The sequence below is a fragment of the Candidatus Sulfurimonas baltica genome (assembly GCF_015265455.1).
GTDB lineage: Bacteria > Campylobacterota > Campylobacteria > Campylobacterales > Sulfurimonadaceae > Sulfurimonas > Sulfurimonas baltica.
Genome location: NZ_CP054492.1, coordinates 2,419,949 through 2,477,619, shown reverse-complemented (window position 1 = coordinate 2,477,619; position 57,671 = coordinate 2,419,949). Strand labels below are relative to the sequence as shown.

The window sequence follows — 57,671 nt, the reverse complement described above, 5'->3', positions numbered from 1 at the left end:
TAATCAAAAAAGAAATTTGGCTCCTATATATATTGGAGTTGCATTAGCAATTTTTGTTGTGTTTGCTCTTTTAAATATAAAATCAATAAATAAAGAAGTGTCAAAAAATACAACTGTTGACAATAGTGTAATTGATAGTGCAAAAAGTAATATTGCAAATGATATAAAAGATGAGAATAGTTCCGAAATAGAGAAAGTGGAAGTAATCAAAGAAGAAACTGTGGTAGAGGATTCTAAAAGCGAGGCACTCTCTTTTAAAATTTTTCCAAGAACTAAGGTTTGGCTAGGCTATATCGATTTAATCACATATAAAAAATATCAAACAACATTTTCCGATGAGTTTAGTCTCGATCCAAGTAAAGATTGGCTTTTGGCATTTGGGCATGGACATATAAATATTGAAATCAATGGAGTTGTAAAAGAGTATAAAAATCCAAAGACTGTAAGATTTTTATATAAAGATGCTGAACTAAAAGAGTTAAATTTTGAAGAGTTTAGAAATTTAAATAGAGGAAATATATGGTAAAAGTATTTTTACTACTTGCCCTTCTTTTCTCTTTTTCTGCTGCTGAGACTAAAAATATCCATAAAGATTCATTAAACTCTGAAAATCTTTTAACAGAGAAGATTAAATCTTTTATTGGTGAAGCTGCATTTAAAAAAGATAAGGCATATATAGATATTATTTTTTCTCCAAAAAAAGATTACTACATAAGTGACGGGAGAGTTGATTCTGTTAAGGTTATACAAACCCTTAAGGAAAACGGTGTTTTAAATCTCTTTTTTAAGGAACCCCGCGAAATCAATATAAGCTTTAAAACAGACGGTCCTCCTCTGTTTTTTGTTAAGATTATGAGTGACTCACTTCAAAATATAGGCTATTACAAGTATGTAACCAAAGAGTCTAATTTAAAAATATCTGAGTTTACATGGCAGATAAGTTTGACATCAGAATATGCAGCAGATCCTCTTATATTATCTCAAGAGTTAAAAAAAAGCGGTTGTGAAATAATAGATGTTATAAAAGAGTCTGAAACGGATTGGACTTATATTGTTGATATGCAAAAAGCCAAGCTAGATACAAAAATTCTTGAAGAGGGTGAAGAGCTGGAGCTAAAGAGATCTCTTTACTCATATTGGCTGGATGTGTCAAAGATTAAAAAATTAAGAATCTCCAGCTCACGTAGAAATAACTGGTATCCATATATTGCTTATTACGATAAATCACTAAAGTTATTAAGAGTCATTAAAAAAGATGCAAAAAGGGCTAGAATTACTTTGGACATGAAAGAGAATACATACTATATAAAAATTTCTGATATATATACTCTAAAAAACATAAAAGATGCTTTGATATTAACACCAATTGGCACAAGAGAAACACTTCCTAAGCAGTAAAAAAAGTTTATTATCATTTTGTAAACATTTTTAGCTAAAATACCATTAATATTTTTACAGGAAATTTTGATGTTTGATGAAATACAGTTTGACAAGATGAAAAGACTACCAAAGTATGTCTTTGCTGAGGTAAATGAACTTAAGATGGCTGAGCGTAGAGCGGGTGCTGATGTGATAGATTTTTCTATGGGTAATCCAGATGGCGATACACCGGAGCATATTAGAGAAAAACTAATAGAATCTGCCCAAAAAACTAAGACTCATGGTTATTCGACATCAAAAGGTATTCCTAAACTTCTGATAGCAATCTCTGATTGGTATAAAAGAAGATTCGATTGCGATTTGGACCCGATGACAGAGTGTGTTGCGACCATGGGTTCAAAAGAGGGCTATGCACATCTAGCATACGCAATAACAAATCCTGGGGATACGGCTGTTGTCCCTGATCCGACATACCCTATACATGAATACTCTTTTATATTAGCGGGAGGAAATGTTGTAAAATTCGGGATAGAGTTTGACGAGCACTACTGTTTGGATGAAGATAAGTTTTTTGAAGACTTAGACAGAGTTTTTAAAGAGACTTCACCACACCCAAAATATGTTTTAGTTAACTTTCCCCATAACCCAACAACTGTAACGGTCACGCATGAGTTTTATGTGAGACTGGTTGCCATGGCAAAAGAGAAAAGATTTTATATTATCTCTGATATAGCGTATGGAGATATCACATTTGGAGATTATAAGACTCCGTCAATTATGAGTGTGCCTGGAGCCAAAGATGTTGCAGTTGAGTCTTTTACTCTTTCAAAGTCTTATAATATGGCTGGTTGGAGAGTTGGTTTCTTTGTAGGAAATGCAAAGCTAATAGGAGCACTTCAAAAGATTAAATCTTGGTTGGATTATGGAATGTTTACACCTATCCAAGTTGCGGCAACGATAGCTCTTAACGGAGATCAGCAGTGTGTCCAAGATATAACAGATAAGTATGAGCATCGTCAAGATGTGCTTTTAGAAGCGTTTGATAGAGCAGGCTGGAAAATAAATAAAAATCAATCGAGTATGTTTGTTTGGGCAAAACTTCCAGCATGCGTGGAGCACTTAGGATCTTTAGAGTTCTCAAAAAGACTTCTAGTAGAAGCTGGCGTTGCAGTTGCTCCAGGAATTGGTTTTGGTGCTTACGGCGAGGGGTATGTTCGCATAGCCCTGATAGAAAATGACAACCGCATCCGTCAAGCAGCAAGAAATATCAAAGAGTTTTTAAAACAGTTTGAAGAGGAAAAAAAATAGTATGATAAAAGTAGGAATAATAGGTGTTGGAACTGTTGGAGCAAGCGTAGTCCAAATACTAAAAGACAATGCTGATGTTATTTCTGCTCGTGCGGGTGTAGATATAGTAGTTAAAAGTGGAGTAGTTAAAAATCTAAACAAAGAGAGAGGTTTAGATATTACTTTAACCGACAATGTTGATGATATACTTAACGATAGTGAGATAGATGTTGTAGTAGAACTTATGGGCGGAGTCGAAGAAGCATTTGAGGTTGTAAAAAAAGCACTTAAAAGCGGTAAAGCTGTTGTAACTGCTAACAAAGCACTCTTGGCATATCACCGTTATGAACTTCAAAGTTTGGCCAATGATATAGCGTTTGAGTATGAGGCCAGTGTAGCAGGCGGTATTCCTATTATCAACGCCCTTCGTGACGGACTATCTGCAAACCATATCGAATCAATTGTTGGGATTATGAACGGTACATGTAACTATATGATGACTAAGATGACAAACGAGGGCGTGGCATATGATGCCATCTTAAAAGAGTCTCAGGAATTAGGTTATGCAGAGGCAGACCCTACTTTTGATGTTGGCGGGTTTGATGCTGCACATAAACTTTTAATCTTGGCAAGTATCGCTTATGGAATTGATGCTAAACCTGAAGATATCTTAATTGAAGGGATACAAAACGTCACTCAAGATGATATAACCTTTGCAAAAGAGTTCGGCTATGCTATAAAACTTCTCGGTATTGCTAAAAAAGACGGCAATGAAGTTGAGCTGAGAGTTCATGCTGCACTGATTAGACAAGAGGAGATGATAGCAAAAATAGATGGTGTTATGAATGGAATCTCTGTAGTGGGGGATAAAGTTGGTGAGACACTATACTATGGTCCAGGTGCCGGTGGGGATGCTACTGCATCTGCTGTTGTCGCAAATATAATAGACATTGCAAGAAGTGGAAAATCTAGACCAATGTTAGGTTTTGACAGACCTATGGAGGGGAAACTTACTCTAAAAGCAAAACAAAATATAGAGTCAAAATACTACCTTCGTATAAATGTATCAGACAAAACTGGTGTTTTAGCAAAAATAACAAAAGTTTTTGAAGATAATAATATCTCAGTAGAGACCATGCTTCAGCGCCCAGCTTTACAAAACTCTGCAAACCTTCTTATTGCTACACATGTAGCTCTTGAGAAAGATATTCAAGCTATGATAAAAGAGATTGAAGCATTAGAGTTTGTAAACACTAAACCCGTTATGATTAGGATTTTATAGGTTTTTAAACATTTGAAAATCTTAATAACAGGTGCAAGCAGCGGGATAGGTGAAGAGTTGGCACGACTCTATGCCACTAAAAACAATGAGCTAATTTTACTAGCACGAAGAGAAGAGCGTCTGAAAAAACTCCAAGAGGAGTTAGCTCCACATGTAAAAAAAATTGAGATAGTTGCAGTAGATATTTCCGACTTCCAAACACTACAAAAAAAAATCAAACTTATCGGTACCGTTGATATGGTAATCTTAAACGCTGGAGTATCAATAGGGCACTCTTTGGAGATAACCCCATTTGAGGATTTTAAAAAACTTTTTGATGTAAATTTGCTTGCCAACCATGCGATTTTAGAGATTTTACTTCCTTGTTTTATAACACAAAAAAGTGGCAAAATTGTATTTATCTCGTCACTAGCCTCACTTATTGCCATGCCGAGTTCAAAAGCATACAGCTCATCCAAAAGAGCACTGAATGCTTATGCTGAGTCTATTAGATATAAGTATAAAAAAGATGGAATAAAAGTTATAAATATACTGCCGGGTTTTATACAAAGTGAGCTAACGGACAAAAATAAATTTAAAATGCCATTTTTACTGAGCACCAAAGATGGTGCTATGGTAATTTACAGAGCTATCCAAAAGAATAAAAGGTTTTATCCTTTTCCTCTTAGGTTTTATTTAATTATCAAACTTTTAAATTTACTTCCGCAGTTTTTAAGAGATAAAATTGTAAACTTCATCAACTAAAGTTGGGAAGTTCTTATGGAAAATGTTGAAACAATAGATAGTGTTTGTACTTATTGTGGGGTTGGCTGTGATATAGCTGCCGAGGTTAAAGATAATAAAATTCAGAAGATTTTTGCACACCCTGATGGAGTTGTTTCACAAGGAAAACTTTGCATTAAAGGTAAGTATGGCTTTGATTTTGTTGATTCACAGGATAGACTTAAAATACCAAGAGTAAGAAAAACTTTTCTTGATAAAAACCCAACAATAAAAGAGGCCATCTCTTCATCATTAGTTGATTTTGACGATATCTGGTATGAGACTGATTTGGATTCTGCAACAACTGCAGCAAGTCTAAAACTTCAAGAGATTAGAAAAAACTATGGCGACAGAAGCATTGCCTCAATCGGTGGTGCTAGAACCTCTTGCGAGAGTGTTTACCTTTTTCAAAAATTTACCCGCCACACTATAAAATCTCCACATGTAGATAATTGCGCAAGAGTTTGTCACGCTCCAAGTCTTACTGGAATGAAAAAAACTATTGGTGAAGGTGCGGCAACAAACCCGTATAATGATATATACAATGCCGAATTTATGATAGTAATTGGCTCAAACACAACAGAAGCTCACCCAATTATCTCAAACCGTATAGTTGAAGTAGCTCAAAAACATGACAACTTAGCTGTTTTTGACGTTCGTGAAATTAAACTGCATAGATTTTCAAAATATAAAGCGATAATACCACATGAAGCAAATCTACTTGTTTTAAATATGATAGCTTATGTAATTATGGATGAAGAGCTTTATGCTGAGAGTTTCATTGCTGACAGAACCAAAGGTTTCGCAGAGTTTAAAGAGAAGATTTTAAATGACCCATATGCAAATCCTAAATATTTTGAAAATATTGAAGGTTATGAATATCTAAGTAAGATGATTCCAAAAGTAGCTCGTGAATACGCACTAAAACAATCTATGATATTTTGGGGACTAGGAGTTACAGAACATCTAGATGGTTCTTACGCAGTTATGGCTATTGTACATCTTGCTCTTATGACAGGAAATGTAGGAAAAAGCGGAGCTGGACTTATGCCTCTTCGTGGTCAAAACAATGTTCAAGGTGCTTGTGATATGGGAATGCTTCCAAATTATGATCCTGATTACCAAGAGCCAAAAGAAGTTGGTCTTATGACTCCTCAGTTAGTTGATGAGATGTTAGATGGTCGCTTAAAAGCTGTTTTAAACATGGGTGAAGATTTAACTCATATACATCCAAATTTAAATAAACTAAATAGAGCTATGGATAACTTAGAGTTTGTTATGGTTCAAGAACTCTTTATGACAGATATAACATCAAGAGCAGATATAGTAATAGGTGTAAAATCTGCCTATGAAAAAACAGGTGTTTATGTAAATGCAATGCGTCGTCTGCATCTTTCTCAACCGCTTGTAAAATCAGACCTGCCTGATGATTGGGAAGTAATAAAACTTCTTGATAATAAAATGGGGGGAGATTATGGTTATAAAAACTCAAATGAGATTTGGGATGAAGTAAGAGAGGTTGCATATCGTCGTTTTAGTGGAGCTTCGTATAGCAGACTAGAGCGACACCGAAAGCGTGGACTACAGTGGCCTGTTCATACAGAAGATACACCGATACTTCATCAACTAGATTTTAGAACTGATGATGGGCTGGGAGAATTTCATTATCATCAATATAAACTTCGCGGAATGATAGAAGAGATATTGGCTAAAAAGCTAACAGGTTATCATTTAACAACAGGGAGAACAATCGCTCACTACAATAATGCCGCGCAAACAAAACAGACACCAAGTTTAATGAAGCGTTATGATGAAGATATTCTTTTAGTGAATGAAGACGATGCCCCAGACTTTTTAAGTGAAAGAGTTATTTTAAAAACAGAGTTTGGTCAAACTTCGCCACTCCTTGTAAAGTTAACAAATAAAGTACAACCAAAAACACTTTTTTCAACTTTTCATCATGCAGGTTCCAAGATAAATAATCTATTTGGAGATAAGTGCGATGAACTTATTTTGACTGCTGCTTTTAAATCTATAAAAGTAGAAGTAATAAACTGCTAAAAGATGAGCAGGTTTAAGGGAGATTTAGCTGAAGAGAGGGCTGTAAAATTTTTAATAGAGAATGGATTTTTTGTAGCCCAGAGAAACTTTTACTCTCGCTTTGGCGAGATAGATATTATTGCAGTAAAAGATGAAGTTGTCCATTTTATAGAGGTGAAAAGTGGAGTTGACTATGAGAGTGCCATTCAAAATATAACCCAAAAAAAATTATCAAAAATCATAAAAACGGCACATGTATATATGAAAAAAAACTCTCTAGATGTAAATTTTGTTTTTGATGCGATTGTCGTAACGCCTAAAAATATAGAGTTTTTGGAGAACATTACACTTTAGTCTATTTTGCTAAATCAGCTTCTTCAATTAAATCATAAAAACCGTCAATCTCTCTGCTCCCTTGAGCGGTATGTACTATTTCACCACGCTCTGTTAGAAAGTAATGCCTTGGGACACCTCTGACTTTAAATTTTTTTGGTACTTTATGCCTATCTCTTGACATATATAAAAGTATATAATCTTTTTTCAGCCTCTCTATTACACTTTTGTCTGAGAGAGTCATCTCTTTAAATCTGTCACACCATTTGCACACATCCGCACCAATAAAAAGGTAAACACCTTTGTGAGCTTTTTTCGCTTCTGACAAGGCGACATCATAATCATGTAACCACTCAAGTTCGGCACTAAAAAGAGCCGAGACTAACATTGAAATTATTATAAAAATCTTCATTATTCTCTTTTTTAAGCGTAAATATCCAAAGTCTTGTTTGTGCTAACCGTAGGTTCAACATCTTTTACTTGGGTGGCTTTAAAATTTTCTGCACTTGAAACCGTTTGGTTTATGGCACTATCAAGCCCTGAATTACTGTCTGCTGTACTTTTACTGCCAACAGAAACAGTATCAGCTCTTCCAACTTGCACTTGGCTAGAATAAGGTGACTGAAATATATAACGAGTAACTTCCATGACGTCCTCCTGTTTATCTGTTAATATAATAGCATAAAATAAAATAAGTTTGCTACTTTAATGATATAATTTTCTAAATAATTGAATTCTCTGATTAAAGAATATGTTAGATTCCAAATCAAGTTTGGAATGACGACTTCTTGTCTCGGAGTGATGACACTTTATCTTGGAGTGATGGGCACCTCCGTCACCCTGAACTTGATTCAGGGTCTAGTTAATTAGTTGAGTATTCAGTTATAGATATAAAAACTTTTTTCAGAGGAAATTTAATGAAAGCAAAAATATTTTTTGGCTCAGTTGAAGCTAGAGTAGATAATTACAGTGAAAGAAGAAGTCCATTTAGTGGAGAGGTTGTTTCTTATGCTCCTGTTTGTGATGAGAAAGATGCTTTAAAAGCATTGCAAATTGCGCAAGACGCAACAAAGTATGCTAAACAATCAACCCTCTCTCAAAGATGTAACTGGCTCTTAGATGTGGCAAAAAAGCTTAAAGAGCAAAAAGAGGATATTGCAAAAACAATAACCGATGAAGTTGGTAAGCCAATATCTTTTGCAAGAGTTGAGGTGGATAGATGTATTGAAACAGTAACTTTGTCAGCTGAGACTATGCGAACAATGCACGGTGAAACAATCAATACTGATGCAATGGCCAGTGGCAAAAAAACAACTGCATTTTTCACTCGTGAGCCTGCCGGTGTTGTTGTGGCAATCACTCCATTTAATTTTCCTCTAAATCTTGTTGCTCATAAACTAGCTCCTGCTTTGGTTGCAGGAAACTGTGTTGTTTTAAAGCCAACACCAGAAGCTCCTTTGACGGCATATAAATTTGCGAAACTATTTATTGAGAGTGAGTTTGCTATCAAAGATGCTTTAAGTGTAGTTTACGGCGATGCAGAGGTTGGGGGTGCTTTGATAACGAGTGATATTCCACGTGTTATCAGTTTTACAGGTTCTGTTCCTGTTGGAAATATTATCACTAAAAATGCTGGCATTAAAAAAGTATCTTTAGAACTTGGCGGAAATGCGGCAACCTACATAGATAAAAGTGCTGATTTAGATTTAGCGGCTAATCGTTGTGCATTAGGCGCTTTTGTAAACTCTGGACAAGTTTGTATATCTTTGCAGAGGATTTATGTAAACGGCGATATTTATGATGATTTTGCAAATAAAATGGCAGAGGAAACTAAAAAACTCGTAGTTGGCTCACCTTATGAAGATGATACTTTTATGGGTCCTCTTATAGATAATGATTCTTGCGTTCGTGCTATGGGTTGGGTAGAGAGTGCTATAGAAGAGGGTGCAAAAGCACTTCTTACTCCAAGACACGATGGGAGAATGTTTTACCCTTGTGTAATGGCTGACGTTAGAGATGATATGGCAATAGTTTGTGAAGAGGTTTTTGCCCCTATTGTTTCTCTTATAAAAGTTGATTCGTTTGATGATGCCATTCCTCGTATGAACAACTCTCCTTACGGACTTCAGTTTTCAGTATTTACAAATGACTTAAAACTTACTCAGCGTGCTATATCAGAGTTGGATGCTGGTGGAATAGTTATAAACGATATGCCAACTCTTCGTTTTGATATACAGCCTTATGGCGGTGTAAAACTTAGTGGAGTAGGGCGTGAAGGTCCTAAGTTTGCTATTGAAGAGATGACGGAAATCAAATCAGTAGTGATATGTTAGAGTGTGTAGTAAAAAGGTCATCATCTCTGCTTGTTTACTTGGCCAAAATTGTCGCTATGATGGTAAAACAAAAAAAGTAAATGAAGTCCTAGAAGCTTTCAAAGATTATGAAATCATACCTTTTTGTCCAGAAGCACCTCTTTTTGGAACTCCAAGAGAGAGAATAAATGTAATACATGTAGATGGAAAAAACAGAATTATTACAGATGAAACCAACAAAGATGTGACACAACTTTTAGAAGACGAGATAAATACATTTGTAAAACAAAATCTACATGTAGATGTAATAGTACTCAAATCAAAAAGCCCAAGTTGCGGCTTTGGAACAACCCCTATTTTAAATTGTGAGAAAGAAATTATTAAATATGGAAATGGCATAGCAGCGGAAATATTTTTAGTAACATATGCAGATATAAATATAAAAGATGAATACCTAAATATATAAATTTAAAAAAAGTTATGGTACAATCGGCGCACTATTACTTTAAAAAAGGTTTTTAAATGAAAAAATTTATATTAGGCTTATCTTTTAGCATATTATTTTTCTCTAATGTTATGGCAGAAGATTTAGATGATGTTATGAAAGCAAAAGGCAAAGCAATCTTTGAGTCAAAAGGCTGTACTCTTTGTCATAAGCTAGATAAGGAACTTATAGGACCATCAGTTCGTAAAATAGCAGAGTCTTACACAGGTAAAGAGAGCTCTTTAGTGCCTTATCTGAGTTCACAAGGAACACCTATCGTATATCCAGATCGTGCACCTGTTATGAATCCACAGTTAGCAAAAATTAAAACACTCTCAGAAGAAAAGATGAAAGCATTAGCAACATATCTTATTTCAGCTGCTGATAGACCAAGACAAAGGTAGAACATGAAAAACAATCGTTTTTATATAGGAAGTATCGCAATCTCTTTATTGCTTACATGTACAAATGTATTTGCAGCTGAAGATTTATCTGCTGATATGGTAAATGCTACAACAGAAGAAGTGGCTTTAACTGAGAAAGAAAAGTTTTATGGAACTGCACTTTTAGCAGATAAAAAAGTTGTTCACCCACCTTATGAGTGGGGAGATTGTACTGTTTGTCATGAGGGGTCTGATCCTGAAGATGGAGAAGATTTAAAGCTTGATACTCCAGAATTATGTTACCAATGTCATGAACCAAAAGATACTAAAAATTTCATTCACGGACCAGTTGGAGCAGGTGCTTGTACGGCATGTCATAATCCACATGAATCGCCAAATGCAAAACTTTTAGTAAGATCAAGTATTAATGAACTTTGTACATCATGTCACGAGGCAAAAGATAAGTTTTTACACAATACTACATATATTCACCCACCAGTAAAAGACCAATGTACAAACTGTCATGATCCTCATACTGAAGATAATCTTTATCAATTAAAAGCCGATCGCAAAAAAGATATATGTCTTATGTGTCATGTTGATAAAAAAGTTTGGATAGCAGAAGTTACAGATAAGCATGGAGCAATTGACAGACCAAGAAAATGTCTTGAGTGTCATGACCCTCACGGCTCTGAGCATCCAAAATTTATTATAAAAGATACGGCAAAAGAGTTATGTCTTACTTGTCACAATGAATCTTTAACAACTGATGAGACAGGCTACAAGCTTCAAAATATTGCAAAGCATCTTGAAGACAACCCAGATTGGCATGGTCCAATTCTTTGGGGTGATTGTGCAGCATGTCATAATCCTCATGGCTCAAACAATTTAAGAATGTTAAAAAAACCATTTCCTAGAACTTTTTATGAAAGTTTTGACGAAAAAAATTACATCTGTTTTCAGTGTCACGAGCCAGATAAAATTAAAGCTGAGTTTACTATAGAAGCAACTAATTTTAGAAATGGAGATAAAAATATACACTTTGTACATGTAAATAAAATTAAAGGTCGTTCTTGTCGCGCTTGTCATGATTTTCATGGAACAAAAGAGTACCCTCACCACTTAAGAAAGAAAACACAGTTTGGAAGAATAAACTTCCCTATTCGTTATATAGAAACTGAAAATGGTGGTTCGTGTGCGCCAGCTTGTCATGCTCGTCGCCATTACGATAGAGAGACTCCAAAAGTCAACTTGAAGTAAATCAAGTTTTGAAAACAATATACCTCTTTTTTATCCTTCTCTTTGTCGCTTTAAGCGGCAATGCAGAAGAGACATCTTCAATAGAAATTTTAAAACCATATGATTATGTGCGTTACGAGGGTAAAGATAGCACTTTTGTAATAGATGCTGATTATAAAAAAGTTGATACTATAGTTATACGTCAAGGTGATATAAATACTACATTAGATGTGACATCACAAAAAGCTACATATTGTAAAACGATTGAACTTCATCCTGCAAGAAATGAAATCATAGTAGAAGCATATAAAGATGGGAAACTTCTTAGTACTGACAAAAGAGAATCTTATTTTTATAACGATGTTTTGCCAGGCGTAGATGTTTACGATTCAGAACAATATGATAAAAGATATTTTCACTCCCAAGAGGAAGAGGATAAGTGTAAGTCATGTCATGATATGACAAACAATATCCCCCATGAAGATGAGCCTTTTGATGATGTCTCTGAAACTACATGTTATAAATGTCATAATGCTAAACTAAATACAAGTAATTCTCACGCACCAGCAGCGAACTGGCTTTGTAACGTTTGTCATACTGGTAATGGTGGAGAATATAACGTAGATGATGAGGGTTTATCAAAGTACTTGGCTCCAGATCCTATCTATACTAGATGTGCTTATTGTCACGAGAGTGTTGAAGACTGGATGGCGAGCAGATATGGTCATGGCCCTGTTAATGATGGAAGATGTAAAAGATGCCACAATCCACATGGTTCAGAAAATGAATTTTTTCTTCGTAAAAAGATTTGGAACTTATGTACTACATGTCATACAGAAAAAGCAATCCCAGGTAACCATATAGTTTCAGGTTTTGTTTTTGCAAGAAACAAAGGGGCACACCCAACTAAAGACAGAGCTGATCCAGCTCGACCAGGAAGAGAATTTGTTTGTACAAGTTGTCACAATCCACATGGCTCCACAGGAATATACCTACTTAGAATGAAAGGCTCTCATCCTTTTAATGTATGTAAAAGATGCCATAAAAAGTAAACATAAAGCAATAACGTTACTTTTTGTAACTTAATTAAAACTAAAATTATAATTGTAGTTATAGTATGTTTCATTTATTAAGTTTATATGTTATGATCTGATATATCAAATAGAAATATATAGGTGTTTAAGCTTTGTATATTTTAAAAGGAGAGATATTGAATACTAAATTAAGATTGTTATTAGCTTCATTGTTGGTTTCATCTGTAACTTTTGCTGGTGTTTCTGGTGGTAATTATGGTGGGGTTTCAATTACTGACTCTACAAGTCCACATAATTTAAGTGCTAGACTAGGTGATGATGATAATGGTGAAGTTTGTGTATATTGTCACACGCCTCACGCTGCAAATATTTCTTTTGCAGGCGCACCTTTATGGAATAAGTCTGACTCGAATGAAACTCAAGTTTATACTACGTATGGAACGACAGTTGGTGGAACAGAGGCAAATACAACAATTGCTAGCGCATCATTGGTTTGTTTAAGTTGTCACGATGGTATTTCTGCTGTAGATTCTATTGCAAATGCTCCTGGTTCTGGTATGCAACCAATAGCTGGTTCACAGAATATTGTTAATATCTTAGGAACTCCATATGGTGGTAATATTGGTGGAACTATGGGTGTTTCTGCAGCTTCTGGTGCAACTGCTGTTGATCTTTCAAATGATCACCCTATATCTATAGTATATACACCTGGTAGAGCAAGCCTTAGAGAAACTACTGATACTTTAGATGATGGTGAAAATAATGAATCATGGGTAACTCCAAGTGGAAGTCAACTAGTTTCTGCCCTATTACGTGGCGGTAACGTAGAATGTGTTTCTTGTCATGACCCGCATAATGCTACTGGTGTTGCTCAGTCAGCAACTAATATACAAGTTAATTACCTTCGTCATACAAATGAGAGAAGTGAACTTTGTTTTGGTTGTCATGCTAAATAATATCTAAAATAGATGTTACTTTAAAGTAGTAGGTGGTTATCCACCTACTACAAACCTTCTCCATATAATTTCTGCATTTTTTCTTAAAGCTTTATTTTTTTTAAATTTTTTTCTTTTGTTTATATATTAAAGATATAATATATATGTAAGGATTTTTATGAAAAAAATTATTTTAATAATATTGTTGGGTATTTCTTTATTGAATGCAAAAGTTTGTAAGTTAACACAGTTGGATGAGATAGAGTTTTCGTTTTCTGGATATAAAACAATTTATAAAGTTCCCATGAATGCCACTTTTACTAGTTTTGAGTATAAACCTGCTGCTAAAGAAGGAAATACTCTTAAAGCGCTATTGGTAGGTGCAACTTTAATTGTTGATAAAAAAAGTGTAAAGTCATCTGATGGTGCTATGGATGAAACATTGAGTTTGTTTTTCTTTGACAAGCTTAAAGGTGATGAAATAAGTGCTGAAATATTAGATGTAAAGATGCGTAATTCAAGAGAGGGTACTCTCTCTGTAAAAATAGGTATGAATGGTGTTGAAAAAATAATAAATATGAAATATTATATAATGAGAAACTCATTGTCTGCTTCAGGAAATATAAATATTCTTGATTTTGATGCAAAAGACCTATTTTCATCATTTAGTAAAGAGTGCTTCGATAAGCATTTAGGTAAAACATGGAGTGATGTCACTCTTTTTTATAAAATAAAAAAAGTTTGTAAAACAAATCAAAAATAAGGAATAGATTATGAGAATATTTTTTATATTTTCTTTTATTGTAGTATCTATATTGTTTCAAGGGTGCTTTAGTAAAGAAGTTAAAGTTGAGAAAGTAAACATAGTTTACCCATCTTTTCCAGATGAGCCAAGGATACAGTATCTTGAAACTTACAGAGGAGAGAACAACGAAAAAGTTGAATTGAATACTTTAGATATAATTTTAGGGGAATCAATAGAAAATAAAAGCAAAAACCCATTAATTGTTAAGCCTTATGGAGTAACTATAGATAACGGTAAACTGTATGCTGTAGATACAGCAACTAAGATGATTTTTGTTATTGATGAAAAAACTAAAGATGTTTCTTTTATTGGTGATGGATTGAGTGGACCTGTTGGAATTGCTTTTGATTCTAAGGGATTTGCATATATAAGTGATACTCGTAGAAAAGCTGTAATGGTATATAACGAAAAAGGAAAACTACTCACTGCTATTGGAAGTAGGTTAGAATTTGCACAACCAACGGGAATTGCTATAGATAAAAAGCTAAATCGTTTGTATGTGGCAGATACTAAGGGTCATAAAATAAAAGTTTTTGATATAGAAACGAAAAAGATGTTGTTAGAGATTGGAAAACGTGGACATGCAGATGGTGAATTTAATTTTCCTACTAATGTAGCGATTGATAGTAGAAATAATAATCTAATTGTTTCAGACACTCAAAATTTTCGTGTTCAGATTTTTGATAAAGATGGAAAATTTATTCGTACATTTGGAAAAGTTGGTACTAGGCCGGGCGAATTTACAAGACCAAAAGGTATAGGAGTTGATAGCGAAGGACATATATATGTTACTGATTCTGCTTTTAATAATGTACAGGTCTTTGATGATAAAGGAACATTATTACTTTACTTTGGTGGTGCTGGATATGTTAAACCTGGAACATTTAGACTTATATCTGGACTCTATATAGATGAGAATGACAAGATAATTATAGCAGATGGTTTCACCGGAAGAATTCAAACATTTCAGTATTTAAGTGAAAAGTGGAAGTTAAGTAATCCTGAAAAATATAAAGAATTGTCAGGACTTAATGGTAAAATAAATAAAGAAGAGATGAGAATTAAAAAAGAGCTTGAAAAAGAGCTTTACAATGAGGCGGAAAATAAATGAAAATAATATTGTTACTAACATTAAGTTTAGCTCTTTTTGCAAAGAGTCCTTTGTTACCAGAGGCGTCGGTTGCTGTTGTAGATGGCATTTCAATTTCAGAAGATGATTTGCAAAGAGAAGTAAACAAGCTTATGCCAAAAAGCTTCTTACATTCCAATGTTACTGATGAAAAAGTTAAAGATTTAAAAATTAAAGCTATGAAAACACTTATAGATAGAGCTTTGTTGTATAACTATGCTCTATCTGAAAATCTAGGTGCAACAAAAGAAGACGTAGAAAACCAACTTATGAAGATGGAAAGGACTATCAAAAACAAAGTAAAGGGAGTAAAAGATACAAGAAGATTTTTAATAGAAGGATTTAAAAAAAATGGAGTTTCTTTTGAAACACTAAAGCTAGCTATTAAAAAAGATATTACATTAGATAACCTTTACAAAGAAAAAATAAAAAAAACAATCACTAACGAAGATTTGAAAAAGTATTATGAAAAAAATATGTATAAGTTTAAAGAACCAGAAAAAAGAAGAGTTCGTCTTATATATATTAGAAATAATCCAAGTGCTAAAAATGGGAAAGAAGATGCAAGGTTAAAAGCAAAAGAGGCCATGAAAAAAATTCAAGATGGTGCAGATTTTGGAGATATAGCTGCTAAATATTCAAACGCAATGAGTAGAATCAAAGGTGGCGATATGGGTTTTATACATAAAGGATTATTGGAACCATATGTAGAAGAAAAATCCTTTAAGCTAAAAAAAGGTGAAATTAGTGAAATTATAGAGATGGACATTGGCTTTTATATTGTGAAAATTGAAGATATGAAAGAGAGCAAGCAACTTTCGTTTAATAAAATAAAAGATGGCTTGAGAAGAGATTTGAAAGTAAAATTTGAAGATAAAAAAAGAACAGATTTGCTTGAACGCTTGAAATTAAAATCAAAAATTATAAGGTAAATATATTTAGATGAAGAAACGTCTTATCTGTATTCTTTTGTGCATAATGGTTATAACACCCCTTAATGCTAAAAGCTATCCAGATAGAGGCATGAGAGGAAGCATCGGGCTTAACTATGAGGAAGAAAGTCTAGATACTTTCGATACTTTGTTGAATAGGCAAAATTTAATACAAGAATATAATTTAAATTATGATGGAAATATTTATAATCCAAAACTTTTGGATTATAAACTTTTTGGTAGTCTTCGTTACTCAGATATGACACAAGATATTAATGGGAATAGTAACAAAGCAAAAAGTGAAGCTTTAGACTATGGAATTACTACCAATGTTTTTAAAAGTACGAAATTTCCTATGACTATGTTTTATAATGCAAGAAATAGTCCAAGCACTATCATTAATGACGATATAGTAACTTATATTTTGGCAGAATCAAAAAATTATGGAATTTCAGGTTCAGTACGGTTGAATAAGCTAGGTTTTACTTATGGGGCTGATAAGAATGTAGTTAGTTCTAGCAATCTTGCTTCTAATGCAAATTTTTCCACTGAAACATCAAATAGCTATAATACAGGAGTTTCTTATCTTACGGGAAGACATATTTTTAGATTAAAGTATAAAAATAAAAAAAACACTACTACTGGCGATGTTATGCAAAGAAACGATGAAGACAATTCAGTTAAATTTACTCATAAGTTTAAAATCGACAAAGATATTGTTTTGGACTCTGATTTTATGTATAACAATTATGTTTTTGAAAATGATGGCATTACAGATACAACTACAATGGGTGGAAATATTAACTTAACTTGGAATCCACAAGCAAAATATCAGGGAACTATTTTAATGAATTTTAATCGTGTAGATTTTTATTCTAGAATGGATAGCAATAGCTCTAGCACAGAAACAATGTATATTACAGACACTCTTAATATTAATCAAAATTTTGTATATAGACCAAATAATGACTTTTCAATATCTCAAAATATAAGTTATTTTTATTTAGATAGTGATGACTTTAGCTCTGAAACAAGCAATATAAAACTAAATTCAACATACAAGCATACTAAAAAGTTGTCACCACAAAGAAGTCTTACTTATGGAGGTTCAGCAGCAGTTATTATGAATCAAAATAATAGATCCAGATCTCTAAAAGAAATAAATAAAATAGAAACAGAAACAGAAACAAATACAAATTTTAACGCCAATGCAAATATATCTTTATCTGAAAAACTGCCTTCTATAAATTCATCATTAAACGTTGGTGGAGGATATGCAGGATCAAGAGGTTCAGATTCTCAAGGTACTGATACATATATTTTAAATTCTTCTTTATCGTCTCGCTTATGGCTTTTTTATAATAATATGAAAATTAGCTACGCATCATCAAAAACTCAAACAATCTTAAATTATAGCGACGATTTGAGATTGAACTATTCAAGAAGAGTAGGCTTAAAAGGAAGACTAGATAGTAGTTTTATAGCTAGGTATACAAAAACAATAAATGATAAAATAATTATAGAACAGATAATATCTAGTGCAAGTTTAGGATTTAAATATCGCTTTTTTACGAGATTGAATTTTTCAACAAATGCAAATCTAAATCAAGACTTTAAAGCTAGTAGTTTAACATATGGATTAAATTCAAGTTTAGGGTATAACATAGGGCTTTCAAGTATATCATTAGTGCATAGTTATAGGGAAGCCGTAAACAGTACCAAAGAGACTTTTCAAGCAAAGTTTACTAGAAGATTTTAAAGGATTATAATAATGAAAACAACTTTATATATACTATTATTGTTAATAGCAAGTGTGAATCTAAATGCAAAAGATACGGAAAGACTTTATTGGCCACAAGAGCCTGATAAAGCTCGTTTAGAGTATCTTTCTTCATTTAAAACAGCAACAGACATAGGCATAAAAAAAGGTTTTTTTGCAAAACTTAGTGATTTTGTTTTGGGAGAGGAAGACATAACAATATCTTTTCCTTTTGGAATACATGTATCTGGAAATAGACTTTACATATCAGATGTTGATAAAAAACAAGTTTATATTTTTGACACAGAAGAAAATGAAGTTCTCACATTAGAAGGTTCTAGCAATCAAGCTTTCGCTTATCCGGTAGATGTGATTTCAGATAAAGAGGGAAAGATATATGTGTCAGATTCGATTCGTGCGAAAATATATGTTTTTGAAAAAGATGGGGATTTTGACTATATAATAGAAAATATTAGAATTAAAAGACCTGTTGGACTTGCCGTAAGCCCTGATAATAAACGTTTGTATATTGTAGATGCAGTTTCTAGTCAAGTGCATGTAACCAGCCTTGATGGTAAGTTTTTGTTTTCTATTGGACGTTTTGGAAATAGAGAGGCAGAATTTAACAGGCCTACTTATATTGATGTAGATAAAGATGGCAAAATTTATATTACAGATTCGATGAATCACCGTGTGCAAATTTTAGATAAAGATGGAAAATATATTAATTCTTTTGGTCATATAGGCAGACAAATAGGGAGTTTTACTAGTCCTAGAGGTATTTCTGTTGACAGCAGTGGAAATATTTATGTAAGTGATACCCTATACAACGCAATACAGGTCTTTAATCAAAAAGGTGAGTTGTTAATGGTTTTTGGTAGTTATGGAAGTAGAAGCGGTGAGTTTAATATGCCTATTGGTATATCTATCTCAAAAAATGATAAAATATACATTAGCGATACAAAAAATAAAAGAGTTCAAATGTTTAAACGTTTGAATGTATCCAAATAGAGAGGTTAAAGATGAAACTTATTAAATTATTTATATTTGGAGTAACATTTTTCACCTCTATTACTCTATTCGCCGGAATTGTTAATACGAAGCATAATCTATCTGTTACTAACAATGTAGTAGATGGCAACAATACTATTGTTAAGGCTACAGTCGAAACGCAAATTTGTGTTTTTTGTCACACTCCTCACGAGGCAGATACTGTTGCAGCTCCACTATGGAACAGAAGTATGCCAGTTAGTGCTTACACAATGTATGATAGTGATTATTTAAAGAGAACTGGATATCCTACACCAACAGAGTTGGGAAGTGCAGCAGGAGAACCAGGAACAATCTCTAGACAATGTCTTAGTTGTCATGATGGAACCGTAGCAATTGGAGCTATTTCAAATGCTCCAGGCAGCGGTAAGGGTGATGGTAGTGACATAGCTATGAGTGGTGTAGCTGGTGATGGAACTATGCAAAGTACAAGTAGTGCTTTTATAGGTACAGATTTGAGTAATCATCACCCAGTAGCAATATCGTACGGGGAGCCAATGACTATGCCAGTGCCAGGTGTAGACCATAATAGTAGTAGCTCAAGGGGAAATGAACTAGTAACAGACCCAGAAGCAAATTCATCAATAGTGCTTCGTACATACCCAGCACATGACGGTAAAAAATTTGTTGAATGTATATCATGTCATGATCCACATAAAGAAAATGAAAAATTTTTAAGAGTAGATGTTGGAACACATGCTCAAAATATTGCAGCTACATGTCAGTCATGCCATATAAAAGATAATTTTGAGGGAAGTACACATGATGTCATGAATGCAACATATAGTAACACGGCAGTAAATGATAAGTTTTCAGCTGGAGCTGCTACAAAAGTCTCAGATATGAAATGTGCAAATTGTCATACTCCTCATAATTCAGGAAGTGAATATTTAACAAGACAAGTGCAGGAACAAACATGTTTTCAAGGTGCTTCAGATACTGTTAGTACGGCTCCATGCCATGGAACAAACCATGAGACAGGGGGGAAAGATATAGAGACTGTTATGACTAGGACCTATGGTCATGGGCCTACCCTTCTTAATATCGCTGGAAATACTAACCATACAAATTTAGACTATGTTTATGGTGAGGGAACAACAAATGATAGAGGACCTACAAGTGGTATAGACTGGGCTACTTCTGAGCATGTAGAGTGTATGGATTGTCATAACCAACATCAAGTTCAAAAGATTTCTCGTAAACCAGCTACGCAAACGGCTGGTAAATGGTATCCTGACACACCAGGTGCTGACACAAATAAGATTGTATCTGCTTCGTATACAACCAGTCCATTAAAAGGTGCAAGCGGAGTAAAACCAAGCAGTTGGCCAGGTAGGTGGCTTCAGCCGGTAGAATTTACTACACTAGAAACTGCAACATACGAATATGAAATATGTTTCAAGTGTCATTCATACTGGGGAATGGGAGCGGATAATGATAATGGAGATACGCTAGTCGATAGTCCAGCCCACTCAGCATATTTAACACGAAGTGACGGATCTGTGCAGTTTACAGATGTGGCTTGGGAGTTTAATCCAAACAACCGCTCTGGACATCCTGTTAATGTAGCATTAAATGACAGAACAGGAAGTTATGCACCAAAAGCTTATACAGCTAGTCAAATGAAAGATCCATGGAAAACAAATGTTGGAGATCAGACTATGTATTGTAGCGATTGCCATGGAGCAGATAATGAACCAGAAACTGATCCAAAAGGACCTCATGGTTCTAGTTATAAATTTATGCTAAAAGGTGTAGGTAAATTCTGGCCTGCAAATAGTGATGGAACTCTATATAGACAACCAGCAACAACAGGCACTGGCGACTTGGACATATTATGTAAAAACTGTCATGAAACAGGTGCCGCTGGTGTCGGGCATACCGACCAAGATAAATCTGAGATGTCAAACTCTCCTTGTGTTAGATGTCATGTAGCTATACCTCATGGTTCACCAGTATCTAGATTGTTTGTATATGCTACTTTTCCAGCTCCTTATAACTATGGTGGAAATACTGCGGGGCCTGTACGGTTTAGAAAACCTGCATCTGGTACAGCTGGATTTGGTGATGTTAGAACAGTAGGTGGTTGTTCTGGTAAACATGATGGGCTTTCAAGTGGTGGTGATTCAGCACCATTAAACTGGTAAGATTTAAGAGCTATGATTAAATATTTTATATTTTATATATTTTTATCATTTACTCTTTTAGCCAGTGAAGTAGACAATAAGCCTTTTAGAGAGCTCGTTGTTGGCTACAACCATGGAGTTCTCTTAGCTGCTAAAAAAAAGAAATTTGACCATCTCCAAGAGTATCTTACACAAGCAATATATTATAAGACTTTGATTTGGTTGGAGTCTTACCAAGACAACTATCTTTTTATGGATGCACTTCTTTTGGGTATAAAATTTGGTGAGTTCAATCAAGACGGCATAACTGCTACACTCGACACACACGAGAAATGGAAATATAGATATATAGATATATATAGAAAAAAAGTTTCATCAGGGCCTGTCAAAACTGACTATGATTTGAGATACTTTTTTATACAGTTAGAAGATGGCACTTGGAAGATAAATCATATAAAAATATTAAAAGAGGTTAACACACCTATAGAGGACAACTAGATGCGATTTTTTTTAATTTTTTTAATTTTTACAACCCTACTTTTTTCTTCTATAAAAGATGATGTTATTAAATACAAGTTAGACAAGAGTTACACAGAGGCTTTTTCTCGTTTGAATGTTCAAAGTGGTGATGGTCGCATGAAACCTCTTGACACTCTAAATATGGATGTTTTAAATAAACTGACAAGAAAAAAAGAGTTGTTTGGGCTTAATCATAATCAAGTAGTTCTTGGAATGACTTTTGCACCAGAGTTTTGGAAAAAAGTTCCTATGCTTGAGTACAATTCAAAAGTGCAGAGTTTTAACGACTTTTATAAAGACGGTAATTATACTTTAATGCTTGAAGTTGCACAAGTAAATAAAAAAGAGGCAAGCGGTAGAACTGCTTATGAAAAAGAGCTGTTAAAACTAGATGAAAAGCTCAAAGTAGCAGAGTTTGTTTACTCACAAGGGTACTTAAAGGTTTTTCCCTTAGCAGGTGATGAAGCTAAAAGTTGGTTATCTCCAAAAACTTATGAAGAAAAATTTACAGGTTCACAAAAGTTTGATGTTAAAAAAATCTTGGTTTTAAATAAAAAAGCATTAATATCTGGTGATGTAGATTTAGCAAAAGATATGGTGAAAAAAATAGCTGAATTTCAAAAACTTCATGGTTCAAATGTTTTACTAACTAAAGAAAAAGTGGACGCTGAACTTTTTTATAACAAGATATTGATATTTGAGAGAGTTTACCCATTTTATATTATAGTTGGACTTTTATTATTAGTGCTTAGCTTCATAAAAGTACTTAGAGAAAAGAACTACATGTTGATTGAAAAAAGTGCTGATTTTCTACTATATGGACTATTTGCTTTATACAGTTTCAATCTTGGACTTAGATGGTATATAAGCACTCATGCCCCATGGACAAACTCTTACGAATCTATGGTTTTAATAGCTTGGGCAATTTTACTTGTAGGACTTATCTTTAACAAAAAATCCACCTTTGCCCTTGGAGTAACTACTTTTATGGCTGGTGTTATGCTTTTTGCTGCACATCTTAGCTGGATTGACCCAAGAATTACAACAGTTACTTCTAGTTTTCAATCTATTTGGCTTGTTATACATGTAGCAATCATTAGTGCCTCATATGCGTTTTTAACTCTAAGTTTTTTGCTTGGGTTTATAACTCTTGTGCTTTTTAAATTCTCTAAAAATAATCTACATGTAGTTAAGAAAATCAAAGAATCATATAAAACAAATGAAGCATCTATGATTTTTGGTCTCTCTCTTTTGGCTATTGGTACACTACTTGGAAGCGTATGGGCAAATGAGTTGTGGGGAAGAGTTTGGGCTTGGGATCCTAAAGAGGCTTGGTCGTTAATCTCGGTGTTAGTTTATATGTTAATACTTCATTTTAGATCTGTTGTGAAAGAGAGTGTTGTGTATATGTTTTCTGTTATGTCGGTTTTAGGTTTTTTTACTATTTTGATGACATACTTTGGTGTAAACTACTTTTTTGATGCTATACATGTATTTGCAAGTGATAGTGGCTCTAGTGTCCCTTGGTATGCTTATGTAGGTGCTTTAAGTGTGCTTATCTTAATAGTTGTTTCATATAAGGATAGAAAAAATGTATAGGTTGTTTTCCATGAAGGTTGCACTTGTTTTTGTGGCTATTTATGCTTTGTCTATTGCTACTGGAACTTTTATTGAAAATACATCTTCGCATGGCGTGGCAAGAGAGTATGTTTATGATACTTTATGGTTTTGGACTTTACAGGGTATTTTAGCTCTGTTTTTATTAGTAGCTATTTTTAGAGCAAAGATGTACCAGTTTAAAAAACTTGGATTGTTTTTATTTCACATCTCTTTTTTGATTATTTTAGTAGGCGCTTTTTTATCTAAAAACTACGGCTATAAAGAGGACTTGTATCTTACAAAAGGTATGAGCAGAAATGTAATGCTCTCTGGTGATTACTTTATGAGTCTACATGTAACTAAAGATGGAGAAACAAAAGAGTATTTTCAAGATGGTAAAGATGGTGCATTTGATGGTGTTTTTGATTTAGACGGCAGAGAGTTTAAGATAAAAAGCGGATACTATTTAGATAATGCTAAGGTTGAAGTTCTCAGGCAAAAATGGAATCAAGGGATAAAAAGAGGTGCAATGGCATTTGAAATCATAAGAGATAACATTAAAAGAGAAAAGTATTATCTTGAAGATTTGGGAGCCATACAGTTTGATGATTTTGAATTGCTTTTTAATATGGAACCAAAAGACAAAACAAAGCCTTACTTTAAAATAGAAGCAAATGAGGGTAAATCACAACATTTCAAATCAAATTTACTTATTAAGTCAAACTTTGGCGAGGAGTACAACACAAGTAGCATACATGATTTCTCACAAGGGATTTTATACTATATGACTGACGAAATTGGTATATTGGCAAGCGAAGCAACTACAATAGGCAGTATAGTAGCCGTACCTCAAGAGGAAAAATCTAAAAATACAAACACAGTAATGCTTGCAAATGTAGAGTATGATGACATGAAAATAGAAATTGTCTTGATACAAAAAGATAAATATTTTAGTGGATATAAAAAAGAGATATGGCTTGATGAAAATACAAAAGTAGATATTCGCTGGGGCAAAAAAATAACTACACTCCCTTTTGAAGTTTATTTGCATGACTTTGAGGTTAAGCGTTACCCTGGTTCTAGAAATGTAGAGAACTACTTTAGTGATATTGAGATAATAGACGGCAGTAAAAATATAAAGGCAAAGCTTAGCGTAAACGAACCGTTTACATATAAAGGATATAGATTTTTTCAGACAAAATTTGAGAATAATGACAGCACTATTTTTATGGTTAATTATAATCCTGGAATTTTTTGGATTTATTTGGGTTACGTTTTACTTACTCTTGGCTTACTGTTAAACCTCTTTAGAAAAGTAATAAAATAATTTTTTAATTAACCATAGCAACTAATATTGATTATTTATGAAATATATGGTATCATTGTTGCATATTGTTAAAACATGGGGGTTCTATTATGAGTAAAGTTTTAATTATTTTAATTTTTGTTCTTTCGTCGTTAGGTGCTTCATCGTTATATTATTATGATGCTGGAAAAAAAGTTTTTGTTGAGGAAGTAGCTGTTAGTGCCAAGTCACAAGGCAGTGTAGTTTATTATAAAAAAACAATCGATTCTAGTGTTGTAGGTATAGATGACAAAATCATTTTGCAGTTAGCCCCTCATTCTGACATGCACTCTCTCTTGTCCAAATATAATGTTGAGATTTTGAGAAAGTTGAGTGGTGATTTGTATCTGCTAAGAGTAATTGGTGGTGAAAATATTTTTGAAACAGCAGCTCTGCTTCATGAAGATTGCGACACAGTTTTTGCTCAACCAAACTTTATTAAGCAAAGGAGAGCAAGATGATACGCTCAATAATAATATCTTTTTTAATACTTTTTTCGTTAACTGGCTGTGGTGAAGGTGATGGTTCAGGCACTGTTACAGGTCAGTTTATTGATGCTCCAGTTCAAGGTTTGAGTTATACATGTTCATCTGGAGCAACAGGTGAAACAAACTCTAATGGTGAATATACATGTATCATTGGAGATAGTGTAACTTTTTTTATTGGTTCAGTTGAAATCGGTACATCATCTGCACAAACAACAGCGATTACACCTTATACTTTATTTCCTAGTGATAATGTTGCTGCAATTAATCTTGCAAGACTTCTTCAGTCTGTAGATACAGGTAGTGTAGCAGGTAGTATAGTGATAGATACTGCTTTAGAAGCAAATATTCCTGTAGATACAGATTTTTCACATGTTGATTTTAGCACAACAATACAAGATGCCCTTAGCATTGTTTTAGTTAGTGAAACTGAGGCAAGAACTGCAATGAATGAAGCTATTATCATAGCTGGCGGAATTGTACCAGCGGATGTTGATAGTAATGCAACGCAAATAGTAGAAGAGGAAACTTCATTATTTACTTTTGATGAAATTCAAGCCTTTGTTACTGCTGGTATATCTACAGTAGGTCAAGTGATTGCAGATGAGTATTACAAATATGCATGGCATATTGAAGATAAAAATAACGATTTTACTACTTCAAATGGTATAGATAGCAGTGCTTCTGCAAATATTAAATCTGCTTGGGAAATCACAAGAGGTCAAGGTGTTTTAGTTGCAGTGATTGATGATAGTTTTAACGCAACACATGAAGATCTAAAAGACAATATAGTAGCTACTTATAACGCAAAGACAGGCTCAAGTATAGTTTTTGACAGTACATTAACTTCTGCTCATGGAACAGCAGTTTCTGGGATTGTAGGTGCATCTGCAAACGACAAAGGTGTTGTCGGTGTTGCACCTGACGCAAAACTTCTTCTTATATCGATAGGCGAAGGTGAAAATAATAGTGATTTAACCCTTATAGATGCTTTTGAATATGCTAGAACACATGGCGCACATGTAGTTAGTTGTAGTTGGGGTACAGAGAGTGTTTCTGAATCTGTAAGTGCGAAGATAAAAGAGCTTTATGATGATGGCATAACTGTTGTATTTGCTTCTGGTAACTCAGGTAAAGATTTGGATACTCAAGGGATTAGTGATGAGTCTGAACTTCCATGGGTTATAGGTGTTGGTGCAAGTAGTGAAACAAACAATAAAACTCAAAACTCTAACTATGGAAAAAGCATAGATATCTTGGCTCCTTCTGGAGATAATGTAGGTATCGTAACAACAGATGAGATGGGATATACTGGTAGAAATGGTAGTGATTTAGGGATAGTTAACAAAAATTATACATTTTTAAAAGGAACATCTGCATCTGCACCAATTGTATCAGGTGTTGTAGCATTACTACTTAGTGAACAACCAGATCTGAGCCCTGCTCAAATTAGATATATACTTATAAACAGTGCCGATAAAATCGGTGGTGTTGCTTACAATGAAAATGGATGGAACAGTCAATACGCTTATGGTAAAATAAATGCATATAATGCGCTTCAAAATATAGATAGTGTACCTACTGCGGCAGAAATTGTAGTGGAAGATGCTGAAGTTACAAATGCTGACCCTGATAGAGTATCTGTTGATGTTGAGTATAGAAAAACACTTAGTGTTTCAAATACATATCCAGCAGATGGAAATATAGACATAAGTGTTGATGTGCAGCTAACTATTAGAATTCAATCAGGTGAGTCTATAAATCAAAATTCTATGTCAAGTGTTACTCTATCACCTGCAGGTGGACGAACACTTAGTTGTACTTCATCAGGAAGGGATGGTACTTGTATACCATCATCTCCACTAGATGCAGGTACAGATTATACAGTAAATTGGACAGGTATGAATAATGGAGGTGGGGATAGTATTGCATCAAGATCAGTTACATTTACAACTGCCGCCCCTTCTGATACAACTCCTCCAAACTTAACTTCTGTGTCTATTTCCTCAAACAATGGTGCAGATTCTACAAAAGCAATTCCAGGTGATAATGTAATTGTTACCTTTACAGCGAACGAACCTTTAAATGTTACTTCAACAACAGCGACTATAGCTGGACAAAGTGCAGCAATTATTAATACAGCTGGTACTACATATACAGCAACATACACTATGACTTCAGGCCAAACTGAAGGTGCAATAGCTTTTTCTATTACAGCGTTTGATGTAGCATTAAACGATGCAACTCCAGTGAGCACAATAACTACTGGAACTTCTGTAACATTTGATAAAACAGCTCCTACTATAAGTACTAGCTCGCCTCTTCATAACGCAACATCGGTAGCCGTTAGTGTAAGTCCAAATGTAACATTCTCAGAAACAATGGACAGTTCAACTTTAACCAATAATATTACACTTAGTTCAGTTGGTGGAACAGTGTGGAGTGATCCTGAAGATGGAGTGGTAACACTTTTAAAAACTTATGCTGCATATAACCCAGCAAGTCCTACCTCTGTTGCTGTAAATGATGTAAATGATGGTTTTAGCAATAGAGCACCTGATGTTTTTTGGGCAATTGATGCAACTTTTCCAGCTTCTCCTTTAGGAGCACTAATGGAACACGGTGGAACAGGTTCTGGTTCATTTATCGGTTTTAGTGGAGGAAATTTTATAGCTAGAGCTGGTACGGGTGCAACAGCAAATACATTTGCAATAGTTACAGAACCAGCATCTACATTTGCAAATAAAAGTGGTACAGTATTTGTGGCTTTTAGTACTTCTACAGATACTGCAACAGTCTGGTTCCAAGAAAATAGTACAGGTGAGGCTGTTCTAATAGGATCTAATACTTCAGGTGGGGATTGGACTACATGGTCAGGTACAAATGATGGATATATTGGGAACGATAATGGTAGTTTAGCTGGTAGTTATCCAGATGTTGTTCCATATAATGGAGGGATATCCGCTGCAAGACTATATAATAACTATGACAATTCAAAAGCAACAAATCAGTCATTAAATACAAGTACTGGAGGAGGTTCTGCAGTATCAGGTACAGTTACCGACAACGGAACCACAGCTACATTTAACCCAACTGCAGATTTAGATCCTGAAACAAGTTATGACTTAGTTGTATCTACATCGGTAACAGATACATTAGGAAATGCTATGGCATCTGAGCAGACTATTAGTTTTACAACTGCTTCAGCAGATGCAGAAGCACCAACAGTAAGTAGTAACTCACCTGCTGATTCAGCAGCAGATATTTCTATTGGTTCAAATGTAACAGTAACATTTAATGAAGCAATGGACTCAGCTACCCTTAATGGTACAAATATAACTATAAGTCCTGCAGCCGCAGGAGCTTTTAGTGATAATGGCACAACAGTTACTTTTAACCCTACATCCAACTTAGTTACAAACACTACATATACTGTTACAGTAGGTACTGGTGTAACTGATGTAGCAGGAAATAACTTGGCATCTAATCATGTGTTTTCTTTTACTACAGAAGCACCTGATATAACAAAACCAACAGTAAGCTCAAAAACACCATCAAATGGAAGTTCAGGTGTAGCAATAGGCTCTAATATTACAGTTACTTTTAGTGAACCTATGAATTCATCAACGCTAAATACATCAAATGTTACTGTAAGTGGTGGTGTTACAGGAACTGTAACTGACAATGGCACAACATTGACTTTCAACCCAAGTTCAAACTTGGCTTATAGTACATCTTATACAGTTACAGTAAGCACAGGAGTACAAGATGTATCAGGTAATGCATTGAACTCAAATCATGTATTTAGTTTTACAACCGAAGATGCAGAGACAGTACCTCCTACTATAAGTTCTATATCTCCAAGTGACACAGCCATAGATGTTTCTCTTAATGCCAATGTCGTAGTGACATTTAGTGAGGATATGGCAGCAGGTACAATAAATACATCAAATATTGTCGTAAAAGATTCAGCAAATGCTGTTGTCTCTGGTACAGTTTCACTAAGTGGAAATGTTGCAACATTTTCACCAGATTCTACTTATGAAATAGCTGAAACTTATTCTGTTACAGTGTCAACTGCTGTAACAGATTTAGTAGGAAACAACTTAGGCTCTCAATCAGTTACAACATTTACAACTGCTTTAGCAACATGTGCACAAACTAATCCACTAACAATCTGTTATACAGTGCCAGAAGCAGGTGGAATAGGTATACTTGAAGATACATCAGTAGCAATTAGATTTAGTGAAGTTATGTCAGGTGGTATGAATGTTTCAGGTATTATTTTAAAAAATTCTTCAAATATTAGCGTTGTAGGAAGTGTGTCCTATGATGGTTTTACAGCTACTTTTGAGCCAGATAGCGACTTGGATGCTGGTGAAACATATACATTGGTGGTAGATGGTGCTGTTTCTGGTGCTGTAAATGGAGCTAAGGGATCAGATTACAGTATGAGTTTTACAACTATAGCAGATGCAAGCGCTGATACTTTTAGAGATGATGCAAAGAAAGTAGTTGTATTAACTGAAAAAGGACAAATATGGCAAGACGATGCAGAGGTCCTTACAACAAGAACATGGAGTGCCGCAAAAACTTATTGTGAAGATAGCACTCTTGGAGGATATGATGATTGGTATCTTCCAGATGTAAATGAGTTGAAAAAACTAGCTGATGATATAAGTGAAAATATAGGTGTATTTAATAATACAGTTAGTGGATATTTTTGGAGTTCTGAGACATATGATGGTAATTCAAACAGAGCATTGGACGTTAGATTTAACAATGGTGCAGTTAATCATTATGGAAAAGGGAATAGTGATTATGTAAGATGTGTTAGAAGTACGGGAGGAAGTGAAGCTGGTGTTGATCAATCAGAAGCAGTAGGAACTATTACAATGAATTCAGATTCTCTAATGTGGCAAGATGATGGTAATAGTGCAACAGTAGGTTGGCAAACTGCTGTTGATTATTGTGCCGCTAAAAGTTTAGCTACATATACAGATTGGAGACTTCCAACTATTGGTGAATTATCGAGTATAGTCGATACAAGTGTAGGGGTTGAAGGAACAACTGCTTTTATTGACCCTATATTTCAGACGGTAGAGATGAATATTTATTGGAGTAGTACATCTGCTGATCGAGCAGGTTATGCAAAATATATTGATTTTTATTCTGGAAATCCAGGTACAAGAAATAAAATATCTGGGAAAGGCATCGCTAGATGTGTTAGAAATAAGTAACGGAACTCTCCGTTACTCCCACGCACCATATTTTTCATCTTTATAGTTTAGCCTTTGTTAGTAATTATACTATAGACTTAGGCAGGATAATACAAGGAAAAACATGACACTTATCAAAAAAATATACTCTATTTTAATCTCAATGAAACTAATGCTGCTTTTAATTTTTTTGTTTGCAGCAGCAAGTGGAATAGCAACGTTTATAGAAAATGACCACGGAATAAACACTTCATGGGCGTTAGTTTATAGCACATGCTGGTTTGAAGCAGTGCAGGTACTTTTAGGCATTAGTATAATTGGAAATATTTTCAAATATAAAATGTACACAAAGAAAAAAATTCCCACTTTTATATTTCATATTGCTTTTTTGTTTGTTTTACTAGGCTCTGGAATTACCCGTTACTACGGGTATGAAGGTGTTATGCATATAAGAGAGGGAGCGACCGAACATCGCATGTTGTCATCTGATGCATTTTTACAGGTAGGTGCAACTAAAAATGATAAAAAATATTATGAAGAGGAGATAGTCTATATCTCCGCACTTGGCGGCAGAGAGTTTAAAACAACTTTGGATGTTGATGGCAAAGATATCACGGTTAAATATAAAAAGTTTATAGATAAAGCCGTAAAAACAGCAGTTGAGGATGAAAATGGAGTACCGATAGTCTCTTTCGTTATCACAACACCGCAGGGTCCTGAAAAGTTTTTCTTAAAAAGCGGTGATTTTATAGATTTAGGTCCTTTAGCTATATATTTTGATAAAGAGCCAACAGGAGAGGCTAAACCAATCTTGCGCCTTATAAACAATAATGGGAATATATCTTTTGTCTCAAACGTGCAAATAAATTGGATGAAGATGGCAGACCGCTCAGAAGGTCTTTATAATGTTGGCAGAGAGTACCCTTTTGAAGCAAAAAAACTTTATAACATCAATGGTATTCAGCTTGTATCAAAAGCAGTTTTAGCCAAAGGTAAAGTAACTGTTATAGATGAAGATACATACAAGTCAACAGCAAGTATGAATATGAAATTTGACTCACTTTCTGCTCTAGTTGTAGATGTGGAATATGATGGAATTCATAAAGAGGTTGCTCTTATGGGAAGCGGAAAGCGATTTAAAGGGTATACTGAAAATATTAAAATTGCAGATACTGAAATAGCGTTAGAATGGGGTTCAAAAATTATAGAGTTGCCATTCTCGCTTAGACTTAGAGATTTTATGTTAATAAAATATCCAGGTTCAATGAGTCCCTCATCATACGAGAGTCATGTGACTTTGATAGACAAGCAAAATCTTGTAAGACAGGAGCACAGAATCTATATGAACAATGTTCTTGATTATGGCGGTTATTTATTTTTTCAATCATCTTACGACAAAGATGAAAAAGGGACAATTTTGTCGGTAAATCATGACCCTGGAAAATGGCCAACTTATTTTGGCTATACACTTTTAGCAATAGGGCTGTTTCTTAATTTTTTTAATCCAAACGGCCGTTTCGGAAAACTTGCAAGAACCAAATATGAATACAAAGCGGGCGTTACCGCTGCTTTATTAATGTTTTTTTCACTGTTTAACGCACAGACGCTTACCGCATCAACTGAGCTGATAGAACAGGTTAAAAATATTGATGCAGAGCATGCAGAGCACTATGGAACTTTGCTTGTTCAAAGTCGTGACGGCAGAATTAAACCGATTGACTCTTTTGCAATAGAGCTACTTAATAAAATATCTTCCAAAGATAGTATGTTTGGACTTTCACATAACCAGATACTGTTGGGAATGGCATCTAACCCAGATGTTTGGAAGCAGATAGATATGATTAAGGTGGCACACCCAAAAGTCAGTAAGTTGCTGGGTGTCGATGAATCAAAAAAAAGATTTGCATATAACGACGCCTTTGACAGAAATGGTCAATATAAATTAGGTGAGCTTGCAGAAGAGGCTCTTCGAAAACGTTCAGCAATCAGGGATATGTTTGATAAAGAGATTATTAAGGTTGATGAGAGGGTAAATGTGGCGTATATGATTTACTCGGGTCGCTTTATGACAGTATTTCCGCTAAAAGGCGATGAAACTAACAAATGGTACTATCCGGAGGAGGCTCTTCAAGGTTTCCCACCAGAGGCTTCAAAAGAGGTGCTTACTCTGCTTAGAAATAACTCTATGGGGTTGGTTAACGGTATAAATAGAGGTACATGGGAGGAGGCAAATAAGGCAATTGATGATATTAAAGAGTATCAGAAAAAGTATTCTCCTTCAATTATACCTGATTCAATGCTCATAGAAGCAGAACTTCTTTACAACAAGATGAATATTTTTGATAAGCTTTATCCGATTTATCTCCTTGCGGGTTTAATTTTGTTGGTGCTGATATTTGTACGCCTTGCAAAGCCAAATATAAATATAGAGGTAGTTACACGGATTGTTCTTGGAGTTTTTGTAGTTGCATTTGTTATTCATACAATGAACTTGGGTTTAAGATGGTATATTGCAGGTCATGCTCCATGGAGTAATGGTTATGAGGCAATGCTTTATATATCTTGGACTATTATTCTTGCTGGAATATTATTTGCACGCTCATCAGAGTTGGCGGTTGCAACCACCGGTATATTTGCAGGTATTACTTTGTTTGTAGCGCATTTAAGTTGGCTAAATCCTCAAATAACTACACTGGTTCCCGTGCTTAAGTCATACTGGCTGACAATTCATGTTTCTATTATTACAGCAAGTTATGGATTTTTAGGGCTTAGCACATTACTTGGATTTGTAGTATTGATTTTTTATATTATGCTTTCAAGTAAAGATAAGCGTGAACAAATAAGTGTAAATATATTTGAAGCAACACGTATTAGCGAGATGTCTATGATTGTTGGACTTTCACTTCTTACGGTAGGAAACTTTTTAGGCGGTGTTTGGGCTAATGAGTCATGGGGTCGCTATTGGGGATGGGATCCAAAAGAGACTTGGGCATTGATTACAATTTTAGTATATGTATTTGTAATACATATGCGTTTTGTGCCGGCACTGAAATCTAACTTTGTGTTTACTGCTGCTTCAGTAGTTGCATACTCCTCAGTTATAATGACATACTTTGGTGTAAACTACTACTTATCAGGATTACACTCATATGCTGCTGGTGATCCTGTTCCAGTACCTGAGTGGATATATTATGTCATATCTGTTATAATTATACTCATTGTCAGTGCATCATTTAACCGTAATAAGTTAGTGAAAATAAAACCGATAAAACAGTAAAAGGAGAGTATATGAAAAATTGGTTAATTGCAATAGTCGTATCGCTATTTATAAGTGGGTGTTCTACGCTTCAGGTTCAGGTCGGTTATGACCCAAAATATGATTTTAAATCAAATACAAACTTCTCAGTTGTGTATGCTAAGAAGAGTGATAACAGAGATTTTTCAAGAAGTATTGTAGGCAAAGTTCTTGAGGAATATATTGTTCAAAAAGGTTATACGAGAGTAGATAAGAGTAATGCAGACTTTTATTTTACGGTGCATCTTGATGTTCAAACAAAGAGTCAGGTTGAGACTAATTATGAGAGTATGAGTATCCGTCCTAGATATTATTATGGGTATTTGAATGACCCAATGGTGAGGGATGTTAATCGTAGCTATTTTCCATATGAGAGAGATATGAGAGTCTCAACTACTACTTATGAGTATGACGAAGGAAAGCTAATAATAGAGGTTTTTGATGTTAAGAAGCAGGAAATTGTTTGGCAGGGGATAGCTAAAGACGAAATATCTGCAGAATACACACAAGAAGAGATGAGTAACTATATAAACAAGGTTATTGTAAAGTTATTTAAGGATTTTCCGAGTAAATAGTAAGAGGTACTAATAGCATCTTTGAAAAGATGCTATTAATATATTTATTTTATAGAAGTAAATTTTGCATCTTCAATAATTACAGAAAATTTATAACCATAACCGAGATCAACATTTGTTTTTATAACTCCTTCAGTAGTAACTACATCTCCAACTTTTACAGTTGAGTTTTTCGAAGTGGCAATAATGTCATTGGTTCCATTTGAGCCTGAACCATCTTGGATGTGAATCCAATCTTTGCCCATAATCCCTTTGGAAACTTTAACGACTTGAGCATTTACCTTTACACTTTTAGCGGCTAGTTCCGCTTTTTTTGCGTATAAATCCTCAACACTGTATCCATTGGGATTTTTAGATACCTTGATTTCTGATGGAGCTTTTTTAAGTTCATCATCATGGTTGCAGTCGATATGTGTTCCATCTGTATGTTTAGCCGCTGTAGCAACTGCTGCACCACTTTTAGCTGATTTGTCGGTTGACACAATCGCACTAACAAATACAAGAGTATCAAATGTTTTATTTAATGCTTTACTAGCAAAATCATTCATAACCATTTGCTCAAGAAAAGAGATTTTGCTTCCCACTGTTACTTCTGTTTGAGGACCGGCTATCCAGTAAATATTACCCTCTTCTTCAACTTTAGCGTATGTGTACCCACCGCCATCTACAGTTTCTAATACCTTGGCAACATGTGGTGCATCAAGTTTAAGTTCATTATCGCTTGGTGTCTCTTGTTTTTGAGGTGATGCTCCATAAATTGATTGAGGCTCTACAGCTGCTTTAGTAGTCTCTGTCGGTGCACTTTTTTCTTGCTCTTTTGGCTTATCACTACAACCAACTATTAGAAGTGTAGCAACGCTTAATGCAATAGATATTTTTTTCATAAATTTCCTTTAATTTTTTTCTGGAGTCCAATTTTCTTTATCCAAAATTGTCTTTGCTTCATGTTTTCCATTTAAATATGCCTTCTTTAGTAGGCCCTCAGCTTCTTTTTTGTTTTGTTTTACCCCATCACCTTCGTAATACATCTTGCCAAGCACGTATTGTGCTGCTTCACTATTTTGCATAGATGCTTTGTTCAGATAAAGGATGGCTTTAGATAAATCAACTTTTGTACCTTCACCGGCTCTGTACATCAAACCTACTTGATATTGCGCTATAGGGTATTTTTTATCTGCAACTTGTTTATATAATTCAAAAGCCTTATCCAAATCTTTTTTTACACCATCACCTTTGTAGTATATCTCAGCAAGGTGAATGGCAGACTTTTGGTCCCCTTTTTCAGCCCCTTGACCAAATAAAGAAATTGCTTCATTTATATCTTGTGTTACGCCATCTCCCTTTTTGTACATCATAGCAAGGTTAAACATAGCTTTTTCATGCCCTTGTATTGCAGCTTTTCGATATAAAGATGCTGCCATAGCATGGTCTTTTTCTATTGAAATACCCTGAAAATACATGCCACCCAAAGCAAATTGACTATTTGCCTCCCCTTTGTCCGCTTTAACTTTTACCGACATAAACGCTCTGTTGTTCATATTCGTTTGTTGTGCTGCCAATGCTACGGTTGTTGCTAAAGATAATTGTAAAGCAGTAGCCAATATTAATTTCTTCAAGATTATCTCCGATTTTTGTTTTATTTTACCATTATTGAAAGTCAATAATTATAGCTACACTTATCAAATTTTTTACTTAAATAGGCAGGTATTTTTATCTTCTTTAGTACAATTTTTAGGTATAATCGCGTAATTTTATACGAGAGAATTATTTATGAATATTAGAGAAGAATTTTTAAAATTTTTTGAAGAAAAAAATCACGATAGAGTAGCAAGCTCTCCGCTTGTACCAGATGACGCAACACTTCTTTTTAACAATGCAGGTATGGTGCCCTTTAAATCTATTTTTACAGGTGAAATACCGGTTCCACAAAACCCTAGAGCTACTTCTTGTCAAACATGTATCCGTGCAGGCGGTAAACACAACGATTTGGAAAATGTTGGACACACAGCCCGTCACCACACGTTTTTTGAGATGCTCGGTAACTTTAGTTTTGGTAATTACTTCAAAGAAGATGCTATTGATTATGCTTGGGAGTTTATTACCGAAGTATTAAAATTTCCAGTAGATAAGCTTTGGGTTACTGTTCATGAGAGCGATGATGAAGCTGAACTCCTTTGGCAGAAGCATGTTCATAAAGATAGAATTATGAGACTTGGTGATGCTGATAACTTCTGGCAGATGGGAGATACAGGGCCATGTGGACCTTGTAGTGAAATCTTTTTTGACCAAGGCGCAGAAAGCTTTAGTGGTCCAGAGGATTATATGGGCGGTGAGGGAGATAGATTTTTAGAGATTTGGAATCTTGTTTTTATGCAGTATGAAAAAAGTGCCGATGGGACTATGACACCACTTCCAAAACCATCAATAGATACAGGTATGGGTCTTGAGCGTGTTGTCGCAATTGCAGAGGGGAAACAAAGCAATTATGACTCATCACTTTTTATGCCAATTATTCTACATGTAGAAAAACTAATAGGCAAAGAGTATGAGTATGCAACCGGTGCTTCTTACCGTGTAATAGCAGACCATATAAGAACTGCACTATTTCTTTTGGCTCAAGGTATAAACTTTTCAAACGAAGGGCGTGGCTATGTTCTTCGTCGTATTCTTCGTCGTGCTGTAAGACACGGTTATCTGCTTGGTTTTAGAGAGCCGTTTATGTATAAACTGGTTGATGATGTGGTAGAGATTATGGGAGCAGAGTATGATTATTTATCTCCTAAAGCTCCTGCCGTAAAAGAGCAGATAGAGTTGGAAGAGGCTAGATTTTTCAAAACAATTGAGTCTGGAATCGAACTTTTTAATGCTGAGCTTGAAAATACAAAGGGTGTCTTTAGCGGAGAGGTTGCTTTTAAACTTTATGACACTTTTGGATTCCCGCTTGACCTAACAGAAGATATGCTTAAAGAGAAAAATTTAAAACTTGATTCTGCTAAGTTTGAAGAGTTGATGTTAGAGCAGAGAACTCGTGCAAAAGCTGCTTGGAAAGGTAGCGGGGATGATGCAGTTCATGGAGATTTCAAAGAACTTTTAGAGAAGTTTAATGAGAACACTTTTGTCGGATATGAGTTTTTACAACATTCAGGAGAAGTTTTAGCACTTTTAGATGATAAATTTAAACATGTAGAAAAGTTAAGTGTAGGTTCTAAAGGCTGGGTTCTTTTAGATCTTACACCTTTTTATGCTGAGAGTGGTGGACAAACCGGCGATATTGGAGAGCTTGTGAGTTATGCAAAAGTTCTTGATACAAAGAAATTTTTTGGACTAAATATGTCTCAAATTTCTGTAGAAAAAGAGTTGAAAGTTGGTGATATTGTAGATTCACATGTAGATATAAGCAGAGCGGAAATTATTAAACATCACTCCGCTACACACCTTCTTCATGCAGTTTTGTATGATGTCTTAGGTGAGCATATTTCCCAAGCAGGTTCACTTGTAGACGCAGACAAACTAAGATTTGATTTCTCACATCCAAAAGCGTTAACAAATGCAGAGATAGCAGAGATAGAGAGAAGAGTTAACAATGATGTTCTTCGCGGCATAACAGGAAAAACAGAAGTAATGGGCATTGAAGATGCTAAAAAATCTGGTGCTAAAGCTCAGTTTGGAGAAAAGTACGGCGATGAAGTTCGCGTTGTTAGTTTTGGCGACGCAAGTGTTGAGTTTTGCGGCGGGGTACATGTAGAGAATTCTGCAAATATTGGCTCGTTTATTATTACAAAAGAGGCTGGTGTCTCAGCAGGAGTTCGCCGTATAGAGGCAGTTTGCGGAAATGCAGCTTATCAATACTTTTCACAACAGAGGACTCTTTTAAAAGAGGTTCAAGCAGAGGTTAAAAACTTAGATGTTATTTCCGGTATTGCAAGACTTAAATCAAATATTGCTGAGCTCAAAAGTGAATTGCAAGATGCACAAAAGAGTGCTAAAGTTGAGATAAAAGCAACGGAGATAAATGGTGTTACTGTTGTAGTTGAAGAGTTACTGAGCGGAGACATTAAAGAAAAAATAGACGAGTTGAAAAATCAACATGATAAACTTTGCGCAATGTTGTTTCAAGTAAAAGGGGATAAGGTTCTTATCGCTGCAGGTGTTAAAGATGCAAAGGCTAAAGCAGGAGATTGGATTAAAAAAATCGCTCCAATATTAGGCGGCGGTGGCGGTGGTCGTCCTGATTTCGCTCAAGCCGGTGGAAAAGACGCAACAAAAGTAAAAGAGGCTAAAGCAGAGGCATTAAAATTTATTGAAGAGGTTCTATTATAATGGAAAATATATTTTTACAATATAAAGTTGCTATAGTTTTTTTACATGTAATAAGTGCGGTAGTCTGGGTTGGCGGCATGGTAGCTATGCGTTACGCGGCTCATCAATCCTTTTTGGAGATAGAATCACCTCAAAAAAGATTAGAGAGAATCGCTCATGCACTTAAAAGACTCTTTAGTATTGTTCTGCCGTTTGTAATCATATTGTTAATTACCGCAGTTCTTATGAGCAAAGGCTATGGACTCTCCTCATCAGCATTTAGTCCTTTAGTCCATGTTAAAGAGACTATTTGGAGTATCATGTTTATAAACCTGATAATTATGATGTTTAGAAGAAACAAGGCTGAAAAACTGTTGAATAGCGGAGACTTTGTAGGTGCTAAAAACCAACTTGGTCTTATTGGAAGATTTATGGTTCCTCTAAATATTGCACTAGGCTTTATAGCGATTTTAATAGGAACTTATTTCTCAAGTTCTTTGTAATGATAAGACTTGCTTCATCATCAACTACTCGCGCGCAGCTTTTAAAAGAAGCTGGGATAGAGTTTATTCAGCAAAGCGTTGATTTTGATGAAGAGAGTATTATCGCATCATCCCCTAAAAACTTTGTTTACCTCGCCACCATTGGAAAGTATGAAGCTAACCTCAAATATTTCGGATTTAATGATTACCCACTTTTAGTAGCCGACACGGTAGTAAGTTCTCAGGGGCAAATACTGCGCAAGGCAAAATGTGTTGATGATGCCAGAAATATACTGATGACACAAAGCGGAAATATTACAAGCATTATTACATGTATGATTTACCAGTCCCCAAATATTAAAATAGTTGATATCTCATCCACCGATTATATTTTCAGTGAGTTTAACCTTGAAGATTTAGAAAATTATCTAAAAAGTGGAGAGTGGAGAGGAAAAGCAGGTGCATGTATGGTAGAAGGATTTTGTAAACCTTATATAACAGAGGTTAAAGGATATGAGAGTACTGCTATGGGTTTGAATACAGAGTTATTAAATAAATTTATCTAAATTCAACAAATTTAGTGATAAGATAGTACTTATAAAAGGACATTTATGTTGAAACGTTATCAGTTATATTTATATCAGTTTGTTGGTTTTATACTTTTAATACTTATTACATTTGCATACAATGCGTCTCTCGAAGAAAAAAAGAGTAATCTGCAAAATAGTAAATATAAATTATTAGCCAATGAGATGCAAGAAGAAGTAGCGGCAATGATTTTATCCAAGCAAAAAGCTACTCTGGCCATGGCTATGAGTTTGGCAAATGATGAAAAATTAGTTCAAGATATTTTTAACAAAAATATAGAAGAAGATTATTATAAAAAACTAATTTCTGATTATAGAGAATATACACAATATAAAAACATATGGGTGCATATTATTGACAAGGATTTAAACTCAATCTATAAAAGCTGGAGCAATATAAAGCATGAGAATATTGCTAGCATGAGACCAGATTTGGTGAGTGTTTCAAAATCAAAAAAACCGTCATATGGTTGTAGCGCAGGGCTTTATGACCTTAGTATAAAAGCAGTAATCCCACTTTTTAAAGATGATGTTTTTATTGGAATAATAGAGGTGATATCACATTTCAACTCTATTTCAAAGCAGCTAAAGAAGTTTGATACAGACTCAGTTGTTGTTTTGAAAAAAGGGTATAGTGAAAAATTAAAATACCCATTTACAGCAACATTTATCAATAGTGAATATTATGTTGCAAATTTTGATGCACCCTCAGAGATATTAAAATATTTAGAGAAAAAAGGTGTACAAAACTACTTTAACAACTCATACAAAGTAGAAGATGACTATTTGGTGGTCTCACATGAGTTAAAAACACTAAATATGGAGTCTCTCGGCTATTATATTATGTTTAAAAACAGAGAGAGTGTTTCAAACCTGGATTTGGATTTTTTAATGTTTAAGTGGTTTACTTTTACAATTATAATCATTATGAGTATTGCAATAATTGTGAGCAGTTATCTTTTTTATGCAAATAGAAGAGAAAAAAAATATTATAAAAACATTATAGATTCATCTACTAATATTGTTGTTATAAATGACAAAAACACAACAATTGATGTCAACAGAGTGTTTTTTAAATATTTTGATGGCTATAAATCTCTCAAAGAGTTTAAAAGAGAGTATGCTTGTATATGTGATTTTTTTGTCATAGAAGATGGATGTGTACAAAAAAGCATGGACGGTCAGCATTGGGTTGATTATTTGGAACAAAATTCGACTAGGCATAATAAGGTAAAAATTAAATACCATGAGAAAGAGTACTACTTCTCAGTAGCTGTATCGCTTATTTCGGTTGAGGAAAATCATTACAGTGTAGTACTTGCAGATATTACAGAACAAGAAAGATATAGAATTGAGTTGGAATATTTAACAGTTACGGATCCGTTGACAGGGATTAAAAACCGCAGATATTTCAACCAACGACTAAGCGAAGAGATTTCCAAGTCAAAAAGATATGGAGATCAATTATCTATTATAATGTGTGATGTTGATTTTTTTAAAAAAGTAAATGATGTCCATGGACATATAGTGGGAGACAATGTGCTTATAGAGTATTCAAAATTAATATCCTCTTTAATTAGAGATGTGGATATTTTTTGCAGAATAGGCGGTGAGGAGTTTATGATTATTCTGCCGTATACAAACAAAAAAAATGCAGAGGTGATTGCAGAAAAACTGAGAATAGAGGTAAAAAACAGTAATAAAATCCTCCCGATTACTATGAGTTTTGGAGTCACCCAATATGTAGATGGAGAAGATGCAGAATTTTTATATAAAAGAGTAGATGATGCACTATACAAAGCAAAAGAGGCAGGGAGAGACAAGGTTGTTGTCTGTTGATGAAAATAATATAATGTATTACGATAATGAACTAAAGGCGCTTAAAAAATCAGGCAGATATAGAAGTAGAGAAGTGGTAGATAATTCTATTTTAGATTTTGCATCAAATGACTACCTTGGTTTAGCCCATAATAAAGAGCTGCACAATGCTACATGTAAAGCCCTCTCAAAACTTCCGCTTCACAGTTCCAAAGCGTCACTTTTAGTAAATGGGTATCATCAAATTCATAAAGATTTTGAGTCTGCTTTGTGTGAAGCTAACGGCTTTGAAGATGCAGTTATTTTAGGCAGTGGATTCAATGCAAATATAGCTCTGATTGAGTCATTAGTTAGAAGGGGAGACACTCTGTTTATGGATGAGAAGTATCATGCTTCTGGAGTGTTGGCATCAAATCTAAACAATCTACATGTAGAGTTTTTTACACACAACAATATGGATGAGCTAGCAGCTTTGCTAAAAGATTCACCAGCAAAAAGAAAAATAATTGCAGTTGAGGGTATATACTCAATGGACGGCGACATAGTACATAAAGATGTTTTTGAGATTGCAGATAGATATGATGCACTCCTTATAGTTGATGAAGCACATAGCAGCGGAGTTATCGGCAGTAAGTTAATGGGTGCTTTTGATTATTATGGGGTAGATATAAAACCTAACTATATAAAGATGGGGACACTTGGAAAAGCATATGGAAGTTTCGGTGCATTTATCTTGGCATCAGAGCATATAGTAGAGTATTTAATAAATCGCGCAAAACCAATCATATATGCAACTTCTTTATCTCTTTATGACACACTTTTAGCGCACAACGCTTTAATCTACATGTTGAAAAATACAGAGTTTTTAAAAGGTGAAATAGAGCAAAGAAAAGAAATAATATTTGAAGAACTTGGTATAAAAACAGAGGCTCTTATTGTCCCAATTGTTATTGATGATAACAAAAAGGTTATAGAGATACGTGATGAACTAAAGCGTAAAGGATTCGCTGTAGGAGGTATAAGACAGCCAACGGTAGACAAAGCTATAATAAGAGTCATTGCAAGACTGGGCAACAGTTGCGAGCAGTTAAGAGAGTTATGTATAAATTTAGCTAAAATAAAAAAATGAATATCTCAAAGCTGCATATAACCCTAGATGATAAAACATTAGTTGATATATCTTTTAACATATCATCCTCTTTGGCTCTTGTTGGGCAAAGCGGAAGCGGGAAAAGTTTAACGCTCAAAGCACTTTTGGGCATGTTGCCTAGCAGTATGGAAGTTGAACTAAAGTTTGAGGGTGACTTTGAATTAAAAGCAGGTGAGAGTTTGGCTTTTGTACCTCAAAACCCGTTTACGGCACTCTCCCCACTTACAAAGATACATAAACAGTTTTTTACATCTCTTGAAAAAGCAGAAAAACTATTTGCCCAAGTTGGATTGGACGTAGAACTTTTACACAGGTTCCCTCCTGAACTCTCAGGCGGACAGCTTCAGCGTGTAATAATTGCTATGGCACTGGAGTCTGAACCTGAGTTGCTACTGCTTGATGAGCCAACAACTGCACTTGACCCAAAAACAAGGGTTATGATTTTAGAGTTATTGAAAAAACTGCAAAAAGAGTTCGGCTTCAAGATACTCTTTGTGACGCACGACATGAACTCCGCACAAAGTTTATGTGAGGATATATGTGTAATAAAAAATGGAAAAGTTGTAGAGATTGGAGATATGCAGAGTATTTTGAAAAATCCAACTGCACAATATACAAAAACATTGATAGAGGCAAATTTTGCCAATAGGAATTTTAGAATATGAAACTGTTTAAAAATATAATTTTCACACTTATGCTGCTTGGCTTTTTAACCCCTTTTATTATTTTGGGGTATTTCTTAGTCGGTCAAGATTATGATATATCATCAATTGTAAACTATAAGCCTGATATCACAACAAGGATTTATGACAAAAATGGAGACAAGATAGCGAATATTTTTGATAAAGAGCATAGATATTATGCTTCGTTTGAAGAGATTCCTCCTAGAGTAATTGAAGCTCTTGTTGCAATAGAAGACACAACGTTTTTTGAACATTCAGGTGTAAATCTGGATGCAATTTTTAGGGCAATAATAAAAGATGTAAAAGCAGGAAAAATGGTTGAAGGGGCAAGTACAATAACCCAGCAGCTGGTAAAAAACAAACTTTTAACAAGAGAAAAAAAGCTATCTAGAAAAGTAAAAGAACTTATATACTCTCTTAAGCTCGAGCTGAATCTAAGCAAAGAGAAAATTTTGGAGTGTTACTTAAATGAGATATATTTCGGTCATGGATATTATGGTATAAAGACAGCAGCAGACGGTTATTTTCATAAAAAACTAGATGAATTAACATTAAAAGAGATGGCAATATTGGTTGGTTTACCAAAGGCACCAAGCGCTTATGCCCCTACAAAAAATTATGAAATTTCCATGGGAAGAGCAAATCGTGTAATAACAAGAATGCATGTACTTGGGTGGATTGATGATGAAACTTACAATAGTTCACTTGAAGAGAACCCTGAAGTTTTTGACGACACATTGACACAAAACCGTGCGCCTTTTATAGTGGATGAGGTGGCAAGACGGGTGGAAAATCTAGGGATAAATGATTTAAAAACAGGTGGCTATGAGATTTATACCACAATAGATATACGACTTCAAGAGGTAGCAATTGAGTCTCTTAAAAGTGCCTATGATATGTCGCTAAAAAGGATAGAGAAATACAAGACTTATGAGGAAAAAAAACTCGCCAATAATTCAAATTATGAAATTGCCCCTGACGTAAATACAACTCAGTTAAACGGAGCACTGGTCTCACTTGACTCTAAAACGGGTGATATATTGGCTCTTGTAGGAAGTGTAGATTATAAAACTTCTCCTTATAATCGTGCAACGCAAGGTCGCCGTCAGCCTGGCTCTGCATTTAAGCCATTTATATATCAGGTTGCTATTGATTTAGGCTATTCAGGAGCAACAGAACTTGTTGATATTGCCAGAACATATACGTATGAAAAAAATGGCGAAGAGTTAAAGTGGCAACCTCAAAATTATGAAGAGAACTATAAAGGTCTTGTAAGTCTTAGAGAAGCTCTTGTTCACTCAAGAAATCTTGCTACTATCAATCTTGTAAACGATATAGGTCTTAGAGAACTTTTAAGAGAGTTTAAAAAATTTGGTATAAAAAACCTTCCTCCTGATTTGTCTATCTCGCTTGGAACTATCTCTCTCTCACCTCTTGAGCTGGCAAAATATTATACATCTTTTGCTAATGCCGGTGTTCAAGTTGAGCCTCATCTTATACGCTATATAGATAAAAAATCAACTACGATTTATGAGAAACAAGAGCAAACGCGCTTTATTACGGAGCCTACACAGGCCTATATAATGACAACTATCTTAAGGGATGTCATAAAAAAAGGGACAGGAAGAAGAGCAAGAGCAAGCGGAATAGAGCTTGCAGGAAAAACAGGAACTACAAATAACAACATGGATGGATGGTTCGCAGGCTATTCACCAACAATTGAAACAGTGGTATGGTTTGGAAACGACGACAACACACCTATGCATATAAAAGAGACAGGCGGTAAAATAGCCGGACCAGCATTTTCAATGTTTTATCAGAATGTTTTGAAGCTCTATCCGCAAATTCAAAGAAAGTTTGAAGTGCCAGATGGGGTTATGGAGGTAGATATTAACGGCAAAAAAGAGTATTTCAGTGATATCTCAAAACCGCCTCGCGCAGAGACGGAGGTTAAAGCAGAAGAGGTGTTGCTGTTTTAAAAGTAGTAGCCTATGCGAAAAGATGTAGAGCTATCGCTGGCACTGTCGCTTAGTCCATAAGAGTAACTAAAACTCGTAAACCAATTTGCATCTATATTGTAAAAAGCATAAAGGGAAAGGCTTTTTATAGTCTCTACATCTTTATATATGCTGTCACTATCATTATATGAGCCACTTACATATAGATTTTTTAGCGGATAAAAACCGGCACCTACAGTAAATGAGTTGGTGTCTTGATATGAAACAACTCCAACTACATCATCATCATTTACCATTGTGTGGCTGTAGCCTGCAAATAAATTTATGCTCTCTAGTTTGTATCCAATATTCATAGATGCTGTGTAGTCGGAATTATTATTATTTAGTAGCGAATCATACGTTGGCATAGCTACTCCTACACCAAACCGTAGAGTTAATTCATCCGTAGGAGACAGTTTGTAGTAGGCACCTATAAATAAATCATTCATACCACTCTCATTATATGTTTTATTATTGTAGTCGTAGTAAGAACTAATAAGTTGAAGGGAAAAGTTTCTATAGTAGTAATCTAACTGCAAGTCCTGCGTGGTAGTATCTGTCTTCTCAGTGGTTGTGTAATCAGCTTTGGTAAAATTAAGACCATATATTATGTCAAAGTGGTGTTCACCCTCTAAATTTTCAATTGTACAACCATTCATATCCACTAATTCACTGAAGTGTGTGTTAGGACATTTATCCAATGTGTCATCAACGCCATCCATATCTTTATCGCTGTAAGCATATAAGCTAAGCGAGGTTATCGCTAAAAGAGTTGTTATTTTTTTGTACATGTACGCATCCTCCTGTATCGCCACAATGACGATACATTCCTAGTTATTTTTAGACCTATCTTTTATTCATAAATTTGCTAGAACCACCACTATTTTGTTGCATATATTGTGATCCAACTTGATTCTGATTTCTTATTTGGTTCTGTTGCATTACCTGAGTCTCATCCATTTGGTTAAGACGATTTCTTTCCCTAGTCTGCGTTCTTGTTTGAACCTGCTCTGCATCGGCTTGCATGGTAGATCTAAACTGATCAATAGCCACCGCTCTCTCTTGTTCACTCATAGTTGACAGAGTTGTTTTAAACTCATTTACAAGTCTCACTCTATCTTGTGTAGTAGTTGCCGCTTCAATTGCTCTAATTTGCTCATCAACCGTAGCCGAGAGACCTAATGTTAAAGTTCCTAGCAACAGTAAAGTTGCACTTATTGATAAAGTTTTCATTGTTAATCCTTTTGTTTTGATGTTGTAATTATTGCACATGAGTGTTAGTCGAGTGTTAGTTTAGAAACATTTAGAGTAAACTCTGTACCTTCGTTTGGCGCACTGTTAACGTTGATTTTTATTCCCAACTCATCACATAGTTTTTTGACTATATGAAGACCTATCCCTATCCCTCTCTCTTGCTCTTTATAAAATCTATCAAACATACGTTTTGGATTTTTTATCCCCTTTCCTGTATCTGTAATATGCAAATTATTGGTTTTATGGTCGTAGTATATTTTAACAGAGCCGTTTTGTTTATTGTACTTAGCTGCATTTGTTAAAATATTATCTATTATTCTTATGAATGCATCCTTACATGTAGAGATATTTAAATCTTGTATATCAACCTCAAATTTTATATCAGGGTAGTTTTTTTCTAACATATCTATATGAGTTTTTATAGTGCTTCTTAACTCAAACACCTCTTTTTCTAATAAATGGTTATTTAAATATGAACGGAGATGCTGTTGCAGATTTAGTATATTTTGAACACTCTGTTCAATCCTGTCTATTTTTTTATTATCTCCTAGCTCATGTTTAAGCATCGAACTGTTAAGTCTAAGTGAAGCAAGTGGGGTGTTAAAATCATGGAGAATATCTTTTATAAACTCTTGAGTCAGAAGCAAAGCACTTCTAAGCGGATGCAAAGCGTAAATAGAAAATAGAATTGATAAAATAAAAATGATGCCCAATATTGTGAAAAAATTCCACAACGCACTATCTTGTAGTTTATTAAGTTCTGTTTTGTAATTTTGTGCATTGAAATTAAAATACATTACATATTTTTTAGAGTTTGGTATTGGATAATAACTGCTTAATCCGCTATCATCTTTATATAGTGTATAGAAGCTTTGCTCATGCAGTGGTATAAAGTCTATTTTAAACTGTTCACATTTCAAATTGAAGCTGCAAACTCTCATCTGAGAAAATATTTTCTCATCAAGAGTTTGAATCTCTTTTGTATAGTTAATATAAAAAAGTATAGCTATTAAAACTCCTAAAGAGCTGAAAAAGAGGACAAAACCCTTTAAAAATGATTCGAGTTCTACTCTACTCAAGGATATATCCTATTGAACGGAGGTTTTTTATATTTAGTCCTGTCGTCTGTTTTAGTTTTGTAAGCGCTACTCTTAGTGCAGTTGGTGATGGCCTTTCTAAACACTCCATCAGTAAATCTTTGTCTAGAACATTATTAATATTATTTATAAAAAGATCAAACAGCTTCTCCTGAACTTCACCAAGAGCTATTACATGTCCATCTTTTCTAAGTGTTTTTGTTTGAGAATCATACTCTAAGTTATTGTAGATTATATTTGAAGTTTTAGATGAGAGCTTTGCATTCACTCTTATAAGTAGTTCCTCTGGGAAAAATGGCTTTTTTATATAATCATCCCCACCAACTTCAAAAGCTTTGGAGATAGAACTCATATCAACTAGAGCACTTATAAATATAGTAGGAGTTTTATCCTCCGCACCCCTGAGCGACTTCAAAAGCTCAAGACCATTGATGTCAGGCACGTTTATATCAAATATATAAAGGTCATAACTACTATCATAGCTCTCATCTATGGCTGCATCCCCAGAGGTGACTAATACTACAGAATAACCGGCACCACTTAGGAGTTCTAGCAGAGTCTCACCTAAAAGAGTATCATCTTCTAAAAGTAATATTTTTTTATCCATATATAATTATATCTGATTAAATATAATTATATTCTGATGTTAAATATTTTATATATTAATTATACGCCCTGTTAATTGCACAAAATAGTGCCATAACTGAAGCTACTGTAATGTCATTATCGACACCAACACCAAAACAAGAGAGAGTTGTGTCTGTTTGTATCTCTATATATGCAATTGCTTTTGCAGAGCTTTTATCCCCGCAAGAGTGCTCAGAATATGAGTGAATTGTAAAACTGTTTTTATAGTTCTTCATAAGGGCGTCTTTACACGCATCAACAGGTCCGTTCCCTTCGCCGTTTACTGTAATCTCTTCACCACAATAAGTGTAAGTAAGAGTACATGTAGATTTTCCTTTTGTGGATGTCAAAGTAAAATCTACCAAAGATATATGCTCTTTAATCTCAAAGTAGTTCTCTTTGAAAATTGACAAAATTTCATCTGAACTAAGCTCTTCACCTTTTTCATCACTTACAGCCTGAACTAGTTTTCCGATTTCTGGATGCATAGCTTTTGGAAGCTGATAGCCAAAGTCATTTTCTAGGATATAAGCAACACCGCCTTTTCCAGATTGTGAGTTTATACGGATAATTGACTCATATGTTCTTCCCACGTCCTCTGGGTCAATTGGAAGGTATGGCACTTCCCAAAAGTTATCATCAGCTGTTTTTCTGTGAGCGAAACCTTTATTTATCGCATCTTGATGAGAGCCTGAAAAAGCAGTATAAACTAGTTCTCCCACATAAGGATGGCGAGCATGTGTAACCATCTCTGTGCATCTCTCTACGACATCTAATACTTCATTGATATCTGAGAAATTTAGCTGCGGATCAACACCTTGAGTTAACATATTAAGAGCAAGTGTTATCATGTCGACATTACCTGTTCTCTCGCCATTACTTAAAAGTGTTCCTTCAACTCTATCAGCACCAGCTAAAAGTGCTAGTTCTGTGGCAGCTATAGAAGTTCCTCTATCGTTATGAGTATGAGTTGAGATAATTACATTTTCACGATTATCTAAATGATTTGCCATCCACTCAATTTGGTCAGCATATACATTTGGAGTCGCCATCTCAACTGTAGCAGGTAAGTTGATGATAACTTTTCTTGTATCACTTATTCCCCAGCGAGCAGTAACAGCATTTGAAATCTCTGCAGCAAATTCAAGTTCAGTACCTGTAAAACTCTCAGGTGAATACTCTAAAAATATTTGCCCATCATGGTTTTTCTCATACTTCTTAACCAAGTCAACACCCTCTAGCGCTAGAGCAATAATTTCTTCTTTACTTTTATCAAAAACTATTTTTCTCTGCGCTACAGAAGTTGAATTATAAAGATGAACAGTTGCTTTTTTAACACCTTTTAAGGACTCAAAAGTTTTAGCAATTAAATGCTCTCTAGCTTGAACTAAAACCTGAATTTTAACATCATCAGGAATTAGCTTATCATCAACTAATTTTCTCAAAAAGTCAAATTCTACAGCAGAAGCAGATGGAAAACCAACCTCTATTTCTTTGAAACCGAGTTTAAGTAAGAGTGCAAAAAGTTCAAGTTTTTTAGTCATGTTCATAGGGTTTTTTAGTGCTTGATTACCATCACGTAAGTCTACACTGCACCATACGGGAGCTTTTGTTATAGTTTTAGTCGGCCATTTTCTATTTGGCAAATCTACTTGCGGATATGGGCGGTATTTGCCCGCTTGAATTTGATTCATTATTGAACCTTTAACTTGAATTTTAATAACACACTCTTACATATTGTTGTTATTTTGAAATTATATCGAATTTGAAGTTACAAAGGAATTTTGAGTGTAAAACAAGCACCTTTTTCTAGGTTTTTTACCGATAGTGAACCAGCAAGTTTTTCCGCAATTTGTGTACTCATATAAAGACCTATTCCTGTGCCCTTACCACTCTTTTTGGTAGTTACCTCTGGTTTAAATATATCATTTATTACATTTGTAGGAATTCCTCCTGCACTGTCTTGAATATCTACATGTATAAAATTATCTTCTTTATAAAAAGATATAAATATATCTCTTTGTTTAATATTCCGCTCATTAAAAGCATCTTTTGCGTTGTTAATTATATTTAAAACTAAGTGCTTAAACTCATTTTCAATTCCATGTATAATTATCTCTTTATTGTTATCTACATGTATATTTATATTGTTTATTAAAAATTCATCATTAACAAGAAGCATTACAGATTGCACACATCGCTTTATTCCAAAGCTCTCTTTTTCCTCTCTTGGTCTAAAAAAGTTTCTAAACTCCTTAAGAGTTGTAACCATATGTTCTATTTGAATCTGTGTATCATTTGTCATCTCTTCAATATAAGCTTTATCAACAAGTCCTCTTTCAAAGTCATCTCTCAGCATATCAGACATCATAGAGAGTGCATTTAGTGGTTGTTTCCATTGATGAGCTACAGCATCCATCATCTCACCCATAGCTGCCATTTTTGCTTGTTGTTCAAAGCGTTTTTGGTTTGCCTTACCGATGTTAACTTCTGTTTTAATGCGAGCTTCCAAATCACTATTTAAATTATCTAACTCTTGCTGACGTTCATCATATCGTTTTAAAAAAATATCTAGGAGTATATCTAAGTCTGCACGATAAGTAGAGTTAGCACTCTCTCTAACTGCGTCAAGCAGCTCAGCAGTTTTTAGGTGTGAGTATTCACCTTGCGGATTCTTACGACGTTTTATTTCAACTGATGGTTTTATAAAAGGGTTTGATTTCATAATATGTGATTATAACTGAATTTTAAAAAGGAAAAAAGAAAAAGAGACAAGCGAGGCAATGCCCCGCTTTAGATTAACACTGGTAAGTTGTTTTAAACTCGTAAGCAGTTGGACGACCTTCATCAGGCCATACATCTCTCTCAAATCTGTAGTGTCTGTAAGCATCTAAGAACTCATCTGTAAACACAGGTTTTAAGAATTCATTGTCACGAACAAGAGCCTCTAATGAACCACGAAGTGTGTGAGGCATTTGAGGAATCCCTTTTTCACGAATCTCATCAAGAGAAAGCTCATATAAATCTTCATCCATTGGACCGATTGGAATCTCTTTGTTTTGGATACCATCAAGTCCAGCCATCATCATAACAGCGAAAGCCAAATAAGGACAAGCAGTTGAATCTGGGAATCTCATCTCTACACGAGTTGCCATTTCTCCAGCGCCATAAGGGATACGACAAGATGCAGAACGGTTTTGAGAAGAGTAAGTCAATACGCTTGGTGCTTCAAAGCCAGGTAATAGTCTTTTGTATGAGTTTGTAGTTGGGTTAGTAAACGCTGCAACTGAACGAGCATGTTTAAAGATACCACCAACATAGTTAAGACCCATTTCAGAAATATTTGCATAATTTCCCTCTTTATAGAAAAGGTTTTTACCATCTTTCCATAATGATTGATGAACGTGCATACCGTTACCGTTATCGCCAAACATTGGTTTAGGCATAAACGTAGCAGTTTTGCCATTAAGGTGAGCTACCATTTTTACAACGTATTTGTACTTTTGAACATTATCAGCAGCACCGATGATGTCAGAGAAAACAATACCTATCTCATGTTGAGCTTGAGCAACTTCGTGGTGACCTAAAATAACTTCAAGACCAACTTGCTCTAAAACTTGCATCATTTCAGCACGAATGTCAACAGCACTATCAGTAGGAGCTACTGGGAAGTAACCACCCTTAGTCCCTGGTCTGTGACCTGTATTGTAATTTTCTGGGTATGGATTGTTTGAATTCCATCCACCCTCTTCACTATCTACTTTATAACCAGCTTCATTGATATTATCAACAAAAGTCACACTGTCAAACATAAAAAACTCATTTTCAGGACCAAAGTAAGCAGCATCAGCAATACCTAAAGACTCAGCATGTACAAGTGCCGCTTTAGCGATTGAACGAGGACATCTCTCATAAGCTTGGTGCTTGTAAATATCATAAACATCACAAAAAACAATTATAGTTGGATCAGCAGTAAATGGGTCTAAAAATGCAGAACCAACATCAGGCTTTAGAAGCATATCTGATTTATTGATTGGTTGCCATGCATCAATCGATGAGCCATCAAATGGTAACCCACCTTCAAGTTGTCCAGCACTTACAGCACTCATTCTATATGTAACATGGTGCCATGCACCTTTAATGTCTGTAAATCTAAAATCTACGAACTGAACATCATTCTCTTCACAAAAAGCAAAAAACTCTTCTGTATTATTAACAAATTTTCCCATTAATTATCTCCTGAATTTATATTCCTAGCAGTATATCTTAATAACATTTAATAAAAATAAGGATAGCTGATTAAATTTTAATCAATATCTTAATTTGTTTCATAAAGTTATTATATTATCTATAAAGACTAAGTTCTCCACCTTTTTTTGCATACATCATTAAGTTGGCAATATTAACACTTCTGTCACATGAGCGCTCTAATTTTCTAAGTGTTCCTAAAACTTTCACATATTCTTGGGATAGCTCTTTTTCTTCTATGATTATTGTCATTATCTCTTTTTCCAATATTGAAAAAATATCATCATTTTTACTCTCTTCAACCATTATTTTTCTATAATAATCTTCAATATTACATGTATCAAGATCTTTAAAGCACTCTAAAATATACTCTAATGCTTTGATTGTACTTTTGTGAAGTTGTGAGATTGTTGCACTTAGAGGCTCTAGATTACAATCGCTTTGAGAGTGTTCTCTCATTCTGCGTGCATATTTTCTTGTGCCCTCTCCAATGCGAACTATTTCGTTTGTCATTTTTAAATAAGCAACTAATGAGCGTAGCTCTACAGCTTCTGGACCAAACAGGGCAAAAGTTTTTATAATCTCGTTATCAATTGTATCACCCTGCAGTTCAATATTATTTAGCTTTTCTAGGGCTAACTTATAGCCATCTTGACTGATTGGGATAAAAGAATTTAATGATATTTGGCTTGCTGAGACAATGCTCTCTAAAAGAGTGGCTATTAGACCTCTGATTTCATCTATTTTATTATTGTATTTTGTTGACATGTATAAATTCCTTTAATTTTATTTCACACCCTCGAGGGGTACCTAGTAAAATGAAAGGAAACCTCTCATTTATTTGTTACAGTATCGGAAGTAATTCCGCTACTTACGTTAACACTTAGTTTCCTTCGGCAGGAGGCCCATTGCACTAGTGCAATTTTTATCAACCGAATTTGCCGGTTATGTACTCTTCTGTAAGTTTCTCTTTTGGTGTTACGAAAAGTTCTTCTGTGAGACCCAACTCTATAAGCTCGCCCATATACATAAAACCTGTATAGTCACTTACTCTTGCAGCTTGTTGCATGTTGTGCGTAACTATAATAATAGAAACTCTCTGTTTTAGCTCAACTATTAACTCTTCAATCCCGGCAGTGGAGATAGGATCAAGGGCAGAGGTAGGTTCATCAAAGAGTAAAACTTCCGGTTCAACCGCAATAGCACGAGCAATGCAAAGCCTTTGCTGTTGTCCTCCTGAGAGTCCGTTGGCGTCGTGTTTTAGTCTATCCTTGACCTCTTTGAAAATTGCTGCATCTTTAAGTGCTTTTTCAACCCTGTCTTTTAATTCCGTTTTATTTTTTATACCTTGTAGTCTCATTCCATAAGCAACATTATCAAATATGCTCATAGGAAAAGCTGTAGGTTTTTGAAAAATCATCCCTATCTGAATTCTCAGGTTAATCAAATCCTCATTTTTCGTTAGAATATTTTTATTCTTAAACAAAATTTCCCCACTGTATTTATTGCCTGGATACAAATCGTGCATTCGGTTAAAACTTCTAAGAAGTGTTGTTTTACCACATCCTGAAGGTCCAATAAGAGCGGTAATGCTATTTTTTGCAACGGGCATAGAGAGCGTCTTTATACTCGGCTCATCTACTCCCGCATAAGTAAACTCAAAGTTATTGACCTCAAGCGCTTTTTCTTTAGTTATATCAACAATAGTTGCCATTATTTCCCTTTTTTCTTTAATAAAAATAGTCGTCCAATTATATTTAGAGATAAAATGAACATAGATAAAATAAATGCTGCAGCCCACCCGAGTTTTTGCCAATCTTCATAAGGGCTGGTTGCATAGTTATACATAGTAACAGTAAGTGATGCCATTGGCTCACTCATATCTGTATTTAAAAAATTATCATTAAATGATGTGAACAAAAGAGGAGCTGTCTCACCTGCAACCCTTGCAACACCAAGTAAAACACCTGTTAATATTCCAGCTTTTGCCCCGCGATAAACAACTTGAATAATTACTTTGTATTTTGGAGCGCCTAAAGCAAAAGCAGCTTCTCTGAGTGTGGATGGAACAAGCTGCAACATGTCATCAGTAGTTCTTAAAATTATAGGAAGCATTATGATAGTAAGCGCAACTGAACCGGCCCAACCACTAAAGTGCCCCATGGGAACTACAACTACAGCATAAACAAAAGCACCTATTACAATACTAGGTGCTGACATCATAATGTCAGATATGTCACGAATAGTCTCTGCTAGTTTTGATTTTTGGCCATACTCACTCAGGTATGTCCCAGCCAATATCCCAAGAGGAACACCAATAAATGTTGCAACACTAACAATCATAAGTTGACCAATAAGTGCATGTTTGAGTCCACTCTCTTCATAGCCTGGAGGTGCTCCCTCATGAGAGAAGATACTCCAGCTCAGTGCATCAACACCATTTAAGACTAACACACCTAAAATCCAAAATAAAAAACCTATCCCAATAACTGCAGACATAGTGGAAAGAACCATAACAATGTTATTTGTAAGAATTCTTTTTTGAGTATGAGTCATTATGCAATCCTTTTTCTACGTAAAAAGTAAAATTTCGCAATAGATATAATCGTGAAACTTATTACTAGTAGCATTAGTGAAAGCTCAAAGAGTGATGAGTAGTAAAGTTCAGTATCTGCTTCTGTGAATTCGTTTGCAAGTGTTACTGGAATAGATGTGGCAGGTGCTGTTAAATCCATAGATATTTTATGAACATTACCCATTACAAAAGTAACAGCCATAGTCTCACCAATGGCACGCCCAAGAGCCAAAATAAACGAGCCGATTATTCCAGCTTTAGCGTAAGGGATAATTATATCTTTTATAACATCCCATTTTGTTCCACCAAGTGCATACGCTGACTCTTTTAAAATATCAGGGGTTGTATTCATTGCATCTCTTGTAACTGCTGCCATAAATGGAAGTATCATTATGGATAGTACAATTCCGGCTGTAAGCATACTGATACCAATTCCGCCAAAGACATCACGTACAATAGGGACAAAGTAAAACAGACCCCACATACCGTAGATAACAGATGGGATAGCTGCTAAAAGTTCTATCGAAACACCAACCGGTGATTTAAGACGAGCAGGTGCTAGTTCGCTTAAGAATATTGCAACGCCTATAGCCAATGGCACTGCCAAAATCATTGCCAGAAAAGTTGAAACAACAGACCCGTATATTGCAGGAAGTGCACCAAACTTCCCTAAATTTGGTGCCCATTTAGACTCTGTTATAAAGTCAAAACCAAATGCTTGGATTGAAGCCATAGAGTTTTGTAGTAAAACTGTAAAAATCCAAGCAACCAACAGTAATATTGTAATTGCGATAAATTTACTTAAATTTGCAAATAATTTATCAATGATAATACTCATTAATCAGCTCCTCTTTTATAAAGTTTGCAATTTTATGTAGATTTGATTACAAATTGGTTACTGAGATACAGCTGAAGATATTGATAAGAATTTTAGTAGTATACTTTTGTTGAATGCTAAAAGGAGAGATTATGAAAGAGAAAAAAATAGATAAAAAAGAGCAAGAGAGAAGAGAAAAGGGCGAAGATAGAAGGAAAGAGGATAAAGATAGAAGAAAAAGCAAAGACGGAAAAGTTCGGATCTGGAAAAAAGAGGAGACGATAGCCTACGAAGAGGAGTTGGCTACTTTACAAGTTGAACTTTTGAAATTTCAAAATCACGTAAAAGACACAGGGCTTAAGGTTTTGATGGTTTTTGAGGGTCGTGATGCAGCGGGCAAAGGTGGCACTATAAAAAGAATCACTGAGCATCTAAACCCAAGGGGTGCGAGAGTGGTTGCACTTGAGAAGCCGAGTGATAGAGAGCGCTCTCAGTGGTACTTTCAAAGATATGTGCAACATCTGCCATCTGCCGGGGAGATAGTCCTTTTTGACAGAAGTTGGTATAACCGCTCGATGGTTGAGCCTGTTATGGGGTTTTGTACGGAGAGAGAACATCATAAATTTTTAAAAGATGCACCTGAATTTGAAGATATGATAGTTGATGAAGATATTAAAATATTTAAATTCTATTTCTCTGTATCCAAAGATGAACAGGCAAAAAGATTTAAAGCTAGAGAGACAGACCCTCTGAAGCAATATAAGCTTTCACCTGTTGATATGGAGTCTCAAAAATTATGGGATGAGTATTCTTTGGCTAAATTCATGATGCTGAGTGCTACCCATACAGAAATAGCACCATGGACGATTGTAAAAAGTGATGACAAGAAAAAAGCTAGAATTAACTGCATAAAACATATTCTGAACTTTGTCGATTATCCGGATAAAATAAAAGCAAAAAATATTGCAGTAGATAAAGAGATTATAATTTATGGTCGAGATGAAGCTATTGCAATGGAAAAAGAGTTTAAGTTTTCACTTAAAAAGTAAGTTTATTACATGTAGGTTACAAAAATAGTTTAAACTATTCAATTTGGTAATCTACATGTAACCTTTCGCATTTATAATTTCGTATCTTAATAAAACAAAAGGTACGAAAATGTTTAAAAAATTAGCTTTAGTTGCACTTGTTGCAGCTGCTTCCGTAAGTACGTCATTCGCTTCAGATAAAATCAATGGTGCAGGTGCATCTTTTCCAGCTCCTCTTTATTATGATTGGGCTTTCAACTATAAAAAAGATACAAAAAATAGTGTAAACTACCAGTCAATTGGCTCAGGTGGCGGAATCAAGCAAATTACAAAAAGAATTGTAGATTTTGGTGCGTCTGATAAACCGTTAAACTCTAAAAAACTCTCAGAGGCAAAACTTTTACAGTTTCCGGCAGTTATCGGTTCTATTGTTATAGCATTTAATATTGATGGTATTGCAGATGAGACATTAAAGTTAAGCAATGAAGTTGTTGCAGATATTTTTGCGGGGAAAATCACTATGTGGAATGATTCCGCAATCGCTGCTAGCAATACAGCTCTTAAGCTGCCAAACCAAAAAATTACTGTTGTTCACCGTTCGGACGGTTCAGGAACTACTTTTAACTTTACTTATTACCTAAGTGGAAGTTCTAAAAACTGGAAAGATACTTATGGAACTGGTAAAGCAATTGACTGGGCT

The 57,671-nt window shown here is 34.8% G+C and carries 50 protein-coding genes (2 of these 50 running past the window's edge); 35 read left to right on the top strand and 15 right to left on the bottom strand.

Annotation, left to right across the window (positions count from 1 at the left end):
* The 7 genes from HUE88_RS12425 to HUE88_RS12395 all read left to right on the top strand — a co-directional run.
* Positions 1 to 526, top strand: partial view of a hypothetical protein gene (locus HUE88_RS12425; protein ID WP_194369469.1) — the 3' portion only. 263 nt of this gene lie to the left of the window's left edge; the window shows 526 of its 789 coding nt (coding positions 264-789); its start codon lies off the left edge, out of view; its stop codon occupies positions 524 to 526.
* A complete protein-coding gene (locus tag HUE88_RS12420; protein WP_194369468.1) occupies positions 520 to 1,398 on the top strand; it encodes a hypothetical protein in 879 nt (292 codons plus the stop codon). The genes HUE88_RS12425 and HUE88_RS12420 overlap by 7 nt, the downstream gene beginning before the upstream one ends.
* Before the next feature lie 69 nt (positions 1,399 to 1,467).
* Positions 1,468 to 2,688, top strand: a complete 1,221-nt coding sequence (locus tag HUE88_RS12415; RefSeq protein ID WP_194369467.1) for an LL-diaminopimelate aminotransferase — start codon at positions 1,468 to 1,470, stop codon at positions 2,686 to 2,688.
* A 1-nt stretch (position 2,689) separates the two neighbouring features.
* Positions 2,690 to 3,949 carry a homoserine dehydrogenase gene (locus HUE88_RS12410; protein ID WP_194369466.1) on the top strand — a complete coding sequence of 420 codons (1,260 nt, stop codon included), beginning with the start codon at positions 2,690 to 2,692 and terminating at the stop codon, positions 3,947 to 3,949.
* A 12-nt stretch (positions 3,950 to 3,961) separates the two neighbouring features.
* Positions 3,962 to 4,693 (top strand): SDR family NAD(P)-dependent oxidoreductase, encoded by a 732-nt coding sequence (locus tag HUE88_RS12405; protein WP_194369465.1) that lies wholly within the window; start codon positions 3,962 to 3,964, stop codon positions 4,691 to 4,693.
* 15 nt (positions 4,694 to 4,708) lie between these two features.
* Complete coding sequence (locus HUE88_RS12400; protein WP_194369464.1) at positions 4,709 to 6,772, top strand: molybdopterin oxidoreductase family protein; 2,064 nt, start codon at positions 4,709 to 4,711, stop codon at positions 6,770 to 6,772.
* 3 nt (positions 6,773 to 6,775) lie between these two features.
* Positions 6,776 to 7,105 (top strand): YraN family protein, encoded by a 330-nt coding sequence (locus tag HUE88_RS12395; RefSeq protein ID WP_194369463.1) that lies wholly within the window; start codon positions 6,776 to 6,778, stop codon positions 7,103 to 7,105.
* 1 nt (position 7,106) lies between these two features.
* Here the strand turns inward: HUE88_RS12395 and HUE88_RS12390 are convergent, their stop codons facing one another.
* Positions 7,107 to 7,496, bottom strand: coding sequence for a thioredoxin family protein (locus HUE88_RS12390; RefSeq protein ID WP_194369462.1), 390 nt, complete (start codon positions 7,494 to 7,496; stop codon positions 7,107 to 7,109).
* A gap of 11 nt (positions 7,497 to 7,507) precedes the next feature.
* Positions 7,508 to 7,732, bottom strand: a complete 225-nt coding sequence (locus HUE88_RS12385; protein WP_194369461.1) for a hypothetical protein — start codon at positions 7,730 to 7,732, stop codon at positions 7,508 to 7,510.
* A 269-nt stretch (positions 7,733 to 8,001) separates the two neighbouring features.
* Between HUE88_RS12385 and HUE88_RS12380 the strand changes: the two genes are divergently transcribed.
* From HUE88_RS12380 to HUE88_RS12290, 19 genes are all read left to right on the top strand, one after another.
* Positions 8,002 to 9,417, top strand: a complete 1,416-nt coding sequence (locus HUE88_RS12380) for an aldehyde dehydrogenase family protein (RefSeq protein ID WP_194369460.1) — start codon at positions 8,002 to 8,004, stop codon at positions 9,415 to 9,417.
* A gap of 1 nt (position 9,418) precedes the next feature.
* Positions 9,419 to 9,862, top strand: a complete 444-nt coding sequence (locus HUE88_RS12375; RefSeq protein ID WP_194369459.1) for a 2-thiouracil desulfurase family protein — start codon at positions 9,419 to 9,421, stop codon at positions 9,860 to 9,862.
* Positions 9,863 to 9,918: 56 nt separating this feature from the next.
* Positions 9,919 to 10,284, top strand: a complete 366-nt coding sequence (locus HUE88_RS12370) for a c-type cytochrome (RefSeq protein WP_194369458.1) — start codon at positions 9,919 to 9,921, stop codon at positions 10,282 to 10,284.
* A 3-nt stretch (positions 10,285 to 10,287) separates the two neighbouring features.
* A complete protein-coding gene (locus tag HUE88_RS12365) occupies positions 10,288 to 11,523 on the top strand; it encodes a cytochrome c3 family protein (RefSeq protein WP_194369457.1) in 1,236 nt (411 codons plus the stop codon).
* Between the two features lie 8 nt (positions 11,524 to 11,531).
* The gene (locus HUE88_RS12360; RefSeq protein WP_194369456.1) at positions 11,532 to 12,554 is read left to right on the top strand and encodes a cytochrome c3 family protein; all 1,023 of its coding nucleotides are present in this window, start codon (positions 11,532 to 11,534) and stop codon (positions 12,552 to 12,554) included.
* A 158-nt stretch (positions 12,555 to 12,712) separates the two neighbouring features.
* Complete coding sequence (locus HUE88_RS12355) at positions 12,713 to 13,492, top strand: cytochrome c3 family protein (RefSeq protein ID WP_194369455.1); 780 nt, start codon at positions 12,713 to 12,715, stop codon at positions 13,490 to 13,492.
* A gap of 157 nt (positions 13,493 to 13,649) precedes the next feature.
* A complete protein-coding gene (locus HUE88_RS12350; protein ID WP_194369454.1) occupies positions 13,650 to 14,234 on the top strand; it encodes a YceI family protein in 585 nt (194 codons plus the stop codon).
* A gap of 10 nt (positions 14,235 to 14,244) precedes the next feature.
* A complete protein-coding gene (locus tag HUE88_RS12345) occupies positions 14,245 to 15,387 on the top strand; it encodes a 6-bladed beta-propeller (RefSeq protein WP_194369453.1) in 1,143 nt (380 codons plus the stop codon).
* Positions 15,384 to 16,337 carry a peptidylprolyl isomerase gene (locus HUE88_RS12340; RefSeq protein WP_194369452.1) on the top strand — a complete coding sequence of 318 codons (954 nt, stop codon included), beginning with the start codon at positions 15,384 to 15,386 and terminating at the stop codon, positions 16,335 to 16,337. The genes HUE88_RS12345 and HUE88_RS12340 overlap by 4 nt, the downstream gene beginning before the upstream one ends.
* A gap of 10 nt (positions 16,338 to 16,347) precedes the next feature.
* Positions 16,348 to 18,096, top strand: coding sequence for a hypothetical protein (locus tag HUE88_RS12335; protein WP_194369451.1), 1,749 nt, complete (start codon positions 16,348 to 16,350; stop codon positions 18,094 to 18,096).
* Between the two features lie 12 nt (positions 18,097 to 18,108).
* On the top strand, positions 18,109 to 19,107 hold the full coding sequence (locus tag HUE88_RS12330; RefSeq protein WP_194369450.1) for a 6-bladed beta-propeller: 999 nt from the start codon (positions 18,109 to 18,111) through the stop codon (positions 19,105 to 19,107).
* Between the two features lie 11 nt (positions 19,108 to 19,118).
* Positions 19,119 to 21,293 carry a cytochrome c3 family protein gene (locus HUE88_RS12325; RefSeq protein ID WP_194369449.1) on the top strand — a complete coding sequence of 725 codons (2,175 nt, stop codon included), beginning with the start codon at positions 19,119 to 19,121 and terminating at the stop codon, positions 21,291 to 21,293.
* A 12-nt stretch (positions 21,294 to 21,305) separates the two neighbouring features.
* Positions 21,306 to 21,770, top strand: a complete 465-nt coding sequence (locus tag HUE88_RS12320) for a hypothetical protein (RefSeq protein ID WP_194369448.1) — start codon at positions 21,306 to 21,308, stop codon at positions 21,768 to 21,770.
* Entirely contained in the window at positions 21,771 to 23,390 is a 1,620-nt protein-coding gene (locus tag HUE88_RS12315; RefSeq protein ID WP_194369447.1) for a cytochrome c biogenesis protein, read from the top strand.
* Positions 23,383 to 24,717 carry a cytochrome c biogenesis ResB family protein gene (locus tag HUE88_RS12310; RefSeq protein ID WP_194369446.1) on the top strand — a complete coding sequence of 445 codons (1,335 nt, stop codon included), beginning with the start codon at positions 23,383 to 23,385 and terminating at the stop codon, positions 24,715 to 24,717. The genes HUE88_RS12315 and HUE88_RS12310 overlap by 8 nt, the downstream gene beginning before the upstream one ends.
* Positions 24,718 to 24,806: 89 nt before the next feature.
* A complete protein-coding gene (locus HUE88_RS12305) occupies positions 24,807 to 25,196 on the top strand; it encodes a hypothetical protein (RefSeq protein ID WP_194369445.1) in 390 nt (129 codons plus the stop codon).
* Positions 25,193 to 30,460, top strand: a complete 5,268-nt coding sequence (locus HUE88_RS12300) for an Ig-like domain-containing protein (protein WP_194369444.1) — start codon at positions 25,193 to 25,195, stop codon at positions 30,458 to 30,460. The genes HUE88_RS12305 and HUE88_RS12300 overlap by 4 nt, the downstream gene beginning before the upstream one ends.
* Before the next feature lie 103 nt (positions 30,461 to 30,563).
* Positions 30,564 to 33,716, top strand: a complete 3,153-nt coding sequence (locus tag HUE88_RS12295; RefSeq protein WP_194369443.1) for a cytochrome c biogenesis protein CcsA — start codon at positions 30,564 to 30,566, stop codon at positions 33,714 to 33,716.
* Between the two features lie 11 nt (positions 33,717 to 33,727).
* Positions 33,728 to 34,309 (top strand): DUF4136 domain-containing protein, encoded by a 582-nt coding sequence (locus HUE88_RS12290; protein ID WP_194369441.1) that lies wholly within the window; start codon positions 33,728 to 33,730, stop codon positions 34,307 to 34,309.
* 44 nt (positions 34,310 to 34,353) lie between these two features.
* Here the strand turns inward: HUE88_RS12290 and HUE88_RS12285 are convergent, their stop codons facing one another.
* Positions 34,354 to 35,193, bottom strand: coding sequence for a GW dipeptide domain-containing protein (locus tag HUE88_RS12285; protein ID WP_194369439.1), 840 nt, complete (start codon positions 35,191 to 35,193; stop codon positions 34,354 to 34,356).
* A 9-nt stretch (positions 35,194 to 35,202) separates the two neighbouring features.
* Positions 35,203 to 35,925: a tetratricopeptide repeat protein gene (locus HUE88_RS12280; RefSeq protein ID WP_194369437.1), complete on the bottom strand. Its 723-nt coding sequence runs from the start codon at positions 35,923 to 35,925 to the stop codon at positions 35,203 to 35,205.
* A 154-nt stretch (positions 35,926 to 36,079) separates the two neighbouring features.
* Here HUE88_RS12280 and alaS point away from each other — a divergent pair, with 154 nt between their 5' ends.
* From alaS to HUE88_RS12245, 7 genes are read left to right on the top strand one after another with little or no spacing between them, the layout of a single operon-like run.
* Entirely contained in the window at positions 36,080 to 38,629 is a 2,550-nt protein-coding gene (gene alaS / locus HUE88_RS12275; protein WP_194369435.1) for an alanine--tRNA ligase, read from the top strand.
* Positions 38,629 to 39,111, top strand: a complete 483-nt coding sequence (locus tag HUE88_RS12270) for a hypothetical protein (RefSeq protein ID WP_194369433.1) — start codon at positions 38,629 to 38,631, stop codon at positions 39,109 to 39,111. The genes alaS and HUE88_RS12270 overlap by 1 nt, the downstream gene beginning before the upstream one ends.
* Positions 39,111 to 39,656 (top strand): septum formation inhibitor Maf, encoded by a 546-nt coding sequence (maf, locus tag HUE88_RS12265; protein WP_194369431.1) that lies wholly within the window; start codon positions 39,111 to 39,113, stop codon positions 39,654 to 39,656. The genes HUE88_RS12270 and maf overlap by 1 nt, the downstream gene beginning before the upstream one ends.
* A gap of 45 nt (positions 39,657 to 39,701) precedes the next feature.
* Complete coding sequence (locus HUE88_RS12260; RefSeq protein ID WP_229860085.1) at positions 39,702 to 41,516, top strand: diguanylate cyclase; 1,815 nt, start codon at positions 39,702 to 39,704, stop codon at positions 41,514 to 41,516.
* 13 nt (positions 41,517 to 41,529) lie between these two features.
* Entirely contained in the window at positions 41,530 to 42,624 is a 1,095-nt protein-coding gene (locus tag HUE88_RS12255) for an aminotransferase class I/II-fold pyridoxal phosphate-dependent enzyme (protein ID WP_194372675.1), read from the top strand.
* Positions 42,621 to 43,310: an ATP-binding cassette domain-containing protein gene (locus HUE88_RS12250; protein ID WP_194369429.1), complete on the top strand. Its 690-nt coding sequence runs from the start codon at positions 42,621 to 42,623 to the stop codon at positions 43,308 to 43,310. Before HUE88_RS12255 ends, HUE88_RS12250 begins: the two co-directional genes overlap by 4 nt.
* Positions 43,307 to 45,307, top strand: a complete 2,001-nt coding sequence (locus tag HUE88_RS12245; RefSeq protein WP_194369427.1) for a penicillin-binding protein 1A — start codon at positions 43,307 to 43,309, stop codon at positions 45,305 to 45,307. Before HUE88_RS12250 ends, HUE88_RS12245 begins: the two co-directional genes overlap by 4 nt.
* Here HUE88_RS12245 and HUE88_RS12240 read toward each other — a convergent pair.
* The 11 genes from HUE88_RS12240 to pstC all read right to left on the bottom strand — a co-directional run bounded on the left by HUE88_RS12240 (position 45,304) and on the right by pstC (position 55,964).
* Positions 45,304 to 46,116 (bottom strand): DUF3187 domain-containing protein, encoded by an 813-nt coding sequence (locus HUE88_RS12240; protein ID WP_194369425.1) that lies wholly within the window; start codon positions 46,114 to 46,116, stop codon positions 45,304 to 45,306. The two genes, HUE88_RS12245 and HUE88_RS12240, sit on opposite strands and share 4 nt — an antisense overlap.
* A 55-nt stretch (positions 46,117 to 46,171) precedes the next feature.
* Positions 46,172 to 46,558: a hypothetical protein gene (locus tag HUE88_RS12235; RefSeq protein ID WP_194369423.1), complete on the bottom strand. Its 387-nt coding sequence runs from the start codon at positions 46,556 to 46,558 to the stop codon at positions 46,172 to 46,174.
* A gap of 44 nt (positions 46,559 to 46,602) precedes the next feature.
* On the bottom strand, positions 46,603 to 47,658 hold the full coding sequence (locus HUE88_RS12230; protein WP_194369421.1) for a sensor histidine kinase: 1,056 nt from the start codon (positions 47,656 to 47,658) through the stop codon (positions 46,603 to 46,605).
* Positions 47,651 to 48,283, bottom strand: coding sequence for a response regulator transcription factor (locus tag HUE88_RS12225; protein ID WP_194369419.1), 633 nt, complete (start codon positions 48,281 to 48,283; stop codon positions 47,651 to 47,653). Before HUE88_RS12225 ends, HUE88_RS12230 begins: the two co-directional genes overlap by 8 nt.
* Positions 48,284 to 48,338: 55 nt before the next feature.
* On the bottom strand, positions 48,339 to 49,997 hold the full coding sequence (gene leuA, locus HUE88_RS12220; protein WP_194369417.1) for a 2-isopropylmalate synthase: 1,659 nt from the start codon (positions 49,995 to 49,997) through the stop codon (positions 48,339 to 48,341).
* Between the two features lie 77 nt (positions 49,998 to 50,074).
* Positions 50,075 to 51,028, bottom strand: a complete 954-nt coding sequence (locus HUE88_RS12215; RefSeq protein ID WP_194369415.1) for a sensor histidine kinase — start codon at positions 51,026 to 51,028, stop codon at positions 50,075 to 50,077.
* Positions 51,029 to 51,101: 73 nt separating this feature from the next.
* Positions 51,102 to 52,532: a type I glutamate--ammonia ligase gene (glnA, locus tag HUE88_RS12210; protein WP_194369413.1), complete on the bottom strand. Its 1,431-nt coding sequence runs from the start codon at positions 52,530 to 52,532 to the stop codon at positions 51,102 to 51,104.
* A 115-nt stretch (positions 52,533 to 52,647) separates the two neighbouring features.
* Positions 52,648 to 53,319 (bottom strand): phosphate signaling complex PhoU family protein, encoded by a 672-nt coding sequence (locus tag HUE88_RS12205; protein ID WP_194369411.1) that lies wholly within the window; start codon positions 53,317 to 53,319, stop codon positions 52,648 to 52,650.
* A 160-nt stretch (positions 53,320 to 53,479) separates the two neighbouring features.
* The gene (pstB, locus tag HUE88_RS12200; RefSeq protein ID WP_194369409.1) at positions 53,480 to 54,265 is read right to left on the bottom strand and encodes a phosphate ABC transporter ATP-binding protein PstB; all 786 of its coding nucleotides are present in this window, start codon (positions 54,263 to 54,265) and stop codon (positions 53,480 to 53,482) included.
* Positions 54,265 to 55,107, bottom strand: a complete 843-nt coding sequence (gene pstA, locus HUE88_RS12195) for a phosphate ABC transporter permease PstA (RefSeq protein ID WP_194369407.1) — start codon at positions 55,105 to 55,107, stop codon at positions 54,265 to 54,267. Before pstA ends, pstB begins: the two co-directional genes overlap by 1 nt.
* The gene (gene pstC, locus HUE88_RS12190; protein WP_194369405.1) at positions 55,107 to 55,964 is read right to left on the bottom strand and encodes a phosphate ABC transporter permease subunit PstC; all 858 of its coding nucleotides are present in this window, start codon (positions 55,962 to 55,964) and stop codon (positions 55,107 to 55,109) included. The genes pstA and pstC overlap by 1 nt, the downstream gene beginning before the upstream one ends.
* Positions 55,965 to 56,095: 131 nt before the next feature.
* Here pstC and ppk2 point away from each other — a divergent pair, with 131 nt between their 5' ends.
* Together ppk2 and pstS are read left to right on the top strand one after the other, a co-directional pair.
* Positions 56,096 to 56,992: a polyphosphate kinase 2 gene (gene ppk2 / locus HUE88_RS12185; RefSeq protein ID WP_194369403.1), complete on the top strand. Its 897-nt coding sequence runs from the start codon at positions 56,096 to 56,098 to the stop codon at positions 56,990 to 56,992.
* Between the two features lie 109 nt (positions 56,993 to 57,101).
* A protein-coding gene (gene pstS, locus HUE88_RS12180; RefSeq protein WP_194369401.1) for a phosphate ABC transporter substrate-binding protein PstS crosses the window boundary here: on the top strand, positions 57,102 to 57,671 show its 5' portion. Its footprint extends 435 nt past the window's final position; the window shows 570 of its 1,005 coding nt (coding positions 1-570); the start codon lies at positions 57,102 to 57,104; its stop codon lies off the right edge, out of view.

Excerpts from the sequence above, each read along its gene's own strand:
- HUE88_RS12240 (WP_194369425.1), bottom strand. The coding sequence starts at position 46,116 with ATGTACAAAAAAATAACAACTCTTTTAGCGATAACCTCGCTTAGCTTA.
- HUE88_RS12270 (WP_194369433.1), top strand. The coding sequence starts at position 38,629 with ATGGAAAATATATTTTTACAATATAAAGTTGCTATAGTTTTTTTACAT.
- HUE88_RS12390 (WP_194369462.1), bottom strand. The coding sequence starts at position 7,496 with ATGAAGATTTTTATAATAATTTCAATGTTAGTCTCGGCTCTTTTTAGT.
- HUE88_RS12305 (WP_194369445.1), top strand. The coding sequence starts at position 24,807 with ATGAGTAAAGTTTTAATTATTTTAATTTTTGTTCTTTCGTCGTTAGGT.
- HUE88_RS12335 (WP_194369451.1), top strand. The coding sequence starts at position 16,348 with ATGAAGAAACGTCTTATCTGTATTCTTTTGTGCATAATGGTTATAACA.
- HUE88_RS12315 (WP_194369447.1), top strand. The coding sequence starts at position 21,771 with ATGCGATTTTTTTTAATTTTTTTAATTTTTACAACCCTACTTTTTTCT.
- HUE88_RS12285 (WP_194369439.1), bottom strand. The coding sequence starts at position 35,193 with ATGAAAAAAATATCTATTGCATTAAGCGTTGCTACACTTCTAATAGTT.
- pstB (WP_194369409.1), bottom strand. The coding sequence starts at position 54,265 with ATGGCAACTATTGTTGATATAACTAAAGAAAAAGCGCTTGAGGTCAAT.
- HUE88_RS12205 (WP_194369411.1), bottom strand. The coding sequence starts at position 53,319 with ATGTCAACAAAATACAATAATAAAATAGATGAAATCAGAGGTCTAATA.
- HUE88_RS12310 (WP_194369446.1), top strand. The coding sequence starts at position 23,383 with ATGTATAGGTTGTTTTCCATGAAGGTTGCACTTGTTTTTGTGGCTATT.
- leuA (WP_194369417.1), bottom strand. The coding sequence starts at position 49,997 with ATGAATCAAATTCAAGCGGGCAAATACCGCCCATATCCGCAAGTAGAT.
- HUE88_RS12245 (WP_194369427.1), top strand. The coding sequence starts at position 43,307 with ATGAAACTGTTTAAAAATATAATTTTCACACTTATGCTGCTTGGCTTT.
- HUE88_RS12415 (WP_194369467.1), top strand. The coding sequence starts at position 1,468 with ATGTTTGATGAAATACAGTTTGACAAGATGAAAAGACTACCAAAGTAT.
- alaS (WP_194369435.1), top strand. The coding sequence starts at position 36,080 with ATGAATATTAGAGAAGAATTTTTAAAATTTTTTGAAGAAAAAAATCAC.
- HUE88_RS12350 (WP_194369454.1), top strand. The coding sequence starts at position 13,650 with ATGAAAAAAATTATTTTAATAATATTGTTGGGTATTTCTTTATTGAAT.
- ppk2 (WP_194369403.1), top strand. The coding sequence starts at position 56,096 with ATGAAAGAGAAAAAAATAGATAAAAAAGAGCAAGAGAGAAGAGAAAAG.
- HUE88_RS12365 (WP_194369457.1), top strand. The coding sequence starts at position 10,288 with ATGAAAAACAATCGTTTTTATATAGGAAGTATCGCAATCTCTTTATTG.
- HUE88_RS12235 (WP_194369423.1), bottom strand. The coding sequence starts at position 46,558 with ATGAAAACTTTATCAATAAGTGCAACTTTACTGTTGCTAGGAACTTTA.
- HUE88_RS12255 (WP_194372675.1), top strand. The coding sequence starts at position 41,530 with ATGTATTACGATAATGAACTAAAGGCGCTTAAAAAATCAGGCAGATAT.
- HUE88_RS12410 (WP_194369466.1), top strand. The coding sequence starts at position 2,690 with ATGATAAAAGTAGGAATAATAGGTGTTGGAACTGTTGGAGCAAGCGTA.
- HUE88_RS12400 (WP_194369464.1), top strand. The coding sequence starts at position 4,709 with ATGGAAAATGTTGAAACAATAGATAGTGTTTGTACTTATTGTGGGGTT.
- HUE88_RS12320 (WP_194369448.1), top strand. The coding sequence starts at position 21,306 with ATGATTAAATATTTTATATTTTATATATTTTTATCATTTACTCTTTTA.
- pstC (WP_194369405.1), bottom strand. The coding sequence starts at position 55,964 with ATGAGTATTATCATTGATAAATTATTTGCAAATTTAAGTAAATTTATC.
- HUE88_RS12370 (WP_194369458.1), top strand. The coding sequence starts at position 9,919 with ATGAAAAAATTTATATTAGGCTTATCTTTTAGCATATTATTTTTCTCT.
- HUE88_RS12340 (WP_194369452.1), top strand. The coding sequence starts at position 15,384 with ATGAAAATAATATTGTTACTAACATTAAGTTTAGCTCTTTTTGCAAAG.
- HUE88_RS12385 (WP_194369461.1), bottom strand. The coding sequence starts at position 7,732 with ATGGAAGTTACTCGTTATATATTTCAGTCACCTTATTCTAGCCAAGTG.
- maf (WP_194369431.1), top strand. The coding sequence starts at position 39,111 with ATGATAAGACTTGCTTCATCATCAACTACTCGCGCGCAGCTTTTAAAA.
- HUE88_RS12345 (WP_194369453.1), top strand. The coding sequence starts at position 14,245 with ATGAGAATATTTTTTATATTTTCTTTTATTGTAGTATCTATATTGTTT.
- HUE88_RS12380 (WP_194369460.1), top strand. The coding sequence starts at position 8,002 with ATGAAAGCAAAAATATTTTTTGGCTCAGTTGAAGCTAGAGTAGATAAT.
- HUE88_RS12215 (WP_194369415.1), bottom strand. The coding sequence starts at position 51,028 with ATGAAATCAAACCCTTTTATAAAACCATCAGTTGAAATAAAACGTCGT.
- glnA (WP_194369413.1), bottom strand. The coding sequence starts at position 52,532 with ATGGGAAAATTTGTTAATAATACAGAAGAGTTTTTTGCTTTTTGTGAA.
- HUE88_RS12325 (WP_194369449.1), top strand. The coding sequence starts at position 19,119 with ATGAAACTTATTAAATTATTTATATTTGGAGTAACATTTTTCACCTCT.
- HUE88_RS12250 (WP_194369429.1), top strand. The coding sequence starts at position 42,621 with ATGAATATCTCAAAGCTGCATATAACCCTAGATGATAAAACATTAGTT.
- HUE88_RS12395 (WP_194369463.1), top strand. The coding sequence starts at position 6,776 with ATGAGCAGGTTTAAGGGAGATTTAGCTGAAGAGAGGGCTGTAAAATTT.
- pstA (WP_194369407.1), bottom strand. The coding sequence starts at position 55,107 with ATGACTCATACTCAAAAAAGAATTCTTACAAATAACATTGTTATGGTT.
- HUE88_RS12260 (WP_229860085.1), top strand. The coding sequence starts at position 39,702 with ATGTTGAAACGTTATCAGTTATATTTATATCAGTTTGTTGGTTTTATA.
- HUE88_RS12290 (WP_194369441.1), top strand. The coding sequence starts at position 33,728 with ATGAAAAATTGGTTAATTGCAATAGTCGTATCGCTATTTATAAGTGGG.
- HUE88_RS12300 (WP_194369444.1), top strand. The coding sequence starts at position 25,193 with ATGATACGCTCAATAATAATATCTTTTTTAATACTTTTTTCGTTAACT.
- HUE88_RS12225 (WP_194369419.1), bottom strand. The coding sequence starts at position 48,283 with ATGGATAAAAAAATATTACTTTTAGAAGATGATACTCTTTTAGGTGAG.
- HUE88_RS12420 (WP_194369468.1), top strand. The coding sequence starts at position 520 with ATGGTAAAAGTATTTTTACTACTTGCCCTTCTTTTCTCTTTTTCTGCT.
- HUE88_RS12330 (WP_194369450.1), top strand. The coding sequence starts at position 18,109 with ATGAAAACAACTTTATATATACTATTATTGTTAATAGCAAGTGTGAAT.
- HUE88_RS12295 (WP_194369443.1), top strand. The coding sequence starts at position 30,564 with ATGACACTTATCAAAAAAATATACTCTATTTTAATCTCAATGAAACTA.